Source organism: Cupriavidus necator A5-1 (assembly GCF_000744095.1).
GTDB lineage: Bacteria > Pseudomonadota > Gammaproteobacteria > Burkholderiales > Burkholderiaceae > Cupriavidus > Cupriavidus necator_A.
On the sequence record NZ_JQLI01000001.1, the window covers coordinates 684,941 to 742,611 of the forward strand.

48 protein-coding genes and 6 pseudogenes (2 of these 54 running past the window's edge) are annotated in these 57,671 nt (G+C 61.1%); 24 read left to right on the plus strand and 30 right to left on the minus strand.

The window, feature by feature from the left end; translation table 11 throughout:
• Nucleotides 1-271 (minus strand): annotated as a pseudogene (locus K307_RS03155) (transposase) (its annotated part extends 886 nt beyond the left edge of the window); the annotation flags it as partial.
• A gap of 118 nt (nucleotides 272-389) precedes the next feature.
• Here K307_RS03155 and K307_RS03160 point away from each other — a divergent pair.
• The 3 genes and pseudogenes from K307_RS03160 to K307_RS48970 all read left to right on the plus strand — a co-directional run.
• Nucleotides 390-1,187: pseudogene (locus K307_RS03160) on the plus strand (IS256 family transposase); the annotation flags it as partial.
• A 171-nt stretch (nucleotides 1,188-1,358) separates the two neighbouring features.
• The gene (locus K307_RS03165) at nucleotides 1,359-3,968 is read left to right on the plus strand and encodes a Tn3 family transposase (protein ID WP_230625428.1); all 2,610 of its coding nucleotides are present in this window, start codon (nucleotides 1,359-1,361) and stop codon (nucleotides 3,966-3,968) included.
• 293 nt (nucleotides 3,969-4,261) lie between these two features.
• Complete coding sequence (locus K307_RS48970) at nucleotides 4,262-4,453, plus strand: DUF6429 family protein (protein WP_051974610.1); 192 nt, start codon at nucleotides 4,262-4,264, stop codon at nucleotides 4,451-4,453.
• Nucleotides 4,454-5,088: 635 nt separating this feature from the next.
• Here K307_RS48970 and K307_RS03175 read toward each other — a convergent pair.
• The 3 genes and pseudogenes from K307_RS03175 to K307_RS03185 form a co-directional block, all read right to left on the minus strand.
• Nucleotides 5,089-6,641 (minus strand): IS3 family transposase gene (locus K307_RS03175; protein WP_230625430.1). Its coding sequence is split into 2 segments (ribosomal slippage): nucleotides 5,089-6,179 and nucleotides 6,179-6,641, totalling 1,554 coding nucleotides; the frame shifts between segments, so codons are not numbered across the junction.
• Between the two features lie 186 nt (nucleotides 6,642-6,827).
• Nucleotides 6,828-7,043 (minus strand): annotated as a pseudogene (locus tag K307_RS48975) (ISKra4 family transposase); the annotation flags it as partial.
• Between the two features lie 508 nt (nucleotides 7,044-7,551).
• Entirely contained in the window at nucleotides 7,552-7,950 is a 399-nt protein-coding gene (locus K307_RS03185) for a response regulator (protein ID WP_042876252.1), read from the minus strand.
• Nucleotides 7,951-8,076: 126 nt separating this feature from the next.
• Between K307_RS03185 and K307_RS03190 the strand changes: the two genes are divergently transcribed.
• From K307_RS03190 to K307_RS44105, 6 genes are all read left to right on the plus strand, one after another.
• Nucleotides 8,077-9,195 (plus strand): sensor histidine kinase, encoded by a 1,119-nt coding sequence (locus K307_RS03190; protein WP_042876254.1) that lies wholly within the window; start codon nucleotides 8,077-8,079, stop codon nucleotides 9,193-9,195.
• Between the two features lie 231 nt (nucleotides 9,196-9,426).
• Nucleotides 9,427-10,575, plus strand: a complete 1,149-nt coding sequence (locus tag K307_RS03195) for a DNA-binding protein (protein ID WP_051975006.1) — start codon at nucleotides 9,427-9,429, stop codon at nucleotides 10,573-10,575.
• A 34-nt stretch (nucleotides 10,576-10,609) separates the two neighbouring features.
• Complete coding sequence (locus tag K307_RS45375) at nucleotides 10,610-10,807, plus strand: H-NS family nucleoid-associated regulatory protein (RefSeq protein WP_419187100.1); 198 nt, start codon at nucleotides 10,610-10,612, stop codon at nucleotides 10,805-10,807.
• Between the two features lie 12 nt (nucleotides 10,808-10,819).
• A complete protein-coding gene (locus K307_RS03200; protein ID WP_042876256.1) occupies nucleotides 10,820-11,029 on the plus strand; it encodes a hypothetical protein in 210 nt (69 codons plus the stop codon).
• A gap of 247 nt (nucleotides 11,030-11,276) precedes the next feature.
• A complete protein-coding gene (locus K307_RS03205) occupies nucleotides 11,277-11,687 on the plus strand; it encodes an NUDIX hydrolase (RefSeq protein ID WP_051974611.1) in 411 nt (136 codons plus the stop codon).
• Nucleotides 11,688-11,881: 194 nt separating this feature from the next.
• The gene (locus tag K307_RS44105) at nucleotides 11,882-12,214 is read left to right on the plus strand and encodes a hypothetical protein (protein ID WP_419187101.1); all 333 of its coding nucleotides are present in this window, start codon (nucleotides 11,882-11,884) and stop codon (nucleotides 12,212-12,214) included.
• A gap of 219 nt (nucleotides 12,215-12,433) precedes the next feature.
• Here K307_RS44105 and K307_RS44110 read toward each other — a convergent pair whose 3' ends face one another.
• The 5 genes from K307_RS44110 to K307_RS03230 form a co-directional block, all read right to left on the minus strand.
• Nucleotides 12,434-12,922 carry a hypothetical protein gene (locus K307_RS44110; RefSeq protein WP_051974613.1) on the minus strand — a complete coding sequence of 163 codons (489 nt, stop codon included), beginning with the start codon at nucleotides 12,920-12,922 and terminating at the stop codon, nucleotides 12,434-12,436.
• 185 nt (nucleotides 12,923-13,107) lie between these two features.
• The gene (locus K307_RS03215; RefSeq protein WP_051974614.1) at nucleotides 13,108-14,079 is read right to left on the minus strand and encodes a Bug family tripartite tricarboxylate transporter substrate binding protein; all 972 of its coding nucleotides are present in this window, start codon (nucleotides 14,077-14,079) and stop codon (nucleotides 13,108-13,110) included.
• A 1,072-nt stretch (nucleotides 14,080-15,151) separates the two neighbouring features.
• Nucleotides 15,152-16,393, minus strand: coding sequence for a CaiB/BaiF CoA transferase family protein (locus tag K307_RS03220; protein WP_042876259.1), 1,242 nt, complete (start codon nucleotides 16,391-16,393; stop codon nucleotides 15,152-15,154).
• A 3-nt stretch (nucleotides 16,394-16,396) separates the two neighbouring features.
• Nucleotides 16,397-17,782 (minus strand): MmgE/PrpD family protein, encoded by a 1,386-nt coding sequence (locus K307_RS03225; RefSeq protein WP_042876260.1) that lies wholly within the window; start codon nucleotides 17,780-17,782, stop codon nucleotides 16,397-16,399.
• Nucleotides 17,779-18,963, minus strand: coding sequence for an acyl-CoA dehydrogenase family protein (locus K307_RS03230; RefSeq protein WP_042876262.1), 1,185 nt, complete (start codon nucleotides 18,961-18,963; stop codon nucleotides 17,779-17,781). The genes K307_RS03225 and K307_RS03230 overlap by 4 nt, the downstream gene beginning before the upstream one ends.
• Nucleotides 18,964-19,626: 663 nt before the next feature.
• On the opposite strand from K307_RS03230, the gene K307_RS03235 reads away from it, so the two are divergent.
• The 3 genes from K307_RS03235 to K307_RS03245 all read left to right on the plus strand — a co-directional run bounded on the left by K307_RS03235 (nucleotide 19,627) and on the right by K307_RS03245 (nucleotide 22,600).
• Entirely contained in the window at nucleotides 19,627-20,688 is a 1,062-nt protein-coding gene (locus tag K307_RS03235; protein WP_042876264.1) for a MaoC family dehydratase, read from the plus strand.
• A gap of 51 nt (nucleotides 20,689-20,739) precedes the next feature.
• A complete protein-coding gene (locus tag K307_RS03240; RefSeq protein ID WP_196251513.1) occupies nucleotides 20,740-21,744 on the plus strand; it encodes an HpcH/HpaI aldolase/citrate lyase family protein in 1,005 nt (334 codons plus the stop codon).
• Nucleotides 21,745-21,826: 82 nt separating this feature from the next.
• Nucleotides 21,827-22,600, plus strand: a complete 774-nt coding sequence (locus K307_RS03245; RefSeq protein WP_042876266.1) for a GntR family transcriptional regulator — start codon at nucleotides 21,827-21,829, stop codon at nucleotides 22,598-22,600.
• 142 nt (nucleotides 22,601-22,742) lie between these two features.
• On the opposite strand, the pseudogene K307_RS45380 reads toward K307_RS03245, so the two are convergent.
• The 15 genes and pseudogenes from K307_RS45380 to K307_RS03310 all read right to left on the minus strand — a co-directional run.
• Nucleotides 22,743-22,898 (minus strand): annotated as a pseudogene (locus K307_RS45380) (helix-turn-helix domain-containing protein); the annotation flags it as partial.
• 38 nt (nucleotides 22,899-22,936) lie between these two features.
• Complete coding sequence (locus K307_RS03250; protein WP_230625431.1) at nucleotides 22,937-24,370, minus strand: aldehyde dehydrogenase family protein; 1,434 nt, start codon at nucleotides 24,368-24,370, stop codon at nucleotides 22,937-22,939.
• 28 nt (nucleotides 24,371-24,398) lie between these two features.
• Nucleotides 24,399-26,036: a GMC family oxidoreductase gene (locus K307_RS03255; RefSeq protein ID WP_063771653.1), complete on the minus strand. Its 1,638-nt coding sequence runs from the start codon at nucleotides 26,034-26,036 to the stop codon at nucleotides 24,399-24,401.
• 280 nt (nucleotides 26,037-26,316) lie between these two features.
• On the minus strand, nucleotides 26,317-27,195 hold the full coding sequence (locus K307_RS03260) for a haloalkane dehalogenase (protein ID WP_042876268.1): 879 nt from the start codon (nucleotides 27,193-27,195) through the stop codon (nucleotides 26,317-26,319).
• 184 nt (nucleotides 27,196-27,379) lie between these two features.
• Nucleotides 27,380-28,369 (minus strand): zinc-dependent alcohol dehydrogenase family protein, encoded by a 990-nt coding sequence (locus tag K307_RS03265; RefSeq protein ID WP_042876269.1) that lies wholly within the window; start codon nucleotides 28,367-28,369, stop codon nucleotides 27,380-27,382.
• Nucleotides 28,370-28,916: 547 nt separating this feature from the next.
• Complete coding sequence (locus tag K307_RS03270) at nucleotides 28,917-32,105, minus strand: efflux RND transporter permease subunit (protein WP_042876271.1); 3,189 nt, start codon at nucleotides 32,103-32,105, stop codon at nucleotides 28,917-28,919.
• A gap of 224 nt (nucleotides 32,106-32,329) precedes the next feature.
• Nucleotides 32,330-32,725: a hypothetical protein gene (locus K307_RS03275; RefSeq protein WP_196251514.1), complete on the minus strand. Its 396-nt coding sequence runs from the start codon at nucleotides 32,723-32,725 to the stop codon at nucleotides 32,330-32,332.
• Nucleotides 32,726-32,759: 34 nt separating this feature from the next.
• Complete coding sequence (locus K307_RS03280; protein ID WP_419187137.1) at nucleotides 32,760-33,878, minus strand: alkene reductase; 1,119 nt, start codon at nucleotides 33,876-33,878, stop codon at nucleotides 32,760-32,762.
• A 38-nt stretch (nucleotides 33,879-33,916) separates the two neighbouring features.
• A complete protein-coding gene (gene egtD / locus K307_RS50855; RefSeq protein WP_419187138.1) occupies nucleotides 33,917-34,888 on the minus strand; it encodes an L-histidine N(alpha)-methyltransferase in 972 nt (323 codons plus the stop codon).
• Nucleotides 34,868-36,121 (minus strand): annotated as a pseudogene (gene egtB / locus K307_RS50860) (ergothioneine biosynthesis protein EgtB); the annotation flags it as partial. The pseudogene egtB and the gene egtD, both read right to left, overlap by 21 nt.
• 57 nt (nucleotides 36,122-36,178) lie before the next feature.
• Nucleotides 36,179-36,586 (minus strand): DUF427 domain-containing protein, encoded by a 408-nt coding sequence (locus tag K307_RS03290; RefSeq protein ID WP_042876275.1) that lies wholly within the window; start codon nucleotides 36,584-36,586, stop codon nucleotides 36,179-36,181.
• A 138-nt stretch (nucleotides 36,587-36,724) separates the two neighbouring features.
• Entirely contained in the window at nucleotides 36,725-37,372 is a 648-nt protein-coding gene (locus K307_RS03295) for a glutathione S-transferase family protein (RefSeq protein WP_042876277.1), read from the minus strand.
• An 82-nt stretch (nucleotides 37,373-37,454) separates the two neighbouring features.
• Nucleotides 37,455-38,705 (minus strand): MFS transporter, encoded by a 1,251-nt coding sequence (locus K307_RS03300; protein ID WP_042876278.1) that lies wholly within the window; start codon nucleotides 38,703-38,705, stop codon nucleotides 37,455-37,457.
• Nucleotides 38,702-39,451 carry an SDR family NAD(P)-dependent oxidoreductase gene (locus K307_RS03305; RefSeq protein WP_042876280.1) on the minus strand — a complete coding sequence of 250 codons (750 nt, stop codon included), beginning with the start codon at nucleotides 39,449-39,451 and terminating at the stop codon, nucleotides 38,702-38,704. Before K307_RS03305 ends, K307_RS03300 begins: the two co-directional genes overlap by 4 nt.
• A gap of 149 nt (nucleotides 39,452-39,600) precedes the next feature.
• Nucleotides 39,601-40,347 carry an SDR family NAD(P)-dependent oxidoreductase gene (locus K307_RS03310; RefSeq protein WP_042876282.1) on the minus strand — a complete coding sequence of 249 codons (747 nt, stop codon included), beginning with the start codon at nucleotides 40,345-40,347 and terminating at the stop codon, nucleotides 39,601-39,603.
• Nucleotides 40,348-40,535: 188 nt separating this feature from the next.
• Here K307_RS03310 and K307_RS03315 point away from each other — a divergent pair, with 188 nt between their 5' ends.
• From K307_RS03315 to K307_RS03330, 5 genes are all read left to right on the plus strand, one after another.
• Nucleotides 40,536-41,471 carry a LysR family transcriptional regulator gene (locus K307_RS03315; RefSeq protein WP_051974616.1) on the plus strand — a complete coding sequence of 312 codons (936 nt, stop codon included), beginning with the start codon at nucleotides 40,536-40,538 and terminating at the stop codon, nucleotides 41,469-41,471.
• 312 nt (nucleotides 41,472-41,783) lie between these two features.
• Nucleotides 41,784-42,194, plus strand: a complete 411-nt coding sequence (locus K307_RS03320) for an enoyl-CoA hydratase/isomerase family protein (protein WP_051974617.1) — start codon at nucleotides 41,784-41,786, stop codon at nucleotides 42,192-42,194.
• 256 nt (nucleotides 42,195-42,450) lie between these two features.
• Nucleotides 42,451-43,206, plus strand: coding sequence for an SDR family NAD(P)-dependent oxidoreductase (locus tag K307_RS03325; RefSeq protein ID WP_042876284.1), 756 nt, complete (start codon nucleotides 42,451-42,453; stop codon nucleotides 43,204-43,206).
• A gap of 119 nt (nucleotides 43,207-43,325) precedes the next feature.
• Nucleotides 43,326-43,922, plus strand: a complete 597-nt coding sequence (locus K307_RS45385) for a TetR/AcrR family transcriptional regulator (protein WP_080744862.1) — start codon at nucleotides 43,326-43,328, stop codon at nucleotides 43,920-43,922.
• Nucleotides 43,922-44,806, plus strand: coding sequence for a LysR substrate-binding domain-containing protein (locus K307_RS03330; protein WP_042876286.1), 885 nt, complete (start codon nucleotides 43,922-43,924; stop codon nucleotides 44,804-44,806). Before K307_RS45385 ends, K307_RS03330 begins: the two co-directional genes overlap by 1 nt.
• 142 nt (nucleotides 44,807-44,948) lie before the next feature.
• Here K307_RS03330 and K307_RS03335 read toward each other — a convergent pair whose 3' ends face one another.
• A complete protein-coding gene (locus K307_RS03335) occupies nucleotides 44,949-46,058 on the minus strand; it encodes an alkene reductase (RefSeq protein ID WP_042876287.1) in 1,110 nt (369 codons plus the stop codon).
• Between the two features lie 420 nt (nucleotides 46,059-46,478).
• On the opposite strand from K307_RS03335, the gene K307_RS03340 reads away from it, so the two are divergent.
• A complete protein-coding gene (locus tag K307_RS03340) occupies nucleotides 46,479-47,183 on the plus strand; it encodes a flavodoxin family protein (RefSeq protein WP_063771654.1) in 705 nt (234 codons plus the stop codon).
• On the opposite strand, the gene K307_RS48455 is transcribed toward K307_RS03340, so the two are convergent.
• Nucleotides 47,170-47,451, minus strand: coding sequence for a helix-turn-helix domain-containing protein (locus K307_RS48455; protein WP_196251515.1), 282 nt, complete (start codon nucleotides 47,449-47,451; stop codon nucleotides 47,170-47,172). The genes K307_RS03340 and K307_RS48455 overlap by 14 nt on opposite strands.
• Nucleotides 47,452-47,494: 43 nt before the next feature.
• Here K307_RS48455 and K307_RS03345 point away from each other — a divergent pair, with 43 nt between their 5' ends.
• Nucleotides 47,495-48,160, plus strand: a complete 666-nt coding sequence (locus K307_RS03345) for a substrate binding domain-containing protein (RefSeq protein WP_051974618.1) — start codon at nucleotides 47,495-47,497, stop codon at nucleotides 48,158-48,160.
• Nucleotides 48,161-48,188: 28 nt separating this feature from the next.
• Here the strand turns inward: K307_RS03345 and K307_RS03350 are convergent, their stop codons facing one another.
• Nucleotides 48,189-49,082: a LysR family transcriptional regulator gene (locus tag K307_RS03350; protein WP_042876289.1), complete on the minus strand. Its 894-nt coding sequence runs from the start codon at nucleotides 49,080-49,082 to the stop codon at nucleotides 48,189-48,191.
• Between the two features lie 368 nt (nucleotides 49,083-49,450).
• Between K307_RS03350 and K307_RS03355 the strand changes: the two genes are divergently transcribed.
• The 3 genes from K307_RS03355 (at nucleotide 49,451) to K307_RS03365 (ending at nucleotide 51,796) form a co-directional block, all read left to right on the plus strand.
• Nucleotides 49,451-49,669 carry a hypothetical protein gene (locus tag K307_RS03355; RefSeq protein ID WP_042876292.1) on the plus strand — a complete coding sequence of 73 codons (219 nt, stop codon included), beginning with the start codon at nucleotides 49,451-49,453 and terminating at the stop codon, nucleotides 49,667-49,669.
• Between the two features lie 13 nt (nucleotides 49,670-49,682).
• Nucleotides 49,683-51,302 (plus strand): IS66 family transposase, encoded by a 1,620-nt coding sequence (locus tag K307_RS03360; protein ID WP_042876294.1) that lies wholly within the window; start codon nucleotides 49,683-49,685, stop codon nucleotides 51,300-51,302.
• 188 nt (nucleotides 51,303-51,490) lie between these two features.
• Complete coding sequence (locus K307_RS03365) at nucleotides 51,491-51,796, plus strand: YciI family protein (RefSeq protein ID WP_080744864.1); 306 nt, start codon at nucleotides 51,491-51,493, stop codon at nucleotides 51,794-51,796.
• A gap of 628 nt (nucleotides 51,797-52,424) precedes the next feature.
• Here the strand turns inward: K307_RS03365 and K307_RS03370 are convergent.
• Nucleotides 52,425-52,976 (minus strand): annotated as a pseudogene (locus tag K307_RS03370) (IS91 family transposase); the annotation flags it as partial.
• A 475-nt stretch (nucleotides 52,977-53,451) separates the two neighbouring features.
• Between K307_RS03370 and K307_RS03375 the strand changes: the two are divergent.
• Entirely contained in the window at nucleotides 53,452-54,588 is a 1,137-nt protein-coding gene (locus K307_RS03375) for a zinc-binding dehydrogenase (protein ID WP_042876298.1), read from the plus strand.
• A gap of 1 nt (nucleotide 54,589) precedes the next feature.
• Here the strand turns inward: K307_RS03375 and K307_RS03380 are convergent, their stop codons facing one another.
• Entirely contained in the window at nucleotides 54,590-54,928 is a 339-nt protein-coding gene (locus K307_RS03380) for a DUF302 domain-containing protein (protein WP_051974619.1), read from the minus strand.
• Nucleotides 54,929-55,090: 162 nt separating this feature from the next.
• Entirely contained in the window at nucleotides 55,091-56,827 is a 1,737-nt protein-coding gene (locus K307_RS48985) for a hypothetical protein (RefSeq protein WP_230625433.1), read from the minus strand.
• 517 nt (nucleotides 56,828-57,344) lie between these two features.
• Between K307_RS48985 and K307_RS03390 the strand changes: the two genes are divergently transcribed.
• Nucleotides 57,345-57,671, plus strand: partial view of an ATP-binding protein gene (locus K307_RS03390; protein WP_042876303.1) — the beginning only. It continues 810 nt past the right edge of the window; only the first 327 of its 1,137 coding nucleotides appear in the window; it begins with the start codon at nucleotides 57,345-57,347; the stop codon falls past the right edge of the window.

Here is a 57,671-nt window from a genome sequence, read left to right on the forward strand (position 1 = left end):
ACAGCAGGTTCTGCTCATATAAGTTCCACTTCGTGCCATCCGCGGACGCGCGTTTGCCACTGCCCCAGTACTTCGGTAACGCGAACTGGTTGTACGCGTTGATAACCTTCACGATGGCCTTGTCGAGCCGTTCTTCCGTGACGTGGCGCAGGTTCAGCCACGCAATTTGCTTGCGGCTCAGCCCCTTGACGGAGCGGGCCGTCTGGCTCGGTCCCAAGTTGCAACCGTAGCAGAACAGCGTGCAGATAACGCGCTTGCGAGGATCGTCAAGAGCTAAAGTCGAAACTGGTGTACGGACGGGGAATTTGAGGCGCGGAGTAGAGGGCGGTGGAGCTTTCCGCTGAGAATCTGATTGTCGAGATCGGAAACCAGCACAAGAAAAGTCCACCATGAGCAAGGATAAAGGGAAAGAAGCAGTCGGTCTATCGGAAATCGGGCTTGGGCTCGAGGAGCTGATCAGGCGCGGGGCCCGGCGGGTCATCCAGGAGGCGATTGAAGTGGAGCTGGCAGAGCTGCTTGAGCAGTTCAGTAACGTCAAGACGTTGAGCGGGCAGCGCGCCGTGGTTCGCAATGGCTACCTCCCGGAGCGCGAGGTGCTGACGGGCGCTGGACCGATTGCCGTGAAGGTGCCCAAGGTGCGCGACCGGTCCGGTTCCGGCGTGAAGTTCAACTCGGCGATCGTGCCGCCGTATGTGAGGAAGTCGCCGCGGGTGAGTGCGGCGCTGCCCTGGCTGTACCTGAAGGGAGTCTCGACAGGCGACATGAGCGAGGCGCTGTCGGTGCTGCTGGGCGAGGATGCCAAAGGGCTATCGGCCAACGTGGTGAGCCGATTGAAGGCGCAGTGGGCAGACGAGCATGCGAGCTGGAATCAGCGTGATCTGTCGGCGGCGCGCTATGTGTATTGGTGGGTGGACGGCATCCACACGGGTCTGCGCAGCGAAGGCTCGGACGGGCAATGCCTGCTGGTGATCATCGGCGTTACGCCCGACGGCAGGAAGGAGCGCGTGGCGATCGGTGACGGCTATCGGGAATCGAAGGCATCGTGGGCAGAAGTACTGCTGGACCTGAAATCCCGCGGCCTGCAGGCTGGCCCGCTGGCGGCGGTCGGCGATGGCGCCATGGGATTCTGGGCTGCCCTGGAGGAGGTGTTTCCGGCCACGCGCGCCCAGCGTTGCTGGTTCCACAAGATGGGGTAATCGTACTTTTCGTGCAAAATCTGGCGGTTTCCCCGAAAGCCTTTGTCGACAAGGCTTTCCGTCAGGCCCACACCTGTTGGCCGCTGCGAATGAGTGGAGGGCGGAACATATCCGCCCGCGATTCGGATCGCGCCATCTCGATGGGGGCAAGAGATGCCGGGCTTGGGATTTCGCTATGTGGGAAGTGACCGGTTGCCAATGCGACTGTCGGAATTCGATGTGGAGCGATATTTCGCACTGACCGACAGCGACGTCGCGGCGATCAATAAGCGCTTTCGGCACGATCGGCGCGCCGGGGCGGCCATCCAACTGGTATTTCTGCGCGCAAGTGGGCATAGCCTCGGCCAGGTCAGTACGCTGCCGCGTCAGTTGCTCCACTACATCGGCCAGCGGCTCGGCCTACCGACGCCGACGATCGCATCGCTTCGGACCCTATATCGCCGGTACAAAACGCTCTATGACCACCTGATCTGGGCCTGCGGGTATTTGGGCTTGAAGTCAATCGGCCCGGACCAGTGGGCAGACCTCGAAGCATGGATGCGCCAGGATGCCAAGGAATCGCTCACGCTCGACGAACTGCTCCAGCACGCGAACTGCTGGCTGTACGAACGAAGGATTCTGATTCCCGCCGACCGGACGTTGCGGGATCTCGGACGATCGGTCTGGGCTGAGATCGAGCGTGACACTCTCGCCCTGATCGAGGCGACCGTCCCTGAGACGCAACTGAGGCGCGCCGATGCAGCGCTATCGAGCCAACACGACGCCGCAGACATGACCGTTCTCGACTGGCTCAAGACGCCGCCGGCCCGGCACAGTCCGACGACGCTCACGGAAACGCTGGAGAAGATTCGGTTTCTCAAGGAGATCGGGGTACACACATGGACGCTGGACACCGTGCCGATCGATAAGCAGCGTGCCTGGGCACAGCGGATTCAGGCGCGCCGTCCGGTGAAGACCCGCGAGCTCAAGGGGTCGACGCGCACTCTTGAGCTGGTATTTTTCCTGCGCATGACGCTGCTCGAGTTGACCGATTCGCTGCGCTATCAAATAGGGCGCCGCGTTTCCGATCTGGTTCGGCACGCCTACAACAAGACCACAACGAAACAGGCTCGCTCTGCAGTTGAATATCGACAACAACTGGTCGCGATCAAAGCGCTCGTTCGTGACAACACGCGCCCGGCAGAAGCCAGACTTGCAGAGATAGGAGCACTGCTTGGGGAGCTACCGGACAAGCCTCCCGCCAGCCATGCGGCCAGCGTGCGCGAAACGCTGACTGATGATTACCGGCGCATCCGTAGTCTCCTTGCACCCCTTTGTGAACTGGAATTCTCGGGTCGGGACACAGAACCAAGCCTGCAGCAACTCGAGCTTATCGCCAGGCTGCGCGATGACGGCGCGACGGAGTTGCCCATTGACCACGGAGTGCCGATTAGCGCCAACTGGCGCGCTTTGGTCGACTGCGACGATCGAAAGCGTGCACTGCGCGCTCTGGAAGCCGCCGCGATCACGAGCTTGCGCAAAGATCTGCGCCGCGGGTCGGTGTGGATCAACCACAGTCTGTCCTTACGTGAGCGCGACCAGATGCTGATTCCGCCGTCAGATTGGGAGTCCGAGCGAGGCCGGCACCTATCGTTATTGGGTCTACCAGCTACAGCGGATCCCTTTCTCGAGCGATTGACTGAGAACCTGAAGGCGGGCCTCTCGGCGCTGGAGGAGGCTCGCGAAGCCGGCCGCGTGATAATCGGCAGGGATGGCGCCCTGCACCTGTCAGCACTTGAAGCGCTACCGACGGACGGGATACCGAGGCGCACACGCGACCTGCTGTTCAAGGCGATCGGCACAGCTCAGTTTGCCGATCTGATGATGGAAGTGGATGTCCGCACGGGCTTTAGCGAAGTACTGCTGGCGCGGAAGGCACGCGATGCCAACGAACTTGTCTCGCTCTATGGTGCGCTGATGGCGCACGGCACCGAGATCGATGCGAAAGGCGTTGCCGCCATGATTCAGCAAGTCGATGCTGCGGCGATTTCGACCACAATGCGTGTGCTCGAGATGTCGGGCCGGCTGTCGCGCGCCAACGCGCGCGTGGTTGAGTTTCAACGTACGCACCCCATCACAGAGTTGTGGGGAACTGGGCAGCGAGCCTCGAGCGACTCAGTGAGCCTGGATTCTTCACCTCATCTGTTCTACGCTCGTGTCGATCCGCGTAGGCGCACCCATGCAGTCGGTATCTACACGCACGTCCTGGACCAGCATGGCATCGTGTACAACCAGCCCATCGTCCTTAACGAGCGCCAGGCGGGGGTCGCAATTGAAGGGGCAGTGCGCCACAGCGACACGCGCGAAGATGGCGGCCTGCTCGCGCTTGCCGTTGATACTCATGGGTATACGAACGTGGGGATGGCCATATCGAAGCTGCTCGGCTTCGATCTATGCCCGCGGCTACGCAATTTGTCGGAGCGCAAGCTCTATCTGCCACGGGGTATGGAGATGGCCAAAGATCTTGCTCCCATAGTGGATCATGGTATCTCATTGAAGCCTATTCGCGACGGCTGGGACGGGCTGCTGCGGCTCGTTGCATCAATCAAGTCAGGGCGTGTCAGCGCTGTCGTCGCGTTGCAGCGATTCGGCAGCGCACCCCAGGGGGATCCGATTTATCGGGCGGCGGAACAGCTTGGCAAGCTGCTGCGTACCCTGTTCCTGTGCGACTATTTCAGCAACGTCGAGTTTCGCCGAGAACTGCATGCGCTACTGCGATTTCTGGCTCCTTGACCCTGCTGACGAACCTGGTCATCGCATGGAACACGCAGCGCATGCAAGCGACGGTCGACGCCTGACGCGGCAAGGGGCAGCGAGTCGACGACGATTGGCTGCGCCGAATGGGGCCGGCGCATTCGGCGCATGTGAACTTTCGGGGCACGTTGCGATTTCCCCTCGAGCAGTACCAGGACATATTGCTCGAAGCGGCGCCCTGGCAGCGTGCGGAAGGATCGTGAGGGCCATCTTCGAGGAGGAGGCAAAAATGGACATCAAATGCCGACGCGGTCGACGAGGTTGTCCTCGCGCTGCTCTACCTGAATTTCTGCGGGGAGAATCGTGCCTGGAGGAGCTTTGATTGGGACGCGCTGAATCGCTTGCATGAGAAGGGGCTCATCGGGGATCCGGTGAACCGTGCGAAATCGGTGTGGCTAACCGACGAGGGACTAGGCGAGGCCGAGCGATTGTTCACGAAATACTTCGTCTGCGCTGGCGACTAGCAAGTGGATACCAGGCACATGTGATCTCTCGCACGCAAGCATGCAGCGCGCCTTTCTGCATTGTTCGATGGCTCTGAGGGGCTGCGTTTGCTGGCAAGGCTGGCGCCAGATTTTGCATCGAAAGGGATGCAAGTTGGTGAACTTGATGGTTTCTTTAACGCTTTGATTTGTAAGGGTAATTCTTAGCTCACCGCCAGATTTTGCACGAAAAGTACGATTACCCCATTTACGGCAGCCCGCGGCCATCACCGCCGGGCGATGCTCTTCTGGAAATCTTGTGCCGTAATTCTGCCTTCCAGCAGTAGCTGCTCGACGCAATCCAATCTGCGAGGGACTTTCGACTTTCCGATCGCGCGCTATGCGCATCGGCTCATGCCCACGGTGGCGCTCCAATCCGACTCCCTTGCGCGGTGGCGTACGGCATAAACATCCCGCTTCGAAATGACGGTGCCCAGAAATTCATACTCTGGGCTCGCAACATCCGCGGTGTACTCCTCCGGCCGGCAGGACTCAGGGCCGCATTCGGCTGTTCGGAAGGTCGCCTCCGTTCCCCGCCACCGCCGCCAGCGATCGTCGGGCGCCTGGGTAGTTACCGATGGAGCATCGGCGTTTGTCAACGTACTTGTCGCGTCACCTCACGCAACCTGCTTTAGTTCTGCTGGCTCAATCCGTTCCGGATTGAGCCAGACTTTGTCGGCCAAGCTCCAGTTCCGTGTCGACCCTGACCAACGCTCTGGCGTTCTGGCCTTCGCCTCTGCATAGACCGCTTCTCGTTGAGCCAGCACCGCTGCGGATATACCGCTATGGCGCTGCGCCGGTGTCACGAATTTCAGCCCACTATGCTTGTGCTCGTGGTTGTACCAACGCACGAATCGCTGCGTCCATGCGCGTGCCTCGTCCACGCTGCCGAATGCCTGGCGCGGGTAGTCCGGCCGATATTTGCAGGTCCGGAACAGCGACTCGGCGTAGGGGTTGTCATTGCTCACGCGCGGCCGGCTGAACGAAGCGACCACCCCCAGGTTTTCCAGGGTGGCCAGCATCGTCGCGCCCTTCATTGGACCGCCGTTATCCGAGTGCAGAACCAGAGGACGTCCAGCCAGACCTTCGGCCAAACTGGATCGCCGCATGAGCAACGCCGCCAACTCCGCCGATTCCGCCCGATGCACTTCGTGACCGACGATCTTGCGGCTGAACACGTCCAGCATCATGTACCAGTAGTAATACTGTCCCTTGATTTCCGCTGGCATCCAGGTGATGTCCCAGCTCCACACCTGATTGGGTCCGGTGGCGCAATGGCTGGTCACCACCCGGGCCGAGGGCTTGCGCGCACGACCACGGTGATGCTGCTGCGACGCACTACGCAAGACACGATAAAAACTCGACTCCGAGGCCACGTACTGGCCGCGGTCCGCCAGCGTCGGGACGATTTGGCTGGGCGGCAAACTGGCAAACTCCACGCTGTTGGCTACCTCAAGAATTAGCTGGCGTTCCGGCTCGCTGAGCTTGTTGGCTGGCGCTGGCCGCTCAGTGGTGGTGCGAGCATCTGCGACCACCTCATCGCCCTCCTGAACCCAGCGCTGGAAGGTGCGCAAGCTCAGACCCAACTCGTCGCAAGCGTGGGCCAGTCGGCAGCCTGAGCGTTCTGCCTCTCGAATCAACGATATACACAACCGGCGATCTGGGACGCTGATCAGTCGTCCTCTTTTTCTCCCCAAATCGCCTGGGCTTTTTTTCTCAGGATGAGCAACGCGGCCGCTTCCGCCAGCGCCTTCTCCTTTCGCTGTAATTCCTTCTCAAGCTGCTGGATGCGCTTCTTGTCACCTTTCGACTGAAGCCGTTGCTCTCGCGCCTGCTCACCTGCGTTGGCATTGGCCGATCGACAGGCCTCTCGCCAGGCAGCGATCTGCTCGGCGTAAAGACCCTTGCGGCGGCAATACTCGGCCAATTCCGCTTCATTGAGCGGCGCGGTTTCCAGCACCACCGCAAACTTGTCTGCCGAGGACCAGGCCTCGGGGTTCTTTCCATCTCCCGGCACCGGGACTCCTTGCGCTTTCATCTGTCGACGCCAAGCATACAGCGTTTGCTCAGTGATCCCCGTCTCCCTTGCCAGCGCCGACACCAACGCGTTCTCAGGAGGCATCATGCGGCGCAACAGCGCTTCCTTTCTCTCTGCTGAATAGGCTCTCATTCACTCTGACTCTACCGCCCCCAGACTGGGTCAATCGAAATCAGTAACACGACAACTATGCTGACACCGGGGGGCATGGAGAGGCCTTCTTACTCAGACACAGGACCATTCGAAGAGAAGATCCCCTCGAGATGGGTGGGCCCGATATGCCGCAGGTCCAGGATACCGCGCCAAAGCGGGGGCTGACTAAGCGGCAAGGCGGTGGCCTTCTTGTCCGGCGATGGAGGGATACCAGCGTTCAACGTAAGACCGAAGCTGGTTATTGAGCACAGCGGTACGGATTTGCAGCAGGTTGTGCGCGTGCCGAGGCCGCCAGGCCATTTGCTGTCGTTTGACGAATCGCTTGCTGACCACCTGGTTGACGGCGCTCGAATCGGGGAAGGGTAGTCCGGCCCGGCCGCGGCCTTCCACTCCTCTGGCGCTCGAAAGCCTAGCTGATTCGAGTTATTTCTGGGACGGTCGGGGACTTCACCCCCGAAGAGCCTACCGGCAGGTATTTGTCCGTTGCCACCGTCACAGCCCACTATGCCAAAAAGACAATCGAGGTCTCGGCGGAGGTGATTGCCGTTGAATGATCGGTTTCAAGGCTAGCCTCGCGATCTGAAGGGGGAGGGGCATCATGTATTCACGGACCTCGTCCACGATGGCATGAGCAAACAGCGAGCGGTTGGCGTGCTTTGCATGTTGTTGGCCGGCTCGGCTCGGCCGCGCATGGCGGCGGCTTGAATGCCGAGGGCTGTCACACCAAACCGCAAGACCGGTGAGTACCACTGCCACGTGGGCGGCAATGTCAGCCTCCAGTCGGCGCCCGCGAGCCTCACTGTCAACAGCCATTATGACGCCTCTTCACGGCCATGAACGGCCAGTCATTAGCGCGCCGGAAAGCGGTCGCCGACCGCTGAGTCAATTGTCATGAGTCGTCCGTCGCGCCATGGCGTACGTGGGACGCTATCGCAGCGAGGACGGCCGGGAGGTCGGCAGGCTTTACAAAATGGTAATCGAACCCGGATCTGATTGATTCGGCCTGTTCGGAGCGCGATGTCAGACCGGTAACTGCCACCAGCAACGGGAGCGGCGCGGATTGTAGGCGCCGGATCTCCCTTGCCACCGCGCGCCCGTCCATACCTGGCATCTGAATGTCGAGAACAACAGCGTCCGGACGCCACGCACAGTATTCGGTAAGCGCATCCGCTCCATCTCCAGTTGCCTTGGTTTCGCAACCATGAGCGTCGAAGAACAGCACGTACGCGGCCAATATGTTCGGGTCGTCGTCCGCGATGAGCAGGCGTATGGCGTTTCGGGTAGGCATTGGGTTCTCCGATTGCCCTACAATCAGCAAATGATGGACCCGAGGAGTACGTGTAGCAAGGTTGCTTACAGGCATGGGTTCCACGAGAATGCGTTATGAGAGATTCTTTCCGACGCGGGGGCAAACATGCGATTAGCCGACTTTATCCTCGACGACATGGATGCCATTCTGTTGCAATGGGAGGCATTTGCGCGCACGCTGCTGCCGGCATCGACAGGCATGAAATCGCTGGCCTTGCGGGACCATGCGCAGCAGATTCTGGAGGCCGTGGCAAAGGATCTGTCTACTTCCGAAAGCAGGGAGGACCAATTCGAAAAGTCGGTGGGGCACGCGCCCAAACTGGCCGGAGCCCCTGAGACAGCCGCGCAAACGCACGCCCTCCTTCGCGCGCGAAGCGGCTTTGACATCAACCAGATGGTTGCCGAATACCGTGCCCTGCGCGCCAGCGTACTTCGACTGTGGATGGACGGGTGCGAGCCCGACGCTCATCACGTGGATGACATGGTCCGCTTCAATGAGGCCATCGATCAGGCAGTCGCCGAATCGATCGGCTTTTTCAGCATGCAGGTAGACCTGGCCCGTAATCTGTTCCTCGGAATGTTGGGGCACGACATGCGCAGTCCGCTCCAGGCCATCCAGATCACAGCGTCGTATCTGGCGGCGCTGAACGCCGGTGAAAAAGTGTCGGGGGCCGCGTCCCGCTTGATCAGAAGCGGCGCTCGCATGCAGGCGCTGCTGGACGATATGGTTGATTTCAATCGAACCAGACTGGGTTTGGGTATCAATATCGCGCCGACCAATATCGACCTGGCCCGGTTGTTTGCCGATGAGTTGGACCTGTTGCGAGTAGTGTATCCGGACCGTCAGGTTGATCTGGACGTGGTCGGTGACTGCATGGGGGTCTGGGATGGCCAACGTCTACAGCAGTTGCTTGGCAATCTTGTCCTGAATGCAATCAAGTACGGAGCGCAAGACGCGCCCGTACGTGTGACAGTGACCGGCGAAGGCGAGGAAGTCCTGCTGGAAGTGAGGAACGCTGGCACCCCCATTGAGCGCTCGACCCTTGACCGCATCTTTGATCCCCTGCAGCGTGGCCCGGAACATCAAGACACAAATGCCGGCACCAGCCTGGGGCTCGGATTGTATATCGCTCGCGAGATTGCCAAGGCCCACGGGGGCGAGATCGACGCGCGATCCGACGCGACAGAAACGGTGTTCTCTGTAAACTTGCCACGTGATAAATAGGGCACATGGTGTGCTGCGCGCAGATCGCTGCCAGTGTGCGGCACGGCTGTGCCGCTTCCGCTGGCCGCCGTCGGCTGCTTCGGGGTGGTCGGTAGCCGCTCTCGGTGGCGGGCGACCGACCTGCAGCGGGACGAGTCCTTGAGCATCCTGAAGGCCGGTTGGTGGGCGCTGCACGACGGGAAGCCAACCGCCACGGTGTCGGTGGATGGGCGGTTCAGAGGGTCGGCCGGGATTCGCAAATATCTTAAGCTTCAGATATTTGCGAATCCCGGCCGACCCTCTGAAACCCGCGCGCTGTACCGCGAGGTCTGCGGCCTGCTGTTCTTCCGCTACGGCGTCGCCAACAAGCTCTACAGCCTGGTGCGCAAGGGCAGCATGGGCACGCCCGCCGAGGTGTTGCAGGCGTTCTGGCAGGAACTGCGCGGGCGCACGCGCGTCACCATCGAACATCCGGACCTGCCGGAGGCCCTGAAACAGGTGGCCGCCGGGGCGGTCCAGACCATCTGGCAGGCGGCCAACGAGGCCGCCACCGGCGAGCTCGCCACGCTGCGCGCCGAGGCCCGCCATGCGGCCAGTGCCGCCGAGGCCGAGCGCGACGCCGCGCGGACCGACACCGCGGCGGCCCGGGAGGAGGTGGCCGCCATCTCGGCGCAGCTGGCCGAGGCACGCCAGGCGCACGACGCCGTGCTGGCAGACCTCGCCGCCGAGCGCCAGGCCCACGCGGCGACCCAGGCCCGGCTGGAAGCGGGGCGGGCGGAACTGGACGCCGCCGGGCGGCAGCTGGCGGAACTGCGCACGCAATTCTCGACCGAGCTCGAGCGCGCCCGCGAGCAGGTAACTCTCGCGCAGAAACGGGCCGAAGCCAGCGAGCGGCGGAGCTTGCGCGAACTGGACGCGGAGCGTACCGCGCGCCAGCAGAGCGATCGCACGGCCGAAGCGTTGCGCGGTGAACTGGTGGCAGCGCGCAGCGAGGCCCGTGACGCGGCCGAGGGGCAGGCCGAGGGGCGTGCCCGGCTCGAAGCCCAGGCCGCCGCGCTCACCGATCGGCTCGCCACCGCCGAGCAGGCGCAGCGCAAATCCGTCAACGACCTGGACACCGTGCAGGCCGAGCTGGCCGCGGCACAGCGCCGGGCGGAACGGTCCGAAGCCGAAGCGGCGCTGGCGCGCCAACTGCTGGCACAATTGCGGGTGGCGCCACCCGGGCGCGACGGTGGCGGTGCACGGCGGCGCAAGGCCGGCGGCCCGGCGCCGACAGAGAAGCAAGCGCAGGGCGAAAAGCAGGACGAACAGCAAGACGAAAAGCAGGGCGCGCCAGCCGCCGCCCTGAACCCGGAAGACGGCAGCGACAGCAAAGACGACAGCGACGACAGCCAACCATGAGCGGGCGGCAGCGATCCGCTGGATCCAGGACCAGATGGCCGACTATGGGCTGACGATGGAAGAGCTAAAAGCGGCGGGATGCTTTGATCCGCCCCAGCCTCCGCCCCCTCCGCCGCCGGTTTGCTACCGCAACGCCCAGGGAATGAGCTGGGACGGGCAGGGCGAGAAGCCCGATTGGCTGCGGCGGGCGGTCAATGCGGGGCAGAGTGTGGAATTTTTTTGGATCGGATAGGATCTGCCAGTGATGGCAGGCAGCGCCGAGAAGCTCGATCGGCAGATCGAACAACTGGAGCTCAAACTTAAGGAATTGCAGACCGACGAAGGCGTGCCCTGTACTCCGAGCAGGCGCCAGACCACACACTTGGAAACCGCCTCCCAGGTGCTTGCAGTTTTTCTCAGGAATGGTGCCCCGCTCTTGATTTCCTTTGATTGCTTTTCAATCGCTCTCGGCTAGGACAAGCGCGGCCCGGCTTCACTAGCCTTCACTACCTTAGTGGTCGCGCCGGGGGGGGCAACCTGTTCTCAGGCTCAGGGGCAGCCAGCCCCTCGCACGTTCGGGGCTAACAGACTTCCAACCTCGCGCGCGCGTACTGGTCCGCGAATACTCGCTGACTGTGGATACGTGTGGCCGTGGGAAAGGTAGAATTTGAGGTGGAGCGCACTGTGTGTGAACGGGACGCCGCTAAGGGTAATGGGCAATCGTGAAGAAAAAAATCAGGGCTACCGTAGTCTGCACCCGTGACGAACACGTCCTCCTTGTCTCAAAGGACGGTACGCGATGGGCTCTGCCGGGAGGACGACCAGCACGAGGGGAGGCGCCGTTGGACACTGCCTTCCGTGAGCTGCGTGAAGAGACCTCCCTGAAGGCAAAGGACGTGGCGTTTCTGTTCCAGTTCATCGGCGCTACCACAGTTCATCACGTCTTCTGGGTGAAGATTGGGAAGGCAGCGCAACCCAAGCCGAGCAACGAGATAGCGCATTGCGACTGGTTCAAAAGCGAGGAATTGTTGAGCCTTGTGGCAAGCCAAACGACCAAGCTAATCGTGCAGAATATGTTTATGACCGCACAGAAAAGCTGGCTGAAGAAGCCCACCCCCAAGGCCCTCGCGTAATAGCTAATCGGAGCGCCCGCGCGGTGGCACGTCCGCCATCCAATTATGGTGCTGCGGCGTTGGACCTAGATCCTATGCAGCAGGGAGATCGACGAACTGATACTTAAAATCAGCGAGTCGAGGCTTGCTCAAAGGAGAGCATCATGCGCAAAGATCAGGCATATAGATCACACCCTTAGGAGGTTTTGCTGGCGGTGTCACTGGAACTGGCTACTGCGAAGTGGAAGGTTGCACTGCAGGATGGTCAGCACGATAGTGCGGCGGTCCACACGGTGACGCAGCCGGATGCTGCGCAGCGCCTGCAAGCGGTACTGGATCTGGTCGAACCGCATAGGCAGAAGTGGTCGTTGCCGATGGACGCGCGGATTGTCGTGAGCTATGAGGCCGGGCAGGACGCGTTCTGGATCTACCGCGCCCTGCGGACTCGCGGCATCGAATGCTACGTGGTCGATCCCGCGAGCATTCCCGTGGAACGCCAGAAGCGACGCGCAAAGACGCCTCAATGTGCGTGCTTGGCTAACCGCTGACAGAGAGTTGGCACGCCGAGAAGACCAGGGAAACGCCTGCCATCGAACGCAGTGGCGGATACGCAAGCACCTCTATGATTGGACGGTACCCCTGCGTAGATGGAAAGTTGCCTGGAGCACCATAGTCGAGAGCCGCTCGGAGCCTCCCACTTGCGAAGGCAATGAGAACGGTTGTGAGCGCCATGCTCGCAATCCCGGCTTGCCATGACAGCGCGTCGGCTAACAAGGGCAAGACTGCGCCGCAGAGTAGGCCCCCAACGGCACGCCGGTCTGCTTGAGTGAAAAGACGACGCACATGCGCTCCGGTGGCGTGGTCCGCGCGAGAATCTGCGAACTCGCGGGCGCAATAGGCCCGTACCCTAGGCCGCATTTCAAAGCCGCAGCGATTCGGGTCGACGGTGTTTCGACAATCAGAAGCGCAAGCCCAACGGCTTGCAGTAGGAGTGCCGCCTGCGAAGCCCGCAGCGGGCCGAAAGCATTGACCACGGCGCTACTCAGCACGCTGCCAACCATGGCGCCTACATATGCCACAGCCAGAAAGATACCCACGGCAGTCGGTTGCATGCCCGGAATCACCGGCGCCAGTTCTGCGAATGCCAGCGTGCTGGCCGTGGCAATGATCTGGATTACTAGCGTGCAGGCCAACAGGGTGGTCTGCGTCCGGAGAGCCTCACGCTGTGCGGACGGCGCCGCACATGGGTCGGGCATGGATGTCTCCAAAAGGCGCTTCCATCGGCGCTAGCAGCGATGGCCAGGCTTCCGGCTTGGGACGCCTGTGCAAGAAGCTCAGGCGTTCCGTTTGTCCACCCGTGGCACGGATGCCGTCGGATACCGTTGGGTGTTCGACAGGAAACTCCACGCGCGTCAAGGGCCTAAAGATTAAACAACGGGGATTAATCCATATTCACATTCGCCGCTTTTACCGCTTCACCCCATAGAGCGACCTCGGAACGGAGAAAATGATTGAACTCGGCAGGGACCATAGTCTTGGGGATGACGCCAATTTCCGCCATTCCGTTGATCCATTCGGATGTCTTAGAAATACGAACTATTTCAGTGGAAAGCTTGTCCGCTATTGGCCTTGGTACGCTCTTCGGAGCGACAATACCGACCCACGCGTCACCGCGAAACCCCGGAAATCCGGACTCTGCAATCGTTGGGACATTTGGAAGTGTCGAGACCCGGCCTTCGCTGGCAACTGCTAGGGGCCGCAGTTTTCCGCTGCGAATCAGCGGTCCCGCGATAGACACTGTTTCGAACATCACCTCGACCTGCCCTCCCACCACATCTGCCATGGCGGGGACACCCCCCTTGTAGGGAACGTGGCTCAGGTTAATGCCAGCCCGCCGTTTGAACATTTCCATTACAAGATGATTGGTAACCCCATTCCCACCGGATGCGTAGTTCACTGCTCCGGGGTGCCGTTTAGCATAGTTGACTAGATCAGTGACATTCTTGAATTGAGAATTAGAATTAACAACCATCACTAATGGAAAGATGCCGATCAGAGCCAAAGGATAGAAGTCCCTGACGCTGTCGTAACGCTGATTCCTGTAAATCCAACCATTGACGGCCATCGGGCCGCTCGATGTGGCGAGCAAGGTGTATCCGTCCGGTCGTGCACGAGCAGCCTCGTCAGCAGCCAAACCGGCTCCGGCCCCTGGCTTATTTTCGACATAAAAGGACTGTCCTAAGGCAGTGGAGAGATGTTGTGCGAGCCTGCGTGCAATGATGTCAGTGGCCTGTCCCGCTGGAAACCCGACAAGGACTTTGACGGGCTTCTCTGGGTAGTCGGCGGCAGAAGCAGAAGTCATAGCCGTAAATGCGGATAGCAAAGCGACTAGCGCTGATTTTGCAAAGTTCATGTTGTCTCCAATTTATCAGGGCGTCTGACAGAATCACCACTATTGCGGTGGATAGTTTAACAAGTGCTCTAGTTCGGTCGAGGACTTAGCGTGGACGATAGGGGCTGCTGTCGTCGTGTCGTCCGTGACAGAGAACCTCAATCCGAGACGGCCTAATTTCGGTTGTTTATAGTAGGTCGGGGGTAGCCGTAGGCGTTTAGTCTTCTCCGACGACGCCGGCGCATCGTTAATTTCATTTCGACTGTAATATTGCCGGTGCAGGATTGGTGGCGGTCCGGACTCTGGCGACATCCCAATTAACGAAGGGCGACTCCTTGCTACGGTGTTGCTTCCAACAGGTCCGACATATCCCGCACTGGTAAGTGCCTGTGTGGTATAGCGAGCCAGTTATCGCATGTCGCCAAACTACGTGGCCACGTGGTAACAGCAAGTCGTGCCCAGTCGAGCAACGCGAATCGCTTAGCAGGACCGCGCAATACTCGCAAAGTTTTGGTTGGGGCAGCGGCGGTTGCAGTTCATGTTGCACTGACCTGAGCCCCGCAGGCGCTGGTCCACCTGTAATGACTTCGGCCTTCGGTGTCTGCGAATATGCCCGGCTGTGGAGCGTTGGCAACGCAGTCCATGCTCGGGACTGGGCACGCAAACGATGCGCGGCCGCCCAGTAGAGAGCACGCACGGCGTTGCTGCCTTGGTGCGCAACCCAGGCCCCGCAGCGCTCGGCGTGCTTGTGCACCGGAATACCGCACTCCACAGCGGAGGCCAGGCAAATAACTAGCGCATGGCCGTTGCTCTCAGCAAGCCATCGCTCGAACAAAGCTCGGAGCGCTCTGCGGTGGTCAACTTTTCCTGCTGGGCTCCCCGCTAGCACGATGCGGTGGGCGCGCCTGCTCATGACACGTACTTCGAAGCGGAGCTCACTCATGTCGGCCAGCGTACGAGCCTGCTTGCCCCGAGGCAAGCAGTTCATGGATGCAGATTCACATATTGGCATCGTCAGTTTCCTACGTGAGGCGCGCCATCGTATCGATGGCTGGCGACTCATGGTCGGAGTTCCGCTGGCATCTACGGTTGCTTAGCGGATAGTCCCAGTCCCACGAAAGCGCGTGATCTCTTGGTCGCTATAGCCCGCTGCGTGCAGGATCTCCTCAGTGTGTTCGCCCAGCAGCGGCGCGCGCCGACGTACTGCGCCCGGGGTTCTACTCAGCTTGATCGGAACTCCAGCAATCTTTACGGGGGTTGCTGAGCCTGGCTGCTCCACCTCGACCAGCATTTCTCGAATGGCATAGTGCCTGTCGGCAAAGATCTCAGCCGAGGTGTAGACAGAGCCGAAGGGCACCTTTCCGCCCAGTGTCAGGGCTATCTCTTCCTTGGTGCGCAGAGTGGTGAATGCTTCAATGGCGGCGATCACCCGCTCTTGGTGCTGCACGCGCGCGGCGTTGGTGGCGAATGCTGAATCCTGCGCCATCTCGGGGCGGCCAATGGCAACAGCTAGCTTTTCCCAGAACGCATCGGTTGCGCAGGCAATGGAAACATGGCCGTCTCTAGTGCGGAACAGACCGAATGGGCACAGCAGCGGGTGCCGGTTGCCCTCGGGTACGGGGACCGTGCCGGTGTAGGAGGTCTGGTAGACAATGCGCTCGCAAATGGCCAGCACGGCGTCGGTCATCGCGACATCGACGAACTGGCCTTGGCCGGTGTCGCGGGCTCGGGTTACCGCCGCCAGGATGCCGATGCACAGCATCAGCGCCGGTACCGTATCGCCCACGCCAGGTCCAATCTTAGTTGGCGTATCGCGGTCTAGGCCGGTAATACCCATCATCCCACCCATGGCCTGCGAGACGACATCATAGGCCGGCCATTGCGCATACGGGCTCTCCCCGCTGCGAGGATCGCCAAAGCCGCGGACGGTGCCGTAGACTAGGCGCGGGTTCGTCTCGCGGAGTGTCTCGTAGGACAGGCCGAGCCGCTCCATTACGCCAGCGCGGAAGTTTTCGACAACCACGTCTGCTTTGTCGATTAGCTTGCGGGCGATATCGCGACCGTCCTCGGTCTTCAGATCAACCGCAATTGAGCGCTTGTTGCGGTTGACGCTTTGAAAATAGCCGCCGAAGTCGCGCAGCGTGTCGTCGGCGCAAAAGGGGCCGGTGACGCGAGTGCCGTCACCGGTGATGGTTTCGACTTTGATCACGTCGGCACCGTGGTCGGCCAGGATTTGGGTGCAGAAGGGCCCAGCCAACATCTGCGTGAGGTCGACCACTCGCAGCCCTGCGAGAGCACCAGCCGGACTGGCCACGTTGGATGCGTGAGATGGCATGATTTACTCCGCTCCAGGTTTGCGCGCGATACCGTCGCCTGCCATCCATCCGTGCAGGCTCGGGTACAGAGATTGCGCCGGCAAGGCATCCAGCGAATCAACAAACGTCCAAAGCGCCTGCGCTTGTGCTGCGCCGAGCAGCGCCTCGGCCTTTGCACGGAGCTTGGTAGCCTTGACGCTGTATGGAACCCGGTTGCAAAGGTCGATGGTGTACTCCAGCGATGTGCCGGAGTGGGTGATGACGGTGGCCCGGCAAGCTGTGTCGGCAACCGCCGGGTTAGGGCTGATCTCAACCCGGCTAGCGATTTCCACAAGCACGGAATCCTGGCAAGTGGCTTCGGAGAATGACGACAGCGAAGCTGTGTCGATGCCTGCGAAAATCATTGCGGTGGTTAGCGGCAGGCTGAACTTGGCTTCCAGACCGGTCGAGGGCTTGGGAATACAGCAGACGGGCAGCCACTGCGGCGCGATTTCGAGCGTGATACGCGCGATGTCGTCCGGTTGGAGTCGGTGTTTTTCGCGCAGCGCAGTCAGCGCTTCCAATGCCGGATGGGTTCCGTGGCAGCAAGCATGGAATTTGTACTGAACTTCGACAAAGCGGAAGGCGTGCGGCTGGCCGGCGAATGGATTGTCCAAGCATCCTTGCGCGGCGCCGTGCGTGATAGCGAACCCGCCTGGACATTCAATCGCGTCGGGGCGGGCGACAAATCCTAGTCCCGCGAGTGTTGCCGCTTCGACGCCAGTGGACGCTGCCATGCCAGCGTGGAACGGCTTGCTCATGGTGCCGAATTGGCATTTCAGCCCAGAGGCGCGTGTGGCTGCCAGCCCCAGCGCATGGCCGGCCTGATCGGCTCCAAGCCCTAACAGGCGTGCAGCCGCTGCGGTTGCGCCAAAAGCGCCTGATGTGGCGGTCTGGTGGAAGCCGGCGTTGTAGTGTGGGCGGCCGAGCCACGCGCCCACACGACAAGTGGTTTCCACGCCGACAAGGAACGCTTCCAGCAGAGCTTTGCCGCTGGCTTGCCGCTTCTCGGCGATAGCCAGGACGGCTGGCAGCACAGCCGCACTAGGGTGACCAACGAAATCGAAATGCGTATCGTCGTAATCGAGGGCGTGTGCGGAGGCGCCGTTGAGCAGCGCGGCAGCACGGGCGGGGACGCGCTGCGCGAGGCCGAAGGCGCTGGCTTGCGGCGCGCCGCCTTCACTGCGCACCAGTTCGCGCACAGCCTGGCTGACCGGCTCGTGCATGCCGGCAATCGCCACTGCCAAGCAGTCAAAGACGGACAGCCGGGCGATGTCGAGTGCCGCGGCGGGAAAATGCAACGTTCGGTCTGCCGCGAATGCGGCAGCGCGTGCAGTGATTCCTAGAGTGGGAGAGGTGCTATTGGTCATTGTGTCTCCGGTGCTAATGCCGGCACTTTGCCCAAGATTGCATCGGAGATGATGCGCATCTGGATTTCGGAAGTGCCTTCGAAAATCTTGGTCAGGCGCGCATCACGCCAGTAGCGCTCAGCGGCAAAGTGCGTGGTGTAGCCCGCGCCGCCGTGGATCTGCAGGGCCTCGCTTGTCACGCATTCGGACATCTCGCTGGCAAATAGCTTGACCATCGATGCCTCGGTATCAGTGCGGATGCCCTCGTCGATCTTCTCGCACACGGCGTAGAGCAGGGCGCGAGACGCCTCGATCTGCGTGGCCATATCGGCCAGCTTGAAGCGGATGGTCTGGAAGTTGACGATGGGGTTGCCAAATTGCGCGCGGTCCTTGGCATACTGGATCGAATCCTCCAGGCTGCCCTGCGCCAGGCCGATGGAGCGCGCGGCGGTGTGGGCCCGCGCGGTTTCCAGCCCGGCCGTGGCGAGGTAGAAGGCCTTGCCTTCCGCGCCAACCATCTTCGAGTGTGATACCCGGCATCCGTCGAAGGCCAGTTCCCACGTGGTCCAGCCGTGGTAGCCGATCTTGGGGATGATGCTGCCCTTGACGCCCGCGGGCAGCGCGCCCCGCGGCTTTTCTACCATGAATGCGGACAAGCCCTTGTGGCGCGCCTTCGGGTCGACCACCGGGTCGGTGCGGCAGATCACCAGGATGAAGTCGGCTTCGTCGGCAAAGGTGCACCAATACTTGCTGCCGGTGATGATCCAATCGTCGCCATCGCGCATGGCGCGGCAGGAGATGTTGGCTACGTCAGAGCCGGCATTGGGTTCCGACAGCGAGAACGCGCCTAGGAACTCGCCGCGCGCCATGCGCGGCAGGTACTCGGCCTTAGTCTCCGGAGTCAATGCTTTGAGGGCGCCGATCAACTCATTGCCTCGAGCAATCAGGCTACCCACGCTCATCCAGCCGCGCGAAAGCTGCTCGGCCACCAGACAGTACTCGTAGGCGCCCAAGCCAAGGCCGCCGTATTCCTCGGGAATCAGGATGCCGAAGTAGCCGAGCTCGGCCATCTCGTCGATCAACTCGCGAGGGATCTTGCCCTTTTCCGGATCCAGCTTGTTGGCGATGGGCAGCACTCGCTCCATCGTGAATTGCCGCGCAGCCTCTTGGATCATGCGCCGCTCTTCGGTCAGTTTCTGCATCCTGCTTCCTTGCTATACCCTGGGGGTGGCGATATATGTACGTACATAATATGCAGATAGTCGAGCGGAAGCAAGGCGCGATCACAAGAAAATCGGAGAAGGACCCATAATTTCCCATCCTCCGTTGTTTGTGACTTCGTCTGTGCCAACATTTGTTCGTACAAATCGGCGTGAAATGCTTCATACCGCGGGGCGTCGCACGTCAGTTAGGGATGGCGATTGCTGGCGATGGTAGTCCGGGGTGCATGGCTCTGAATTGCCGTACGGTGGGAGAACACGATAGAGCCGTAGTGGCCACGGGAAGGAGGGGCGCGAAACGACGCCAAAATCTGAGCAGGCTTCTCGGGAAGAGTGTAGGGCTTATTGCCGCTGGGGCGAGCGAGGCCGCGCGTGGCTCGGCCGCACGGCCGCTCAAATGCAGTTCATCTCATAGGTGCGTACATTAATTCTGCCGAAAAGTGATTGGATACCTACGTCGTCTGCAAAAATGTACTCATAGCGGCACTAATAGGCAGGCATTTGATACCGCGAGGTCGGTGTGATGGCGGTTGGACTTGATCTTGCATTATTCACACATCATAATGTACGGACATAACACGTGGCGCGCATAAGGCACGCCTCCGAGTCGGGGTAATCCAGTGCATGAGGGACTAGGGGACGTAGATGAAGATGAACCGCAGCGGCAACTATTTCGAAGATTTTTGGGTTGGCATGACAGTCAGTCATGCCACACCGCGAACGCTCACCGAGGGCGACCGTAGTCTGTATATCGGGCTCACGGGCAGCCGTACGGCGCTCTGCACCGCAGAGACCAATGCCCAGCGATTGGGCTTCGAGCAGCGGCCGCTGGAAGACCTGCTAGTGTTCAACACCGCCTTTGGCAAGACGGTGCCGGATGTTTCGCTCAATGCCGTGGCGAACCTGGGCTATGCGGAGGTGTGCTTCGTCTCGCATGTGTACCCAGGCGACACGCTGGCTGTCGAGACCGAGGTCATTGGCCTGAAGGAGAACTCCAACCGCAAGAGCGGGGTGGTGTACGTGCGCTCCACCGTTCACAACCAGCATGGCCGCGGGGTGCTGAGCTGGGTGCGTTGGGTGATGGTGCACAAGCGCGACCACAGTGCGACGTGCGGCGAGGTGGTGGTGCCCGCCACGCAGGCCGTGGTGCCCACGGAATGGCTGCGCCGTAGCGACTACACGGCGCGCGTGCGTGAGATCACGGCGATGACCGGCTTTGCAGACCTCTGGGAAGACTACGCCGTGGGCGAGCGCATTGACCATCCCGGGGCAATGACCATCAACGACAGCGACCACAGCATTGCCACGCGTCTGTACCAGAATACCGCCCGTGCGCACTTCGACGGCCACGCCATGGCGTCGAACGGAGGGCAACGGCTGGTCTACGGCGGCCACATCATCTCGGTATGCCGCGCACTGGCCTATGATGGGCTGGAAAACGGCCTGTCGATGCTGGCCATCAACGGTGGCAGCCATGTGAACCCGACGTATGCCGGCGACACCATCGCCTGCGCGACCATCGTGCTGGACAAGATCGACCTCGGTCAGGACCACGTTGGCGGGCTGCGCCTGCGCACGATCGGCGTGAAGAACGCCAACGCCGCGTCCATTGATTTCCCTGAGCCGGGAGAAGGCAGGATGATCTATCCATCCAACGTGGTGCTCGACCTCGACTACACCATCGCCATGCCAAAGCGCGAACAGTAGACCCTGCCAGCTACACGATTCAACGTATCCAACCTTTCATCGAGAGCAGACATGATTACCGCAACGCACCCGAACGACGCGCTCTTTGCCGGCGAAAAGGCCTTCCCCGTGCTGGCCGCCTGTGAACACTTCGCCGGCAGCGAGAAACTGATCGGCAAGGCCATGGACCTGCAGGTCGAGTACGGACCGGTCTTCGACGTGACCTGCGACTGCGAGGACGGGGCGGCCGCCGGCCAGGAACGCGAACATGCAGAGATGGTGGCGCGCATGATCGCCTCGGAACGGAACCGGTTCGGCCGCGCCGGCGCGCGCATCCATGACCCGTCGCACCCGGCCTGGCGGCAGGACGTGGACATCATCGTGAGCGGGGCTGGCAGCCGTCTAGCCTACATTACCGTGCCCAAGGCCACCAACAGCGGGCAGGTGGCTGAAGTGATCCGCTATATCGGCGAGGCCGGCGAGAAGGCTGGGCCCGACAAGCCCGTGCCGGTACACGTGCTGATCGAAACCCACGGTGCGCTGCGCGACGTGTTCCAGATCGCCGCGCTGCCGAACATCGAGGTGCTGGACTTCGGCCTGATGGATTTCGTCAGCGGCCACTACGGCGCCATTCGGGCTGCCGCCATGCGCAGCCCGGGCCAGTTCGAGCATGCGCTGCTGGCGCGCGCCAAGGCCAACATGGTGGCGGCGGCGCTGGCTAATGGCATCGTGCCGGCGCACAATGTCTGCCTGAACCTGAAGGATGCCGAGGTTATCGCCAGCGACGCGCGCCGCGCCTGCAACGAATTCGGCTTCCTGCGCATGTGGAGCATCCATCCGGCGCAGATCCAGCCGATCGTGAACGCAATGCGCCCGGACTTCACCGAGGTGGAAGACGCGGCCGGCATCCTGGTGGCAGCACAGGACGCAGACTGGGGCCCTATTCAGTACAAGGGCGAACTGCACGACCGCGCCACCTACCGCTATTTCTGGGAGGTGCTCCAGAAGGCCAAGGTCACTGGCATGACGCTCTCGGTGGAGGCGGATCAGCGATTCTTCGGGTGCCAGAGCCGGTGAGCGCGGGATGCGGCGCTGCGGGAGCGTAGAATATGCTTTACCGCATCCTGCGGTCGCCATCAGGCCCGCTGCGCCCACGACCATGACCACGACACCAAAGGAAAGCAAGAGCGATACGCCCAACTCATCCACTCGCTATGCGGAATTAGCTAGTACGCTAGTCAAGGAGATTGTAGAGGGGCGCCGTGTGGTTGGCAGCCTGCTTCCGACCGAGCATGAGCTGGCCGAGCAGCATGGCGTCAGCCGGCATACTGTGCGCGCCTCACTCCGGTTGCTGCAGGACCTAGGCTATATTTCACGCAAAAAGGCGGTTGGTACCATTGTCGAGAGCGCGAACCCGAACGCGGCATACACCCAGTCTTTCGGCACCGCGGAAGACCTAGTGCGCGTCGCTGCCACCGAGGTGCGCTCGATCGAGGGGGTGAGTAACGTCACCCTCGACCGTGCGCTGGCACGTCGGCTGGAAGCGCCGGTGGGCAGCGACTGGGTATTGCTTAGCGGCATGCGCGTGGACCCACGCAAGGGCAGTATGCCTGTAGCCAGGGCTGACATCTATATCGACGCCTCGCTCGCTGGCTTGGTCGACTCCATTTGCAATCACCCACAAACGCTGGTTAGCGCGCTAATAGAGCGCGAACGAGCGACGGCCATTGCGGAAATCCGTCAGGTGATTACGGGGACGCTAATCAAGGCGCCGCTGGCCGTGCGCCTTGGCGTAGAGGCAGGGTCGGCCGGTCTACGGCTGATACGCCAATACAAGGATGCTTCCGGGAAAATCCTCGAAATCACCGATACCGTCTATCCGGCAGACCGGGTGTCCGTGGCCTTCCAGCTAAAGAGAAGCCGAAATCTGTAGCTACTAGATTAGGCGACGACCATTTGAGCTCAACCGGAGCTCGCGGGCACCGGAGACCGCGGATTTTTTGGCCGCGGCAAACTGGCTGCGTGCGCCTCATTGAACCCGCGAGTTCAGGCCGGGTCACGGTTCCTGCGGTACTGCGATAAACAGCTGGAGTACTACCGCTCCAGTGGCGGAATGCACGGTGAAAAGCCGTCGAATTATCGAAGCCGACATCATAGGCAATAGCGGTAATAGCGTCGTCAGACCGGGTAAGTCGCTGTATCGCGATGTCACGCCGCACCTCCTTCTTGACCACCAAGTGCAAACGCAGCTTTCCACCAGAATACCCGGTTACAACCGCACGGTTACACACTTGACTTGCGTATAGTTGTACAGGGCCTCAATACCTTTCTCGCGCCCGTATCCACTGAGTTTGTACCCGCCCAGCGGTGTCTCGACACCACCCCCCATATACTCATTGACATAAATTTGTCCTGCTTCAAGCCGCGCAGCTACCCGATGGGCGCGCGCCAGGTCCCTTGTCCAAATGCCAGCGGCAAGGCCGAAGTCCGAATCATTGGCAATAGCGACAGCCTCCTCTTCGTCGTCGAACGGGATGACACATGCAACCGGACCAAAGACCTCTTCCCGAGCGATGCGCATCTTGTTGGTTACGCCGGTGTAAAGAGTCGGTGTCACATACCAACCGCCTTGTAACTCAGGTGCCTGGGGAAGCGTTCCACCAGCAGCCGCGACAGCACCCTCGTTCTGTGCCACCTCAAAATATTCTCGCACCTTGTCGTACTGGTGACGGGTCGTCATTGGCCCGATCGACGCATCGGGGCCACTGCCAACTTTGAGATTTCGCATCGCATCGATCATGGCTTCAACGAATGCGTCGTGAATGGACCGCTCTACAAGCACCCTTGTCCCGGCCACGCACGCCTGCCCTGCGTTAAAGATGAAGCCGCGCAGGGCTCCAGGCACGGCCTGGGCCAGGTCTGCGTCAGCGAATACCACGTCGGGAGACTTGCCGCCCAGTTCAAGTGTCAGCGGTATAAGCCGCTCCGCAGCGACGCGCGCCACCTCACGCCCTCCACGTACTGAGCCGGTGAAGGCCACTTTGCGCACATCGTGATGTTCGACCAGCGCTGCACCGACCTCCGGTCCAGTACCAGTCACCACATTGAGCACTCCAGGCGGCAAGCCGCATTGCTCGGTGGCCATCCGTGCCAGACGTAACAGGGTTGTGGACGTCACCTCGGAAGGCTTGGCCACTACAGTATTGCCGGATGCCAGCGCGGGCGCGATCGCGCGAGCAGCCTGGTTCAGCGGCAAGTTCCATGGAAGGATCGTGGCGACCACGCCGTACGGTTCACGCCGCGTGTACGAATGGTATCCAGCCCCCAGATCAATTGTCTCGCCTTGAAGTGCGTTGACCAAGCCGCCATAGAACTCGAAATACTGGGCGGTATTCTCCATTTCTATTGCTACCTGCGTCGGTGGCTTGCCCGTCTCCTCGCTTTCCAGATCGCCCCATTCGCCAGCGAACGTGCGGATGAGCGCTGCCATGCGGGTGAGCACGCGGCCGCGCTCCGCAGGACGTACATCCCGCCAGCCGGGCAGCGCGCGCTTACACGCTTCGACAGCCATATCAACGTCTTGAGCATTACCCCGTGCCACAGTTGCTGTCTTTTCGCCAGTGGCGGGGTTAAAAACGTCCAGATATTGCGAGGTGCCCGCAGGGACGGACATACCGTTAATGAAGTGTTGCTCATGTCTCACGATCTAAATCTCCGCATTCAGAATTTAATTAGGCGAGCATCTCGTCCTCGCGGATCATATCTGCCGCTTTCTCCGCGATCATTATGGTCGGCCCGTTGGTGTTGCCGCCGACCAGAGTCGGCATGACAGAAGCGTCGACGACTCGCAGCCGTCGTATGCCGCGCACTCGCAGGCGACTGTCGACGACTGCATTCGCGTCACATCCCATCTTGCACGTGCCTACTGGGTGGTATAACGACTGCGCGGTGCGCCTCAGAAACTCGAGGGTTCGCTCTTCGGTACGGTCTTCGGCATCGAGCAAGTGTTCGCGCTCGATGGAATCGCGCAGCGGGGCGGTGCGTGAAATATCGCGGGCGAACTGTAAGGCCCGCAGAGTGCATTGAACATCTTCGGGGTCGCTAAGATAGTTCGGTCGAATCGCGGGCGCATCTCGCGCAGACGTCCCTTTTAATGTCACCGAGCCTCGCGAGCGAGGGCGCAACTGCAGGGAGGCGATTTGTATGCCGGGATACGGGTGCACACGTAGCTTCGAGCTTTCGAAGGTGAAGCTCCATGGCCGGAAACTGATCTGTACGTCTGGCCTGTCGAGGTCGGCGCGAGTACGCACGAACGCTAGCGCGTGGGAAGTGCCCATTGCTAACGGGCCACCACGCGTCACCAGGTACTGTACGCCGCGCATGTATTTGCGCCAGCCCGAGAGCGCCGCATTCATGGACATACCCGCTTTTACTTCGTAACCGACGTTGACGGCCAAATGGTCCTGCAGATTCTTGCCGACCCCAGGCAAGTCTGCTTGAATCGACAGCCCGCGCGCGCGCAGTTCATCAGCAGGTCCAATACCGGACAGCATCAGCAGCTGCGGGCTCCCAACGGCGCCGCAGCTAATCAAAGTCTCGCGCGCCGCAAAGGCGCGAAACAACGCGCCATCGCGTTCATACAACACACCAACCACTTCGCCGCCAACCAACAGCAGGCGATGGGCCAGACAACGATCGCGCACGACCATGTTTGGCCTCGCACGCGCCGGAGCCAAGTAGGCGCGAGCGGCGGAGGATCGTACGCCGCGCGCGATAGTGAACTGGCTGTAACCCACGCCTTCTTGCTGGCGCCCGTTGAAATCCGGGTTGAGGGGAACTCCCAACGCGGCTACCGCGTCGACGAATTGTTGCGTGACTGGATGCCGGTAAGAGCCACGAGAAACTTGAAGGGGGCCGCCAACGCCGCGCCACCCGTCACCGCCATCCAGATTATTCTCCATACGCTTGAAGTACGGCAGCACGTCCGCGTAAGCCCATCCGTGGTTGCCCGCGGCGGCCCAATCGTCGTAGTCAAGAGCGTTTCCACGCACGTGCTGCATACCATTGATGGCGCTTGAGCCGCCTACGATTTTGCCTCGCGGCCAATAGATATCACGGCCACAAAGGTTCGGCACGGGTTCGCTGGAAGATTTCCAGTTCAGATTCGAGTTCTGAAATAGAAATGGCAACCCGGCCGGTGCTCGAACCCAGAAGGTTTCGACGTCCGGTCCGGCCTCGAGCAACAACACCGAGCGCGCTGGATCAGCTGAAAGCCGGTTGGCAAGTACACATCCGGCGGATCCTGCACCAACGATGATGTAGTCAAACTGCTCAGGCGTGTTATTAGCAACGGAATCGGCTTTGTTCATCGCGTTCTGCCTTCTTGCTCGTTTGTCTCCATGGGTTCCTGGTTGACTATTTCGCATTAACTCGGCAAAGCTAATAGATGCATTGGACGAAAACACCTCCGCCCGCACGAAACGCAAAGATGAATCCGCGAAAGAGCCCCGCTCCGTGAACCGCCAAAATTTTATGAGCTAGCTACGATTTGGACCCCTGTATATATAGGGATCCGTCACGTTCACTAATCGGGATCGCGCTAATCTGATCGATTCGTCGAGCATCCCTTCGTCCCCTCCGGTGCGAGTTCTAGGGCAATTTCCGGAGCCACTCTGCTATCGCGATCCCGATCTCGTGAGGGGAATCCTCCTGCAGGAAGTGGCTGCCTCGTACGGTTACTTCCTCCTGGTTATTCCAGGTGCGGCATAGGTCCCGCATTTCGCCTACGAGGACGCCACCCGGTTCGCCGTTGATGAACAGCTTCGGAACGTCTGCCTCGGCCATCCACAGCGAATAGTCACTGACAACTTGGGCCACCAGTTCCGGCTTCCCGTCAATCGGTATCTCACGAGGAAACGTCAAGGTAGGCAGTCGATCGTCTCCGGCGCGAAGATAGGGCCGCCTGTACACGTTCATTTCGGCTTCCGTAAGTTCGCGCAACATGCGGGCGGGAAGTAGCTTTTCGATAAAGACGTTGTCGCGCAAAACCATTTCCTCGCCTTCCGAAGACCGCAATCGTTCGAACGTGCCGCGGACGATCGGATCCATTTCATCCCACGTCCTGGTGCGCACCATGGTCTCCATGTACGCGATGCCGCGTATGTCGCGGGCATGCCGCCGTGCCCAGTCCATGGCAAGCACGCCTCCCCAATCTTGCGCGACCATAACCACTTCATGAGCGGCATCGACGGTTTCCAGGAACGAATCAAGGAAACGCCGGTGCTCCACAAAGCTGTATCGATCGGCACCGCCTTCTTCGAGCTTTTCGGAGTCGCCCATGCCAATCAGGTCCGGCGCAATGCAGCGTGCGTAGGGCGCCACGTGAGGTATCACGTTCCTCCAGATGTAAGAAGACGTTGGGTTTCCGTGGAGGAAAACTACCGGCTTCCCGTCGCCCACATCGACATACGCCATCTTTTTTCCATGAACTTCACAGAAACGCTTGGGTTGCTCGTTGGTCGAGAACATTAGGAGCTCCAATGATGAGAGGTTTCACGCAGCGGCCGAGAATGCCGGTTGTCGACACTTCCAAGTACCCAGTCGTGGGGTTAGATGGGGTGCAATTGCGCCTTATCCGCCGTCACACCGTCACACCGTCACACCGTCACACCGTCACACCGTCACACCGTCACACCGTCACACCGTCACACCGTCACACCGTCACCACGATCTTGCCGAACTGTCCGTTGGTCTCCAGGTAGCGATGAACTTCCACCACCTCATCGAACTTGAAGATGCGATCGATGATTGGCTTGAGTGCTCCGCTTTCCAGACCCTTGAGGACGAACTCCACGGCGGCCCTGCGGCGTGTTTCGTCGCCGGTCGTCAGCCAGATGTTGTGTCCCTTGATCACCGGCATCTTGGCGATCATCGCCAGCACCGGCATTGGGGTGACGCCTTCGGCGAGCGCACCATAGATGTACACGGTTCCCTGGAAGGCCAGCGCCGAGATCAGCTTCGGGAAATTCGTGCCGCCAACCGGGTCGAAGGCTACGCGTGCGCCCTTGCCGTCGGTGATACGCATCACTTCCTGCACCAGATCGACCTCATCCGTGGCAATCACGTGGGCGGCGCCTGCTTCGAGCAACTGTTCCTTCTTGGCAGAGGTGCGCGTCAGTGCGATGGACATCGCACCGGCATAGTTGGCGATCTGGATCGCCGCGAGCCCCACGCTGCTGGAAGCCGCGGGAACGAGGACGAAATCGCCTTTGCCCACCTTGGCGTCTTCGATGAGTGCGCCGTAGGCCGTCACGAACATCATCCAGGCCGACGCCGCTTGGGCGAACGAAAGCGATTTTGGGTGTTTCACAACAGCGAAGTCCGGCACGGTGATGACCTCGCCATACGTGAAGTATTGATTCATCGAGAACGACGGTATCACGTTGACCTCGTCGCCCACCGCGAAGACGGTCACGTCACGGCCGACGGCATCGACGATGCCGGCAGCCTCGTATCCCAGACCCGCCGGGAATTTGACGGGCTCGATATACTCGTCGGCCCGCCACATCGACTCGGCGCGGTTGATACCGATTGCCTTGACCTTGATGCGAACTTCAGCCGGACCGGGAGCCGGTACCTGCGTCTCGATGAATTCGAGAACTTCCGGGCCACCGGGTTTTGCGAACTTGATAATGCGTGACATGAGAGCCTCTTAACTGGATGCGTTAGTGGAGAATTTATCTATTCAGTCCCGCTTCGAGAAGACTCCGAATCGGATATGTGTCATTCCATACCGGGATCAGTAGCGGACGCTGCGTGCGGGATGGCGTGGCAAGAACCTTGGAAGTCAAGCGACCTGATGCGAGTAAAGGTGAGATCAATGTATCCGCGGCGCCGTGGCACGCGAGTCCAGACCCTACATGGGTGTCCGCCCGATACATCCGGTTCGTGTCGCTGCATTGCCGCCGAATGTAGCAGCAGGCCGGCTGGCCGAGAAAGACCTTGTTGGCATGGCGCCATGCTTCTGAAGCAGGAAGCTGGTGGCACAAGGGATGGCGTTCCGCCCGGCGGCATGCGTTGGCTAGAGGCGACGACTTCCAGGTGGCGCCCGATAAAAAGGGGCCTGGCTGTGTGATTCGGCATGGAGTCGTTAGCCCGCTCTGGCATCGCCTTCGCGTCATGGATCATGGGCGTAGGCCCACAGGAGGCGGCGCCAAGGAGGGCTTTCGACGACGAGGTTGGCAGAGGGATCATGGCGTGCCCGCTGGTCCGGTTTGCCCGGAGGCAAGATGCTGGGCTTGCGTACCTCGAGAGCTGAGCGTCGCCAGCTTCCGGAAGATCACGTAGAAGACAGGTGTCAGTATCAATCCGAAGACGGTCACTCCAATCATTCCAGCGAACACCGCTACGCCCATGGCCCGGCGCATCTCTGCGCCCGCGCCGTGCGAGGTGACCAGTGGCAGAACGCCCATCACGAATGCGAAGGACGTCATTAGTATCGGGCGCAGCCGCAGTCGGCTGGCTTCGATTGCAGCCTCCACGATCGTGCGACCCTCATGCTCCAGTTCCCAGGCAAACTCGACGATCAGGATTGCGTTCTTCGCCGACAGCCCAACCAACACGATGCAGCCAATCTGGGTGAAGATGTTGTTGTCGCCTTTCGTGAGCCACACGCCCGTCATCGCGGCCAGGAGGCTCATCGGCACGATCAGGATGACCGCCAATGGCAACGTCAGGCTTTCATATTGTGCCGCGAGGACCAGGAAGACCAGAAGTACACATAGCGGAAATATCCAAAGCCCGGTGTTGCCGGCCAGAATGTCCTGATAGGTCAGTTCGGTCCATTCAAACTTCATGCCCTTGGGCAATGTTTCCAATGCGACCTGTTCGGCGGCGTCGCGCGCCTGCCCGGACGAATAGCCCGGCGCCGCACCACCATTCATATCTGCAGCGGTGAAGCCGTTATACCGGACTACACTATCCGGACCGAATCCTTGTTGCACACGAACCACGGAAGATAGCGGCACCATCTCGCCGGAGAGACTGCGTGTCTTGAGTTGCTGAATATCCTCGGCGCGAGTGCGGTAGCTGGCATCAGCTTGGACCCTTACCTTATAGGTTCGACCAAATTGGTTGAAGTCATTCACGTAGGCTGAGCCGAGATAAGTCTGCAGAGTATCGAATACGTCGGTAGCCGCTACACCGACCTGCTTCGCCTTGACACGATCAAGGCTAACGTCGAGTTGAGGGACATTGACCTGGTAGTTGCTAAAGAGGCCTGCGAGCTCGGGCCGGGTCCGCGCCGCAGCAGTGAACGCGGCCGTGGCGTTGAACAGAGCCTCGTAACCGAGCGCAGCTCGGTCCTCGATCATCATCTTGAAGCCCCCGATCGTACCGAGTCTCACCGGGGGAGGGGGCACTACGCCGATGAGCGCATCGCGGACCTCGCCATAGCGCCGGGTTAGTTCTCGTCCGATCGCGAAGCTGGTCTGGTCATCGCGGCTGCGCACGCTGAAAGGTTTTAGCGTGACAAATAGCACCCCCGAGTTCGGGCTGTTGGTCAGCCCATTGATGGAGAGGCCGGGGAATGCCACCGCCGCCTCGACATCGGGATGCTTTAGCGCAAGCGCTGACATGCGCCGGATGACGTCCTCGGTCCGGTCCAACGTGGCGCCTGCCGGCAGGCGAGTGAAGGCCACAAGATGCTGTTTGTCCTGAGCGGGTACGAAGCCCTTGGGGACGAGCTGAAACATTGCCCAGGTCAATCCGAGCATGAGCACGTAAACACCGAAGGCGGTGGTCTTGCGGGCGACCACCCCCTTGACGCCACGTGCGTAACGGTCGGAGCTGCGTGCGAAGGATCGGTTAAAGCGGCGGAAGAAGCCGCCCAGAACGCGGTCCATCCCGAGCGACAACCAGTCCTTCGGGACATCATGGCCGCGCAACAGGAGTGCGGAAAGCGCCGGCGAGAACGTTAGCGAGTTGACCGCTGAGATGACTGTTGAGATCGAGATGGTCAGTGCGAACTGCTTGTAGAACTGGCCCGTCAGCCCAGTCATGAACGCTAGCGGGACGAAGACAGCGATCAGGGTGAGCGCGATCGCGATGATGGGACTGCTGACCTCTTTCATCGCCTTGTACGTAGCCTGTTTTGGCGCAAGGCCATCCGCGATGTTGCGTTCGACGTTCTCGACCACCACGATTGCATCGTCCACCACGATACCGATCGCGAGCACGAGACCGAATAAGGAAAGCGCGTTAATCGAGAAGCCGAACAGATGCATCAACCCGAACGTTCCGACGATCGACACCGGCACGGCCAGCAACGGGATGATCGACGCGCGCCAGGTCTGAAGGAACAGAATCACGACCAGGACAACGAGCGCGATCGCCTCGAATAGCGTGTGCACAACGGCATCGATGCTGTGACGGACGAACTCGGTGGGATCGTAGACGATTTTGTAATCGATATCATCCTGGAAACCGGCTTTGGCATCCTTCATGATTTCGCGTGCAGCGTCCGAAATGTTGATCGAGTTCGATCCAGGCGCCTGCGAGATGAGCAATGCGACTGCGGGCTTGTTGTCGAGCAACGACCGAACGTTGTATTCGGACGCACCCAATTCAATCCTGGAGATATCTCGTAAGGATGTCACTGCCCCCGTAGCCGAAGTCCGAACCACGATCGCACCAAACTCCTCGACTGTGTTCAGTCTTCCCTGCGCGTTTACCGACAGCTGGAGATCGTTGCCAGGGGTCGATGGCGATGCGCCGATCACGCCGGCGGCTACCTGTACGTTCTGTTCTCGAATGGCCTTGACGACGTCGCTTGCCGTGAGTCCCCGCTCAGCGGTCTTGGCCGGATCGAGCCAGACGCGCATGGAATAGTCGCCTGAGCCAAGTAGCAGCACTTGGCCAACGCCGGGTATCCGTGCAAGCCTGTCCTTGACATTGATTAGCGCGTAATTGCGTAGATATGTCGTGTCGTATCGGTTGTTTGGTGACACCAGATGGATGACCATGGTCAGATCCGGGGCGCTCTTGACGGTCGTGACACCGAGTCGGCGGACATCTTCGGGCAGGCGTGGCTCGGCCTGTGCTACTCGATTCTGGACAAGCTGTTGTGCTTTGTCTGGGTCCGTGCCCAGTTTGAATGTGACAGTCAATATCAGTTGGCCGTCGCTATTCGACTGCGAGGACATGTAGAGCATGTCCTCGACGCCGTTGATCTGCTCTTCTAGCGGCGTGGCCACCGTCTCGGCGATGACCTTCGGATTGGCCCCTGGGAACTGCGCCTTGACAACCACCGCCGGCGGCACCACCTCTGGATATTCCGACACAGGAAGCCGGAACATGGCGATCGCACCGATTAGAAAGATCAGCGCGGAAAGCACGCCGGCGAAGATGGGACGGTCGATGAAGAACCGGGAGAAGTTCATAGGTGGCTCTGAAGGCAGACTGGGTAGCGTGGTTCACGGGAGCCACTACGGCAGAGTGGCGGTCGCCGCGATTCCGCCGGTCCGCTGATCGGATATAGAGCTGCTACTTTTCTGAATACAGAGTTTGTGGAAATGCACAGGTCGACCAGTTGACGGGAGCCCGGAGATACGCTTCCGATCTCGCTTCTGTGTTTCCGACCAGCGGGCCCCGGTTTGCGCGATTGTCATCGGGTTCGGTAGCTTCGGTTCCAGCGGCGCGATGGAATGCGGTTGACCTCGGCGTTGACCCACGACTCGAGCTTCCCTTCCACGTCCGGGCGGTGGTCGGTGACCTTGCCATGCTTCGCCAGCGCCTCGGCGCGCATTGCCTCGTGCTCGGCTTCCACGCCCGACTCCGTGTACCAGCGCGCGGCGAACTCGTGGAGGGCCGCCTTCTGCTCCGCGCCGGCGTATTCAATCTGAAGCGGGCTGCCGTCGGCTGCGTCATAGACCGAGGCCACCTTCCGCCTGGCGAGATCGACGTTGGCTTCGAGGCCGCATCCGTCGGAGCCGACGAACGTCTTGATGTCCTTGAGCGTATACGCGGGGGCCGCAGCGGGGGCCGTGTTCTTCGCCGTCATCTTCTTCATCCCGGAAAACCGACCGTTCGACGCTCTATTTCCCGGCAGTTACGAGTTCGCGATATCGAGGAAAGTCGGTGTAGCCTTGCTCCGTTCCACCCCAAAAGGCGGAGCGATCATAAGGCGTAAGCGGCAGCTTCAGTCGAAGTCGTTCTGGAAGGTCCGGATTTGACGTGAAGGGCCGCCCGATTGCGACGAGGTCGGCATTGCCCTGCTGCAGGATCGCCTCCGCGCTGTCGCCGTTAAAACCGCCGGCTGCCATGATCGGCCCCTTGAAGACCTTCCGCAGGTGTGCGGCAGCGACCGGCTCCATGTCTTCGTGACCGACCTTGGCGTCATCGCCCTTGATGCGGGGTTCGATGATGTGGAGATAGGCGAGCCTGAACTGATCGAGCAGTTCGCCCACTCGACCAAACGTGGCCATTGAGTCGCTGTCAACCATGTCGTTCCACTCACCGCTCGGCGAGAGCCGCACGCCAATGCGGTCGGCACCGCGTAGTGCCGACACCGCCTCTATGACTTCAAGCAGGAACCGCGCCCGATTTTCTATGGGCCCACCATATGCATCGGTTCGCTTGTTACTACCGTCGTACAGGAAGCTGTCCAGCAAATAGCCGTTGGCGCTGTGAATCTCGACACCGTCGACACCGGCGTCGAGGGCTCGCTGTGCAGCGTCACGGAAATCCTTCACAGTCTGGCGTATATCCTCCAGGTCCATGGCGCGGTGCGGCGAAACCGGCTTCCATCCGTCCGGCGTGAACGCCATCGTGTCAAAGGGGATCACAGATGGTCCTACCGGCGGCTGGCCGCCCGCGATGTCGGTATGCGAGGTGCGTCCGCAATGCACGATCTGCGCGACGACCCGTCCGCCTTTTGCATGGACCGCGTCCGCGATCCTGCGATAGCCATCGATATGGCTGTCGAGATAGAGCCCGGGAGCACCGAAATACCCCCGCGCCTGGATTGAGATGTTCGCGGACTCGATGATGATGAGCCCTCCGTCTGAGGCGCGTTGCGCGTAGTGCTCGACCATCATGTCGCTAACGCTGTCGTCAGGGTTGGAGCGCAGCCTGGTCAACGGCGGCATGACAAGGCGGTGTTTGAGGGGGATCGAACCGATCGTGATCGGTGAGAAAAGCTTGGACACATTCATCTCCATAGTTTGAGACTCAGCGGTTGCGGCGCCTTCTATCAAGCGGGCGCCGTCAGACTAAAAATGGCAAACTCCGGGTTGGAGCTTAGCCAGTACCGATCGATCACCCAGCCCGCCGACACGGCCAATGCCTTGAACGACTCGACGCTGAATTTGTGTGAGCTTTCGGTGTGCAGTCGCTCACCAGCCTTGAAGGCGAAGCCGTGACCGGCAACGTGCACCAACTGATCGAACCGGCTGACCAGATGCATCTCCATGCGCTCCAGCGTGGGGTTCCAGATCGCCTGGTGATCGAACGCGTCCAGATCGAAGTCGCCGCGTAACTCACGGTTGATCCGAGCCAGCAAATTCTTGTTGAAGCGGGCGGTTACGCTCATCGAATCGTCGTACGCCGCTACCAGCCTCGCGGGGTCCTTGATCATGTCCACGCCGATGATCAACTGAGCTCTTACGCCAAGCAGACTCCGCACCGAGCGCAGGAACCAAATCGCCTCTTGCGGCGCGAAGTTGCCAATCGTCGAGCCGGGGAAGAACCCTACGCGTGGTGCATGGCCAACGTGTGCCGGCAGGGCCACGGCACGAGTGAAGTCGTCGGCCAGCGGCGCGACCCGAAGCGCCGGGTAGTCGCGGGAGATGCGCTCGGCAGCCCGTTGCAGGGCGTCGGGACTAATGTCGATAGGCACATAGGTGCCGATATGCGGCGCTGCATCGAGGATCAGGCGCGTCTTGTCACTGGCACCGCTACCGAATTCGACCAGCACCGCGTCGGCCGCAATACTCGACACAAGTTCGTGCACCACGCTTTGGAGCAACGCTGTCTCGGCCCGCGTCACGTAGTACTCGGGCGTGCCACAGATTTCCTCGAACAAGGCCGAACCGGCCTCGTCGTAAAAGTACTTTGGCGGGGTCGTCTTCGGATGCGCCGAGAGGCCTGCGATGATGTCTGCCTCGAACCCATCGGCGTCCTCGTCTGCCTTTGGCCGGTGTTCCAGATCGCGCGCAAGGCGCAGCCCGGAAACCATCCAGCGTTGCTCGGGACGGAAGAAATTCCGGTAACTGTGTCGCGCGTGGCCTGGCGATGTCACGCTCGCGCCGCCGCGCAGCACCATCTGCCCGACCATGAACTTGCCGTTGTACTCGCCGACTGCATCGGCCGATGGGCGAAACCCCGGGTACGCTCCATACGCGCTTCGCGTCCATTGCCACGCGACATCGTCGGCCTGCTCAAGCAGCCCCGCGCCTGCTGCGGCTTCCCACTCGGCTTCGGTCGGCAGCCGTGCGCCGGCCCAAATGGCGAAAGCGGCCGCTTCGTAATAGCTTATGTGTGTGACAGCGACGTTGGGGTCGATGGCACGAAGGCCGCCGAGCGTCATCGCTTGCCAATCCGTGCCGTTTGCTGCGCGCTCCCAGTAAAGGGGAGCTTCGCACTGCTCAGCTTGAACTAGCACCCAGCCATCGGACAGCCATAGAGCAGGGCGGGTGTACCCGCCGTCGTTCATGAACTGCAGCCACTGGCGATTTGTGACCAGGCGATCGCCGATTTCGAATGGCTCGATCCACGTTTTATGGCGTGGCCGTTCGTTGTCGAACGCGAACTTTGAAGCGTCGTCGCCAAGATCGAGCAAGCCGCCGGCATGGAATCTAAATTGCCCCGCGCCGCCTGATTTGTCCGCGGGCCAATCGGACCGGTATGCGGGCTTGAGTGGAGACTGCGCGAACAGATGAAGGGCATCCATTAGCAGCAGTTCCTGATGCTGCTCTTCATGCGCGATTCCGAGCAGGACGAGTGGCTCCAGATCAGATGCCGGCTCCGCAGCCAATAGCCTGGCCATATGCGTATCGACGTGCCGCCGATACGCATCAATCTGCCGGCTGGTCGGGCGCGTCAGCAGACCTCTGTGCCGCCGGGGCTGGCGCGGACCCAATGCCTCGTAGTAGGAGTTGAAGAGATACCCATAGCCTGGATCGAACACCTCGTAACCGGGCAGGTGCTCGATGAGCACAAAGGTTTCGAAGAACCAGGTAGTATGCGCAAGGTGCCACTTCACCGGACTCGCGTCTGGCATTGACTGGGCCACCCTGTCCTCGTCCCCAAGCGGGGCGACGAGACGGTCGGTGTAGGCACGAACGTGCCTGAAGCGGGCCAGCAAACCTGCAGTGGCGCTGGCGCCCAATCGCTCGAACGACTCACCAGGCTCGGCCGGATAGATGCGTGCTTCTCTGGAAGCGTTGTTCAGGCTCATGCTTTCGTCTGGCTTCACTCAAATAGGGGTCATCGAATCTGTCATGCGCGCAGAGGATTACGCCTTGCCGTTCGCTCGTTCCTCGATTGCATCGATCCGGTCTGTGTAGAAAGCGAGGTGATCCCTGATCCGCGCGACAGCCGCGTATGGGGCTTCGTAAGTCCAGACCGCATTGACGGAGCGCCCGCCGCCGGACGGAATCGAGAAGTACGCGCAATCGCCCTTGTAGGGACAATAGGTGGTGTGCTCGGACCGCTTGAGCAGCGTCATATCCACATCCTTCCTCGGGATATACAGGACGGCTGGGTAACGCGCCTCGCGAAGCGTCAACGCGTCTCGTGTATCGGCGATGACGTGGCCGGCTAGCGTGACCACCACGCGAGACGGGTTGTGCTCGATGGTGATGGGATGATCGGTATCCGGAATCTTGACGGACCGGGTTGCAGCGGTGGCGTTGCTTGACATAAATACTCTCCTTCGAATTGACGCGTCGGGAACTTGCGCTTCGGTGGGGCAGGTGATGTGAGCTGCAGTTATGCGGCGAATGTCGGGAAGTCTACGTATCCGCGTTCGGGCTCTTGCGACAAAGGGCCTTGCCGTGATCTATGCTGACGCGCTGGGGCGCTTCGATACCACGTCGTACCAGCGCCGAAGTGAGGCGTGCTCGTCCGAGGTGACGAAGTCGATCGCCTTCGCGGCGAAATCCACGGCGACCATCGCAGTGATGTCGGCAGCGGAGAAGTGGTCACCGGCCACGAATGGAACTTGCTCCAGGCGGGCATCGAGATCGGCGAAGAAAATCTCCACCCGCAGCTTGCTGCGCTCCGCCAACTCAGGGATCTGCTCGTAGTCGCGGGGGCCAGCGATCGCGCGGCCTTTGAGGCCTGGCGCGGCATTGCGGATCGCCTCCATGACCGCGGCGAAGCCTTCCAGTTCGGCGCGACGCTCCCACATTGCCACCAGCGCCTTATCCTTGGCCGTGTCACCGAGCAAAGGGGCTTCCGGATGGATTTCTTCGATGTACCTGCAGATCGCCGGCACTTCGCCGATAGCCGTGCCGTCCTCCAGCACCAACGTGGGCACGACCCGGCGAGGGTTGATCGCCCGGTAGGGCTCGGAATGCTGCTCGCCCTTGCTTAGATCGACGGGAATGAGCGGTATCGACAACCCCTTCTCGGCGAGGAAAATGCGCACACGCCGCGAGTTGGGTGAGGAAGCTGAGTGGTGGAGCCTGATCGGGACAGAGGTCATGGTTGGTTCCTTTGTTAAGAATCGAGAATCTCCCGGAGCGAAGGTCGGGGCCGGCTTTATCGAGGGCGCCAGGATTGCAGGTTCATTTGGACGTAGACTCACGCAGAACGCCCGCTTTTCGTTGCAAGATGAGCAGCGCGATCGTTGCGAGACTGAGCAAGGCAATCACGCCGGCGCCAAGGTCGACCGCCAGGCCCAGCCCCTCGTGCGTGGCCACGACGCCAAGGCCGAGGGCGACGACGCCGAGCGAGAGATAGGCGAACAGGTAGAGGGTCGAAAGCACTCCGCCGCGGTGCTGCGCATGTGGCAAACCATTGATCAAGGTGAGACCACCCAGAAAAAGCAGGGCGTAGCCGATGCCCGTCATCGTCGTGGCCGCCAGGAATATCCACAGTCCGTGCCACGCTGTGGACAGAGCCAGCAATGCCATGCCGGCGGCTGACGCGATGGCGCCCAAGGTCATGGAAAGGCCTGGGCGTAGCCCACGCGCCACGATCCCGAACACACCGGACGTGACGGCGAACAACGCCAGCGCGGCGCCGTTGACCAGCGCATTCGGCGACCCCACCAGGTCGCGGGCAACCTGGGCGCCGAGCGAGAGGATCAGCACGCCATGCGTATAAGCGGTAGTCACCGCGAGCGCCGCGACTGCGAACGCGGGCCGCAAGGGGCCGGGGATAAACGGCGCCTTGGGGCGCCACTTGCCGGCCACTGGCTCACCCGCGTGACGAGGCAAGTGCCAGGCCGCGGCGAATAGCAGTGCAATGAGGACAAACAGCACCCAGAAGCTGAGATGCAGCGGCCATGGCGCGTATTGCGTCAGCGCACCGCCTACGAGCAGCGCCGCCGCGAAACCGGATGCTTGCGCAGCCGCCATGACGGATGCGGCGCGCTTACCCTGCCTCTCCGAGCCGAACTCCACCATCGCGGCCGTCGAGGCGCCGGCGCTGAGGCCAACGCCAATGCCCATCAGGGCGCGACCGGCGAACAGCCACGACACGCTCGGTGCAATGGCAAACAGCAGCACACCGAGCAACGACGCGCCCAGCCCGAGCAGCATCGTCGCTCGACGACCGAGGTGGTCAGAGAGATCACCAAATGCAATCAAGACGGTCACTACGAAGATCGGGTAGACGGCGAAGATGCCGGTGGTCACCGTGTGGGTCAGTTGCCACTGCTCGGCGTACAGCCGATAGGTCATGGCGGGCGCCGCGCTGGTCCACAGCGTATGTGCGACCACCCCTGCCGCCACCCAGAAACTGGTCCGCGGCCCTAGCTCGAATGGCCGGGAACCCTCCGCAGCATGTTTCGACATCTGGCGCTCGATCGTCACGAAGCGGTCTTGCCGCCGTTGACCCGGATGATCTGGCCCGTGATGAAGGCCGCCTTGCCGGATGCGACGAACATGATGGCATCGGCGATTTCTTCGGGGGCTCCCGCGCGCTTAAGGGGAACACTCGCGAGGAAGGCGGCTTTCCTGTCAGCCGAGCCGGTGAGCCGGTCGAGCATGGCAGTCTGAACCGGCCCCGGGGCAATGGCATTGACCCGCACGCCGGATGCCGCGCCCTCAAGCGCAGCCGATTTGGTCAGGCCTTCCACCGCGTGCTTGCTGGCGGTGTAGAGGGATGCGTTCGCCGCGCCGCGCTCACCCATCGTCGATGAGATATTGACGATGCTGCCGCCGCCTTGCGCGAGCATTACGCGCATCTCATGCTTTACGCTGAGCAGTGTGCCTAGCACGTTGGTGTCGAAAACGGCTGCGTAGCTCTCGGGAGTCAGTTCCGTGACTGGCGTGAACTGGCCTTCCGTGCCGGCGGCGTTGACAGCCACGTCGAGTCGACCAAAGCGCGCGACGGTGTCATCGACCAAGCGACTGACTTCGTCTTCATGACGCACATCGGACTTCAGAAATCGCGCTTCTACACCAAGCTTTCGAAGTTCGGCAGCTAGCTTCTGGCCTTCTTCATCGTGCCGTCCGGAGATGACGACGTGCGCGCCTTCACGAGCGAAAGCCAGCGCGGTGGCACGGCCTATGCCGGTCAGTGCGCCGGTAATGAGGACGACGGGATGTGGGGACATTGCTTTCTCCTGGTCAGGCGCGCTCCCGCCATCTTGAGACGGGAGACATCGTCAACGAAACGCTCAGGGTATTGAGTGTGTATGTGGTCATGTCGGATGTCGTTCGAGGCAGGCGGAGCTATGGGCGCCTCGCCAGGACTCCAGGACGATCAGCCCGCGGTCTTGCCACCATCGACGGCGTAGATCTGGCCGGTCACGAAGGACGAGGCGTCCGACGCGAGGAAGAGCACGGCGTTGGCAATGTCTCCCGGTTTGCCGACGCGGCCCAGCGGTACGGTAGCGGTCAGCGCCGCCTTGTTCTCGGGGGTGCCGGTGAAGCGGTCGAGCATGCCGGTGTCGACCGGGCCTGGGGCAACAGCGTTGACACGCACGCCCGTGGCGGCGACTTCCAGCGCGGCCGACTTGGTAAAGCCCTCGACCGCATGCTTGCTGCCGGCGTAGATGGAGGCGTGGGCCGCCCCTTCGCGCCCATAGGTCGAGGAGATATTGATGATGCTGCCGCTCTTCTGGGCCGTCATCACGCGGAGTTCGTGCTTTAGGCTCAGCAGCGTACCGAGCACGTTGGTATCGAAGGTGGCGGCGTAGCTCTCGGCGGTCTGGTTGACGATCGCCCCCGGCTGCCCTTCCGTGCCGGCGTTATTGACGGCCACATCGAGGCGGCCGAAGCGGGCCACGGTCTGGTCGACGAGGTCGCGAACCTGGTCGTCGTGGCGGACGTCTGCCTGGATGAAGGTGGCTTCGGCGCCGAGCTGCTGAAGCTCGGTTTCGAGGGCCTTGCCTTCGGCCTGCCGGCGGCCGGAGACGACGAGATGGGCACCATTCCGGGCAAAGGCCAGGGCGGTGGCGCAACCGATGCCGGTCAGGGCGCCGGTGATGAGGACAACGGGCTTGGTCATGCTTCAACTCCGGTGCGATATGATTTGCGGGGTATGAGGGGGTTCGCGGGCGCCACCGATTCCGACGAAGGGGGGGACGCTCCAATACGCCGCCACTGAGGAGAATCTAGGGGTTCGTGACAGAATTGAGAAAGACTTAGTAAGCTGGCAGGCATACCTCGTAGGCATGGGGTTCGCAATGGGGAACAATGGAACTGCGACATCTTCGGTATCTCATTGCGGTCGCCGAGACGGGTAGCCTGACGGTGGCGGCCGAGCGACGGCTGCACACCTCGCAGCCGTCACTGAGCCGGCAGATTCGGGACCTGGAAGATCAGGTCGGGGTCGAGCTATTGAGCCGCAGCGCGCGCGGCGTGGAGCTGACCGCAGCAGGCAAGGCATTTATCGATCACGCGCGGCTGGCGCTCACCCAGGTGGATGCTGCGGTCGAAGCGGCCCGCAGGGCGGCGCAACCAGCCAAGCAGCGGTTTGCGCTCGGCTTCCTCACCGGGCAGGAAATGACCTGGCTGCCCGATGCCATGCACATCCTTCGCGACGAATTGCCCAACGTCGATGTCACCGTGTCGAGCGACTACTCGCCGGAGCTCGCCGAAGGACTTGTGAGGGGCAAGCTGGATCTGGCGTTAATGCGTGCCGAACCGGACTTCGATCTCACTTACCAGGTTGTGAGCCAGGAGCCGCTCGTGGTGCTGATGCCCAGCGATCATCCGCTGACGTCACGCGACGCCATCCGCCCACAAGAACTCGTTGGCGAGCCCTTCATCGCCATGGCGAGCAAGGCCAAGGTGCTGCGCCGAGTGATTGACGACTACCTGGCGCGCTCAGGGGTTCAGATCACGCCGACCCAATGCGTGGACAACCCGGCGATGGTCATGTCGTTGGTGGCATCGACGCGAGGCGTGACGCTGATCCCGGCCTATGTTGAGAATCTGATGCCCCTGTCGGTCGTCGGGCGTCCCCTTGCCGGTGAGGTGCCGACGATCGACCTCGCAATTGGCTACAGCAAGGCGAACCGCTCCCCCGTCCTGAAGCTGTTCCTGTCCCGGGTGGATGAACTGATTGCTCGCGTAGCCGAACGGCGGGTTCGGCCGAGAAGCGACGACCGCCAAACTCGGGCTGAATAAACCGCCCGCTTTTTCTCAGGTGCGTTGGGGTGCTGGCGGCAGAGCGTGTTCATCGGGGGTAAATGTCCCTTTTGTGCAAATTCTTACGGTTCCCAGCAAAGCCTTTCACCATAAGGGAGACCGCGCCAAAGCGGGGGCTGACGACCGGACTGCTGCTGAGAGTCCAATAAGGCACCTACAATGCGCGCGTGGCTTCCGATCCTGGGCCGGCGACCTCCGTCCTTCAACTTCGAATTGCTCTGCGCCGCCTGGGGTGATCGTCCTTTTCCTGCAGATTGATACGGTTATGAGTCAGCCCCGAGGGTGTAGGTTGTGGCAGCGGACAACGCCAGCTTCGGCTATCCGGAAATCGATGTTGGCATGCTGCCGGCCATTCACTTCACGCACCTGCCGCGCATCGTCGGCCGGCATATCGCTTTCGAACTGCTGTTCACGGGACGCGCCTTTGGAGCGCGCGAAGCGCAGTCGCTGCATCTGGTCTATCGCATCGTGGCCGAAGCGGCGGTCTTGCAGCAGGCCAGAACCCTGGCCGCTACACTCGCCGCGAAATCTGTCAGTGCCATGAAGATCGGGCGCGCCGCTTTCCACCGTGCCGGGGATAGCGAATACCGGCGTGGCGTGTCGTACGCCGTGGACACGTTTTGCCAAGTGGCCGCCACCGACGACGCGCGAGAGGGCATCGCGGCGTTTGTGGAGAAGCGTCGGCCTGAGTGGAAAGCATAAGCTGAGTGTCTCAAATGTGGCGGCGCCCGCTGTCCGCGCGGCAGGCTACGGATCAGCACGTGGATTCCCGGAACCATGTCGCCCCCCTCTTCGTGGCCGATTTCGAGCCCGATGCCTGAAAGGTATCCCCCCAAGCCTACAAGGTATTTTTCATGTGCGCGACGGACGCCTACATTGGTCACATGGCGACGTAACAGCGTAGGTCGCCTACGTAAAAGATGGACGTACACCTCCTAGTCAGATCCAAGGATCCAAAATGAAAGATCAAGTCGTTCTCATTACAGGCGCCCTTACGGGCATCGGCCGGGCGGCGGCATTCGCGTTCGCTAAAAAAGGGGCGCGAGTGGTTGTGTCCGGCCGCCGTGATGAGGCAGGCCAGGCGCTTGCACACGAACTGCAAAAACTCGGCGCCCAGGCTGAATACATTCACGCCGATGTTCGGAATGAAGAGGAAGTGAAGAACCTCGTGGCAAAGACGATTGCACGATTTGGCAAGCTGGACATTGCTGTGAACAATGCCGCAACCGAAGGGCAAGTTGGGCCGATCACAGACCAGACCGCGGAAAGCGTCGCGGCAACGTTCGACACGAATGTCGTTGGTGTGCTCCTCAGCATGAAGCACGAGATCCTTGCGATGCAAGCCAATGGCGGCAAGAGCAAGGGCAACGTTATCAACATCTCGTCGACATATGGTCACAAGGGAGCCGCATTCGCGTCCGTCTATGTTGCCGCCAAGCATGCGGTAGAAGGGATCACGAAATCCGCAGCGCTTGAGCTCGCGAGTGCAGGGATTCGCGTGAACTGTGTTTCTCCTGGTCCCACGGACACCGGGATGTTAACCCGCTTCACCGGCACCGACGATAACAAGGCACTCCTCGTGGAAGGCGTCCCGCTTGCTCGACTTGGTCGTTCGGAGGAGGTTGCCGATGGGATTGTGTTTATCGCCTCGGACGAAGCCAGGTTTATTACTGGTCATAGCCTTAACGTTGATGGCGGTCATAGCGCTGCCTAAGCGGATGCCAAGGCTGCACTGAACAGTTCGGTCACTCGCGGATCGCGCAGATCCGCGGTCTGCAGTAGGGTTTTCGATTACTGAGTTGAAACTCTCACGGATGCGGCTATATCGGACTCATGAATAAGCTCAACAACAGGGAAAGGCTCCTCATGGAGGGTGCGCGGGTGGTGCATCGGCATGGGTTGTCTGCGACCAGTGTTCGCGATATTGCAACTGCTGCTGGTGTGCCGTTAGGATCATTTTCCAATCACTTTCCTTCCAAGGACGCTTTCGGTTTGGAGGTGCTGGAGCGCTACAGAAGTCGCTCAGAAGCAGAGGCACGGGAAACTTTGCTCAATAATCAGTTGCGCCCTCTCGACAGGCTATATTCCTACATCAACAGCACTCACGAGTTTCTCAGCCAGAATCAAATGCGTGATGGTTGCCTCTGCGGAAACATTAGCGCGGAAGCAAACGAACACAGCGATGAAATCGTCGATCGAGTGGTACGGGCATTCGCAGACGATGAGAGATCCATTGCCTACTGCCTCAGGGCGGCTGTGGAGGCAGGTGAGCTTCCTCCCGAAACGGATGTGGAAGATCTTGCTGGATTCGTTCTTTCGTCGCTTCAAGGGGCATTCCTTGTTGCGAAAGTGCGGAGAAGTCCGGAGCCGGTTAACCGATTCAAGCGTGTTTTGTATGCGTGGCTTGGGGCCGCGGGTTCAGAAAGCTAATGGATAGTCTCAGTGGGATTTCGACGTTTGTGCAGGTGGCGGAAACCCGCAGCTTTACGGAGGCGGGACGGCTGCTCGGCGTATCGTCTTCAGCTGTTGGCAAAAGTGTCGCGCGCACCGAGGAGCGCCTGGGTGTGCGGCTGTTTCACCGCACCACCCGGAGCATCACGCTTACGGCCGAAGGTTCCCTGTTCCTGGAGCGATGCCGCCGCATTCTGGGCGAGGCCGAAGCGGCAGTGGCCGAACTGTCTGATGCCGCCCACAGTCCGCGCGGCAGGCTACGGATCAGCACGCCGCAATTGTCAGGTTTGATCATGCCGGCGCTGGACGGGTTCATGGCGCAATACCCGGAAATCGAGCTCGATGTCGATCTCTCCGATCGCATGGTGGATATCGTGGAGGAAGGCTTCGATGCGGTCATTCGCACGGGCGAGCAGCACGACTCAAGGCTGGTGTCACGCCGCCTGGGTTCCTGCGGTCAGGTTCTGGTCGCGTCGCCCGGCTATCTCCAGCGGCAGGGCGTCCCCACACATCCGTCCGAACTAGTTCGGCACGCCTGTTTACTGCATAGATTTCCAGCCACCGGCAAGCTGGAACGTTGGCCATTCCAACTTGCGGCCGCGGCATCGGAACTGGAACTGCCGCAAACCTTTGTCAGCAACACGGTTGAAGTCCTGGGTTTTCTGGCACTTCAAGGTAAGGGCTTGGCCTTCCTGCCGACTTTCCTCGTGCGGGATGCGCTGGCGAGCGGTGCGTTGCAGGTCGTGCTCGATGATTTCGTAGACCAGATAGTTACCTTCTGGATCATGCGGCCGGCAAGCCGTTACCCCTCACCCAAGCTGCGTGCCTTTTCCGATTATCTCAGCCGGAATCTGCAGATCTAGATCGGTACTACAAGGCTTATCTGGGTGACGGGCACGATATCCGTAAAGTTCTTGATGTCGGTGTTGATTTCTTCGGAATGAGGTCCGAGCCCAGCCTCGAAGGTGGGGGACATCCTTTGCAGATACTGAAGGGATGCTTCGCTTACGCGACTACCACGTCGTCGCGATAGAACGGATAGTCTGTGTAGCCGACTTCCGTGCCGCCAAAGAAGGTTGGGCGGTCATACGGATTCAGTGGCAGCTTGTGGCGCAGGCGCACTGGCAAATCGGGGTTCGCGATGAAGTCGCGGCCGAATGCGACGAGATCGGCGTCGCCGGCCTGCAGGATGGCTTCCGCGGTGTGGCCCTTGAATCCGCCGGCAGCGACAATGGTGCCCTTGTAATGCTTGCGCATCAGTTGTGCCGCAACCGGGTTCGGGTCTTTGCTCTCATCGTCGACATTGCCAAACACACGGGGCTCGATCAGGTGCAGGTATGCCAGGTTCAGCTTGGCCAATTCCTCCCCCACGTAGGTGAACAGTCCTTCCGGGTTGCTGTCGGACATATCGCCCCAGGTGCCGCTGGGGCCAAGGCGCACAGCCACGCGGTCGCTGCCCCATACCGAGATGACGGTCTGGGTGGCCTCGATCAGAAAGCGGGCACGGTTCTCGAATGAGCCGCCGTAGATATCAGTGCGCTTGTTGCTCCCGTCCTGCAGGAACTGATCAAACAGGTAGCCATTGGCGGCGTGCAGCTCAACGCCATCGAAGCCAGCCTGCTTGCCGCGGATGGCTGCTGTACGGAAGCTCTCGATCAAATCGGCGATCTCCGGGAGGGTCAGCGCGCGGCTCGGTGTGTTCGGAACCCAGCCCGATTCGGTGTAGGCGACCCCGCCATGCGGCACGGCCGATGGCGCCACCGGCTCAGCGCCGTTCGGCTGCAATTGGCTGTTGGACTGGCGCCCGGCATGGTAGAGCTGCAGGAAGATGCGGCCGCCTTTGGCGTGCACGGCGTCGGTCACCAGCCTCCAACCCGGAATTTGGATATCGTCGTAGAGGCCCGGCGCGCCGAGGTAGCCATTGCCATTGCGTGCGGCGATGGCGCATTCGCTGATCAGTAGGCCGCCTTCGGAAGCACGTTGGGCGTAGTACTCAGCCATCAGCGGGCCAGGCCGCGCACCTTCCTCGGCGCGCATGCGGGTGAGCGGCGCCAGCACTACGCGATGGGAGAGTTCGTAGGGACCTACTTTGACGGGGGAATGAAGTCTTGACATGATTTCCTCGAAAATGAGTTGCCGATGGGGTGTACGCTTTCCTCGAGGAGAGTGTATTGACAGACCCGGATTCGAAAAATAGGCTGCGATTCCGAACATACAGGACAAAGATGTCCGCGATCGAGCCGGCGGCGAGCGTGCTTGAACTGTTGGGGTCCTGGGCTTTGCCGTCAGTCACAACGACATTCAGGCATAGCTGCTGTGCCAGGTGCCCCGTAACTGACGAATCTCATAGCGCATAGGGTGATAACACGCCCCATTCAAACAGCGGCTATTTCCAAGACATCCAAGGATTTCCCTAATGAGAACCAACGAAGCTGTACCCCGCAACCTGCTCATTACCGGCGCCTACGGTGTACTCGGCACGGGCAATGGGTTCACGGCGCATCCGCGACCGTCAAAGTCAATCGGGAGGTTCAGATGTCATACCCCACCAAAGTTGCCGTGGTCTACCACAGCGGATACGGGCATACCGTGAAGGTCGCCCAGGCGGTGGCCCAGGGCGCAGCTAGCGTAAGCAGTGTCGCCGTTGATCTCGTCAAGGCCGAAGAGGCGCACCTTGATTGGAGTCTGCTCGACAACGCAGATGCCATCATCATGGGGACACCAACCTGCATGGGCAGCCTATCCGCACCCTTCAAAGCTTTTATGGATGCGACGTCGCATCTGCAGTATGTCGAAAAGTGCTGGGCCAACAAGATTGCGGCGGGCTTCACCAATGGTGCATCGCGTGGCGGCGACAAGCAAAACTCTCTTGTCCAACTGGTGACTTTTGCCGCCCAGCACCAGATGCACTGGGTCAATCTTGGCCTGAACTATGGCAACAACCGCTCCTACACCAACGAGGATATCCTCAACCGCGACAGCTACACATTGGGCATGGCGGCGCAGGCCAACATGGACCAAGGTGGCGACGTCGCGCCTCCGTCGTCAGACATTCGCACGGCGTTCCTACTCGGTGAACGGGTGGCCGAGGTTGCGCAGGAACTCGTAGCGGGCCGGCTGGCGCTCGGAAGAACGGCAAAGCCTGGTGTAAGCGGCGGCTCCGATGAGCAAGACCCCGAGCATCGCGGCGACGGTCCAGGAGAAGCGTCCCGTGTCCTGAGCGGTCTCACAGTCGCTTAGACTTGGATAACGGCCGAGCCTGGGGATGGCAGGGTGGGCATTCGTGCTCGCCCCTATCAAGACTAGCTTGGCCCTCCGCGGTCAGACTGAGCGTATGTGTCGAGCGCTGGAAAAGGTGCACGCCCAGCCGACTCTCCGGCCGCGCCACGCTCTTTGACACCGCAGACTGGCTAGCTCCGAGCGCGCGGCTGGCTGCACTAAAGGACCCTTCTTCTGCCGTTCGAACAAAGGCAACGAGGCCACTGGTCTCTTCCAGGATTGTCGTCAAATTACCCTCTGAAACATCAGCTTATTACGAACGAGTCGCGCCTTTGCTGCGAGCGATTGACGAGGTAGACGATATCGCGGTGGGCGCCGGCGGCGTTCAGGGCCTGCTGCGCATATCGGCTCCTCAGGAGTTTGGGCGCATGCTCATCGCCTGCCGGGCTGCGGAGTTTCTCGCGCATTACCCTGACGTGAAGATCGAGCTCCAGGTGACCGATCGTTGCGTGGATATTATCCGCGAAGGCTACGACGTCGCCGTTCGGATGGGCGCGCTCAATGACAGCGAACTGATCAGACGGATGATCACCGACTTGAACTGGGTGATGGTGGCTTCTCCGAGCTACATTCGAAAACGTGGCTTACCGCGAACCGTCGAGGAACTGGCGTCACACACGGGCCTTCGTTACGCCGTGGAGGGCAAACCGTGTGTTGCATTCGCCGATGGAACGACGCTATTGCTGGAGAGCCGCTTCGATACCGACGACTGCGGTTTCATACGCCGTGCCGCGCTAGCCGGTGCTGGCATTGCCTATCTGCTGCGGGTGACCGTGGCGGAGGACCTCGCCGCAGGGGATCTGGTCCAGATCTCGCCCCAGTACGCGCTGACCCGCATTCCCGCTTATGCGCTGCATGCCTTCGGCAAGCAGCTTCCCGCGCGCGCCCGACTATTTATTGAATTCCTGCTCAGGAAGGCCGCCGAGGCCGGCATTTGAGCGAGTGCATTCCTGGACCTTGTGTCAGTCACCGCTTTGGAACGCGAGCAATCAGTTCATCCAACCGGGACAGAAACAGTTTCAGGATGGGGGAACGGTTCGCCTTGCTGTAGCCAACGACGAGGTCGATTGTTGGCACCTCTCCAGCAAGGGGGCGGCTGACCACCGAAAGGGGCATCAGCTTTTCGACATAGGCCGGGATCAGCGTCAAGCCTCGCGTGGAGGCCACCAACGACATGACCATTGCCGGGTTGTCAACACTTTGCATCGGCGTGATCTGAACCCCTGAGCGCGCCAGGTAGTCGTCGATTACCGCGCGTAGCACCTTGGCCTTGCTCGCCATGGCAATGAAGGGTTCGCCTACAAGATCTTGTGGGCGGATGGCGTCGCGTGACGTCAGTGGATGATCGCTGGGCATCAGCACCACAAGCGGCTCCTGGCTCACGACCCTGTAAGCGAGATCGAAGGCCGGTTCGGCGCGCATTAACGCCAGATCCAGCTTGCCCCTCACAAGTCCTTCGGCGAGCTCCGGCGAGTAGTCGCTGGAAATGGTGACATCGACATTGCACAGTTCATCGCAAAGGATGTGCATGGCCTCGGGCAGCCAAGTCATTTCCTGCCCGGTGAGGAACCCGAGCGCGAACCGCTGTTTGGCTGGCTGCGCCGCCCTGCGCGCTGCCTCGACCGCAGCGTCCACCTGGGTGAGCGCCAGCCTCGCGTGATCGATAAATGCCTTGCCCGCTGCGGTCAGCTCCACGCCGCGTGCGCTGCGGCTCAATAGTTCGACCCCGACCTGATCCTCCAGATCCCGGATCTGCCGGCTCAGCGACGGCTGTGAGGTGTGCAGCCGTCGCTCGGCCGCCACCGTCAGGCTGCCGGTCTCGGCTACCGCAATGAGATACCGAAGGTGTCGCAGTTCCATTGTTCGTCCATCGCGCCCCCATGCCTGGTAGGTATGTGAGCCTGCTTTTAAAGTCTTTTCAAATTTTTTCACGAGACCGTAGATTCTCACTCGCGGAAACGTATTGGGAGGTAGTCCTGTCGGCGTCCAGGTGCTGTTGACTGATGCACCTCCCATGCCCAACAGATCATATCGGGGTGGCTTTGATTTTGGTGCAATTTACGACGGCTTGCGAACCCAGGTTTTGTACGGGATCATCGTAAGTTCTCAATAAGCCGGGGCAAGGCCAGGTGGTGAGGCGTGGCCGGTGACTGGAATGTCGGGGTGGAAATATCGGCGCGACCTTGCCGTAAGCCGCAACGAGTTCCACTTGTAAACGCTGGGTGGAGATGTTAACTTTCGCCGTCGCCATCCACGCTGCCCAGGTCATGACCACTTGCCAAAAAATCACGCTGCCGGACATCGCGCGAGAAGGATTGACGCCAAAAGAACTTGAGGTGTTGGCATGGGTTGAGGGATTGGTCGACATGGCCAATGGCTTGCAGCAGGAGAAGGAGCAACTGGAACAGGAACTCGCTGAGCTGAGAAGAGCTGCAAAGCGCGCGTAGCCTGACTGCGGCCGTGAAGAAGAAGCTTGTTGCGCCGTACATTGCCGAGGCCGAACGTACGCCGGCGGTGCTGAAGGTGCTGGCCTGGGGTGAAGATCTCGTGGCACTCATCCATCGTCTGGTGGAGAACGCGGGGCACATGAAAGACGAGGTCGCGGTGCTCAAGGGAGAGAAGAAGCGCCCGACGTTCAAGCCAAGCCGCATGCATGAGGAGGCCGGCAAAACCAGCGAGTCCAATCGGCGGCAGCAGGGCAAACCAGCCGGTCGACGCGGTTCGCCCGCCAGGAGCAAGACGGGGCAGCTGAAGATCGATTGCGAGCAAGTCATCCAGCCGCCCGAGTCTATCCCGTCTGGCTCGCGGTTCAAGGGCTACCGGGATTTCGTGGTGCAGGACCTCGTGATCGGGACCCACAATACGCGCTACCGGCTCGCACGCTGGCAGACTCCGGACGGTCAAACGCTGACCGGGCAGCTGCCCAAGGCCGTTGCCGGCAGCCACTTTGGCGCGACACTGGTCAGTTACGTGCTGTACCAATATCACCACTGCCACGTGACGCAGCCGCTGCTGTGCGAGCAGTTGCGGGAATGGGGTATCGAGATCTCGTCCGGGCAGATGAATGCGCTGCTGCAGGAGGACAAGCAGTGCTTCCATGAGGAAAAGGAGGGTCTGCTGTCGACGGGGCTGGCGCTCTCGGCGTATGTGACGGTCGACGACACCGGCACGCGGCATCAGGGCCGCAACGGCTATGTCACCCACATCGGTAACGAGCACTTCGCCTGGTTCAAAAGCACAAGCACGAAGAGCCGCATCAATTTCCTCGAACTGCTCGCAGCGGGACATGGCTACCGGGTCAACGACGAGGCCTTCTCCTACATGAAAAAGCATGAGCTCCCACAGGCGTTCGTGGAAGGGCTGCGTCAGCATGAGTGCGCGAGCTTCGCCAACCAGAGTGCGTGGCTGTCTCATCTGGACAGCCTGGGCATGGACGTTACCCGCCACCGGAACATCGCCACCGAAGGGGCATTAGTGGGCAGCCTGAGGCGACGTGGCGTAGCCCAGGATCTGGCCATCATCAGCGATGATGCGGGACAGTTCAATGTGTTGATTCACGGCTTATGCTGGGTCCACGCCGAGCGTCTCGTGCACAAGCTGCTGCCGCTCAATGACCTACATCGAGAGGATATTGCCCGTGTGCGCAGCGAAATCTGGTCGCTCTATGCGGATCTGAAGGAATACAAGCAGAATCCGACGATCCGGCGCAAAGCCGAACTGCAAAAACGCTTTGACGCAGTCTTCATCCAAAAGACCCGTTACGCAACGCTGGACCGTTTGCTCAGACGCCTTCACAAGAACAAGTCCGAGCTGCTCTTGGTGCTCGAACGCCCCGAGATCCCACTGCATACCAACGGCAGTGAACGCGACATTCGCGACCACGTGAAAAAGCAGAAGATCAGTGGCGGCACGCGCAGCGAACGCGGTCGTCAATGCCGTGACACCTTCTCGAGCTTGAAGAAGACCTGTCGAAAGCTGGGAATCTCGTTCTGGGACTACCTGGCGGACCGCATCACACACACCAATCACATTCCCCGACTTCCCCACCTCCTCGAACAGCGCATCGCTCGCTCGACCTGAGCGACGTGCCGCCGCTTGCCCCGTTTTATTGAGAACTTACCTCGGAATCTGCACGTGTTAGAGCGCATCATCCGTATTAGGGCGCGTTACACATCGCCCCATAACACGTTAGGCCTCACAAACAGCACCGACCTCAACCGAAGGACCGAACGATGACGAAATACCTTATCTCCTTTCCTGGAAGGGCGATGGAAGTCCCCGCCGAGGACTTTGCCGCAGTGGGCGAAGCTGCGCACGAGGTCATGCGCGAGGCGAAGGCTGCAGGCGTGTACGTGTTCGGTGGTGGTATCAACGAGGATGTCGCACCACTCATGGTCGCCTCAGACGGCACGGTCACAAACGAAACCTATCCCCAGACGAAGGAGTTCGACGGCGGCTTCTGTGTCCTGCAGCTCCCGTCGCGCGAAGCCGCCATCCTGTGGGCTGCAAAGATCGCCAAAGCTTGCCGCTGCTCGCAGGAACTCCGCGAGTTTGGGTATGACCCCGAGAGCTGACGGGCAGGTCCCGTACCCACTGCGATCGATGACACTCTCCCGCATCTACTTTCTTCATCGCCATGAACTTCAGTCAGGAAACAGTCATCTCCGGCCTCCTAACCGGTGGCCTACTTGCTCAAAGCCTGCCTCGTCCTTGGGGGCGTCGTGAGGCCTAACAAACCGCTGCAGCCGACGCCGCTACGCGGCGCGGCTGAGCTTGCTCGTTGAACGGCAGCTTTGTGACAAAGCGAATTTCCGCTATGGGTCGCTATGCAAATCTCCGCATAGAGCAGAGATTTTTTTGGTTGGCGATCGCGGCTACTGACCGTGAACAGGCCGGTCGGGGCCAGCCCGCGATCGGTAATCAAAAAAATGTTTGTGCTAAACCGCTTCGCAGGCGCTGGCGTTTATGGGCATTGAATGATCGTCGCGGTGATTTGCGTTACCCGGCGCGTGGCCATCGCAGGCCGGAAGCGGGCGGTCTGACGGAGCCGGTCGCGCGAAGACAGTGAGAATGCGAGGGTCAATGGGCAGATAGTGCGCAGTTTCGCGGCATTGTGATGGTGCGATGACGCCAAAGCACGAGTGGGTTCGCGTTGGCCGCGTGGGAAAAGACCAACGTGCTCGGGGGTGGTGGTGATGCCGGTCAGTGCCCATGGCTGGGGTCAGGTGGAGCCCGCGGAAGGATGCCAGGCACACCGCCTTCGATGCGGACCATGTGGCCCTTGCCGCAGACGGGGCAATCGCGCAGGGACTTGCCGGTGAGCCGCTGGTAACGGTCACGGTAGTCTTCTGCGATGGGGGGCGACGCAGCGGCGGGCGGCTCGACACCGAGCAGCCGCCGGCAGGTGACCAGGCGCGCCGCCAGGTGGCAACTGGCGAGCCACCCATAGCTGCGGATGCGCTTGAAGCCGTCGGGCAGCACGTGCAGCAGGAAGCGGCGGAACTCGTCGGCCGTGAGCGTCATGGTCTTGTGGCGGGCTTCGTGACGGTAGTCCTTCCACTGGAACAGGACCGAATCGCCATCAAAACGCAGCAACCGGTTATTCGAGATGGCGACGCGATGCGTGTAGCGGCCCAGGTAATCGAGTACCTGTGCAGCGCCGCCAAACGGTGGTTTCGCGTAGACGACCCACTCCGCGTGAGCGGCGGGCGCGAGCCAGGCGGCGAACGCTCGCGGGTCACGCAACGGCTCGAGCTGGGGGGAAGTCGCTTTTCGATGCAGAGTGGGGGGCCCTCGGGTTCCCGCTGGGGCCTGCGCGGGACGGAAAGCCTGGGCGGTGATCTTCAGGCGCTGTTCGTGCTCGAAAGCAGCATAGGAAGCGACAATGGCACTCTGCAGCAGGTTAAAGCCTCTGCCTAGGACGCTTCCGCTACACTGGCCGGCCCATTGGAGATTTCAGCCTTCTCACGAAAGGCCGGATCTGGGCTGTGTAGCCATTGCTGGACCCGGTGCGGACGCACGTCGCCGGCCTGCAGAATACGCTGCACCTGTTTCCAGGTCGACCTCCGCGTAGATATGGGTGGTATCCAGGGAGACATGCCGACGCAGGACCTGAATTTCCGGCCCAGTACGGGATTCGCAGGAACTTGCTACATTGCTGACTGCTGGCGAAAACAGCCCCGCGCTGCTGCCTTGCTCACCGCAAACCGACAGACCAAGGAGACATCGAATGCACACCGCACTTCAACTTCGTTCGCAAATCAAGAGCAGTGGTGAACTCGAGCTGTCGCTAGACAGCATCGACACGCCGCACCCTGGCCCGGATGAAGTGGTCATCCGCATTGAAGCCTCTCCCCTCAACCCGTCTGATCTCGGCCTGCTGTTCGGTGCGGCCGACATGAGCACGGCCAAGGCCAGCGGCACGGCCGAGCGCCCCATAGTCACCGCGCGCGTTCCGGAAGGCGCGATGCGCAGCATGGCGGGCCGCCTGGACGCGTCCATGCCGATTGGCAATGAGGGCGCGGGCGTGGTCGTCGATGCAGGCTCGTCCCCTGCGGCGCAAGCCTTGATGGGCAAGACCGTGGCTGCCATCGGCGGCGCGATGTACTCGCAGTACCGCTGCATTTCCGCGGACCAGTGCCTGGTCCTGCCCGAAGGCGCCACGCCTGCTGACGGCGCGTCGTCATTCGTCAACCCGCTCACCGCACTGGGCATGGTCGAGACCATGCGGCTCGAAGGACATAGCGCCCTGGTGCACACCGCCGCGGCCTCCAACTTGGGCCAGATGCTCAATCAGATCTGTCTCAAGGATGGCATCAAGCTGGTGAACATCGTGCGCAAGCAAGAGCAGGCGGACCTGCTCAAGGCACAAGGTGCGGTCCACGTCTGCAACGCCGCGTCGCCCACGTTTATGCAGGACCTCACCGAGGCACTCGTCGCCACTGGCGCAACGATCGCGTTCGACGCCACGGGCGGCGGCAAGCTCGGCGGCCAGATCCTCACCTGCATGGAAGCGGCCTTGAACAAGACGGCCCGCGAATACAGCCGCTATGGCTCGACCACCCACAAGCAGGTCTACCTCTACGGCGGCCTGGACACAAGCCCGACCGAGTTCAACCGCAACTTCGGCATGGCGTGGGGCATGGGCGGCTGGCTGCTGTTCCCGTTCCTGCAGAAGATCGGGCGCGAGCGGGCCAACGCGCTGAAGCAACGCGTGGTGGCGGAGCTGAAGACCACCTTTGCCAGCCACTACTCGAAAGAGATCTCGCTGGCCGAGGTGCTGGACCTGGACGTGATCGCCGTCTACAACAAGCGCGCGACGGGGGAGAAGTACCTGATCAACCCGAACAAGGGCCTGGCCGGATAAATCACCCCGGGGCGCCTTGCGCGCCCACCGTGTCAAGAATCAGCCGCTGCGCCACAGCCAGCGGCGCGGCGCTGCCGGCCGGCAATGGGTGAGCGCTTTCCAGTTCCGCGGCGGTGTGGAAGCTCACCCAGGCGCTGCCCTGGCAGTCATCGCGCACCAGCACGCGCAGGGGCAAGTTCAGCGCAACGATGGGTGCCGCGAGCATCAACGGCGTTCCCCGCTTGGCGTTGCCATAGATCAGCACCTGCGTCGGCGGCATTGCCAGCCCGGCGTTGCGTGCAGCCTCAGCATGGTCGATCCGCGCGAAGATCGTCATGCCCTTGTCCAATTGGCCGGTCACGGCCGGCTGCTGCCGGTGATGCCGCGGCCGTCTCTGACCGACCCGTTGCAGTCCCTCAAGCTTACGCTTGCGAACGTCTGGAAAGGCAATGAGTCCAGTCGGTCAGCGCTCAACTCACGGTATCAGTTCCTTTCCGGTCATTGAGGCAGCCACGCGGCCCTCTCAGGCCTGCCTGAGCAGGTTCACGGACGCCGCCACGGTGGCGGAGCCCGCGGCGAGTTGCGCACAGAGGTCAAGCAGCGACCCCAGCCGCGTCATGCCGTCCGGACCCGGACGTGGCCGGGGCACGATGTCGAGGTCAATCACTGGGCGGCCAAGGCTGTCGAGGTCTTCGTCCTGGTGGCCACCCCCGCCGCCGGAAAAGTCGAATCCGGGGATCGGCGCGCCCAGGCTGTCCAGCTCCTCTCCCGTACTTCCGACCGTGCCGCCTGCCGCCACGACGGCCCTGAGTGCACCGAGCCAGCGTCCGTAGCGGGCATTCGTATCGCCCAGGCTGTCGATCCCTTCCTCGCCGCGCCACGCACGTCCGACTAGGGCGAGCAGCGTGTCCCGGTCCATCCCCGCCAAGCGGCCGTCCGGATTGCCCTCCTGGTCACCGTCGTCCCCGTCGCCCGCTGGCAGGCCGGTCTGGGCATCCGCATCCGGGTCGGGATGGTCGTCGTCGTCGGGGGGGGCGGAGTCGTTGGCGTTGTCCGCCACATTGCTATTAGCGTTGTCGTTGTCATCGCCGGAGTCATCCGAGTTCTCCGAGCCATCGGCATTGCCGGCGGTGGGGCCGGCCACGATCTTGCCGCCCTTGACGGTCTTCGGCTCGTCGTTCGTGATCTTGCCGTCCTTGTCCACCGAGTCCATCTGCTCCGTGCCGTCGCCGTTCTTGTCGACGGTACGCGTCTTGATGGTGTAGCTCCCGTCCGCGTGCCTGGCCACTTCAGTCGTGGAGGTGTTTCCATTGACGTCGGTCGAACTAGCGGCGGACCCGGTGTCGCCGTTGGACGACCAGTCCGTCCTGTCCATGGACGACGAACCGTCGGGCTTCTCGTGCCTGCTGATGGTGTATTCCGTGCTTGTGCCGTCGGGATTGGACTCGGTGCCGAACTCCACCGAGCTGTGCCCGTCGTCGTGCTGCCCCATCGGATTGTCCTTGTCGTCGTTGACGTCGATCTTGATCCACGACTTCGCGGGAGTGATCCCTTCGTCCGACACGCCCCTGGTGCTGCTTCCCGTTTCGTGGCCGCGTCCCGGAGTCGGCTCGTACGTGCGGACGATGTGGACGTGCGCGCCGTCGCGCTGGGTGTAGTCCTTGACCTCCACCACCGTATCGTCCGCGCCCTTGTAGGTCCGGGACGAGGTGCCTTGCGAGTCGGGCCCGGTCCATTGCATCGTCTGCTGGCCACCGCCTTTCACGCTGGCATCGCCCAGGGCCTTGCCGTCGCTGCGGAAGAAGGCGCCGTGCAGCCGGCCCCGCTTGCGTTGCCAATCGGCCGTCCAGAGTTCCGTGCCATCTGGCGCGGTCGCCACGGCGCGGAAGCTTCCGTTGCTGTGTCGGATATAGCGCGTGGTGCGGCCCGGCCGGACGTCCTCGCGCGTCCATCTGCCCGGTCCCACAGCAGGCGCCGACCAGACATCGGTGCGAGTGATGCGGGGGCTGTCGAGTCGCCACTCCCACTCGACATTGCCGCGTGAATCGCCACGCAGCCGGGACCTGCGCATGACCACGCTGCCGGCCTCCACGTGGCGCCGGATAACCGTTTCCTCGAAGCCGTCCGGGCCGATATCGATCGTGTGCAGGGCGCCTCGTCCGTCATGCTCGACGAGGCTGGCTGTGCCGTCCGCGCCGGCAGAGGCCAGCGCGTAGGCGCCGGACGTCCACATCCTGAATCGAACCATTTTTTGCTCCATGTTCCGCTCCCTCGCCTGCCACTGACATTTGAATATACCGGCCCGCCAGCCTTATCCCAAGGCTGCGTTCGCCAATCGACGGTTTGGAACCGACGGTCCCCGCCAGAGAGTGATCGGCCGTACATCGGCCGTTTCCGTCATTGACGGTTCAAGATCGGCTGACTCAAACTGGCCGGCTACTGCCGTTGCGTTCCCGCCCAGATTCGACGGCGACGGCGAACTGGCAATGCGGGGCCGGGCGAACGCTGGCGTTGAGTGACGCGATGATAAGGTGCGATAACGTTGTGCTTACCGCACTTGTCTGAAAGCAGCGGTCGCGCGATGGACCACCCCTTAGCCCTTCTGGATTTGAGGCGTAGCCTGTCACGTCGGTGGTTGTTGGTTCCACCACCGGTGCTGGTGCTGCCCATCGGATGCTCCCAACGTTCAAAAGACAGAGCCCGCACGCTAGCCCTTTACGCGTCGCTGAGCGACTTGTATCATGACTTCTCACGAATTTTGAGAATTCTCAGATCTCATGAGAACTGAAGAGAAGAGCTTGCCCGATCCCTGGCACTTTGGCCGCCCCGAGTTGGCGAACGCGTATCTGCATGCGTTTGACTTAAAACTATCCGCAGCCCGCGGACTGTTTGCTCGCCGGCGAATGGGAAAGACCGAGTTCTTGCGCCGAGACCTGATGCCGGCGGCCGTTGAGCATGGTTACCTCACAGCGTACACAAACCTCTGGGATAGCCGTACCTCGCCTGAAAACGCCCTTGTGGCAGCGCTTGGCGACGCCCTCGAACCCAAAGGAGCTGCCGCAATGTTGTCCAAGCTTCGCGCCCCGGTCAGGAAGTTGAAGGCC

Coding starts and splice junctions, on each gene's coding strand:
- K307_RS03185 (WP_042876252.1), bottom strand. CDS start 7,950: ATGCCTACCCGAAACGCCATACGCCTGCTCATCGCGGACGACGACCCG.
- K307_RS03190 (WP_042876254.1), top strand. CDS start 8,077: ATGCGATTAGCCGACTTTATCCTCGACGACATGGATGCCATTCTGTTG.
- K307_RS45375 (WP_419187100.1), top strand. CDS start 10,610: ATGGCCGACTATGGGCTGACGATGGAAGAGCTAAAAGCGGCGGGATGC.
- K307_RS03200 (WP_042876256.1), top strand. CDS start 10,820: ATGGCAGGCAGCGCCGAGAAGCTCGATCGGCAGATCGAACAACTGGAG.
- K307_RS44110 (WP_051974613.1), bottom strand. CDS start 12,922: ATGCCCGACCCATGTGCGGCGCCGTCCGCACAGCGTGAGGCTCTCCGG.
- K307_RS03215 (WP_051974614.1), bottom strand. CDS start 14,079: ATGAACTTTGCAAAATCAGCGCTAGTCGCTTTGCTATCCGCATTTACG.
- K307_RS03220 (WP_042876259.1), bottom strand. CDS start 16,393: ATGCCATCTCACGCATCCAACGTGGCCAGTCCGGCTGGTGCTCTCGCA.
- K307_RS03225 (WP_042876260.1), bottom strand. CDS start 17,782: ATGACCAATAGCACCTCTCCCACTCTAGGAATCACTGCACGCGCTGCC.
- K307_RS03230 (WP_042876262.1), bottom strand. CDS start 18,963: ATGCAGAAACTGACCGAAGAGCGGCGCATGATCCAAGAGGCTGCGCGG.
- K307_RS03235 (WP_042876264.1), top strand. CDS start 19,627: ATGAAGATGAACCGCAGCGGCAACTATTTCGAAGATTTTTGGGTTGGC.
- K307_RS03240 (WP_196251513.1), top strand. CDS start 20,740: ATGATTACCGCAACGCACCCGAACGACGCGCTCTTTGCCGGCGAAAAG.
- K307_RS03245 (WP_042876266.1), top strand. CDS start 21,827: ATGACCACGACACCAAAGGAAAGCAAGAGCGATACGCCCAACTCATCC.
- K307_RS03255 (WP_063771653.1), bottom strand. CDS start 26,036: ATGAACAAAGCCGATTCCGTTGCTAATAACACGCCTGAGCAGTTTGAC.
- K307_RS03260 (WP_042876268.1), bottom strand. CDS start 27,195: ATGTTCTCGACCAACGAGCAACCCAAGCGTTTCTGTGAAGTTCATGGA.
- K307_RS03265 (WP_042876269.1), bottom strand. CDS start 28,369: ATGTCACGCATTATCAAGTTCGCAAAACCCGGTGGCCCGGAAGTTCTC.
- K307_RS03270 (WP_042876271.1), bottom strand. CDS start 32,105: ATGAACTTCTCCCGGTTCTTCATCGACCGTCCCATCTTCGCCGGCGTG.
- K307_RS03275 (WP_196251514.1), bottom strand. CDS start 32,725: ATGACGGCGAAGAACACGGCCCCCGCTGCGGCCCCCGCGTATACGCTC.
- K307_RS03280 (WP_419187137.1), bottom strand. CDS start 33,878: ATGAATGTGTCCAAGCTTTTCTCACCGATCACGATCGGTTCGATCCCC.
- K307_RS03290 (WP_042876275.1), bottom strand. CDS start 36,586: ATGTCAAGCAACGCCACCGCTGCAACCCGGTCCGTCAAGATTCCGGAT.
- K307_RS03295 (WP_042876277.1), bottom strand. CDS start 37,372: ATGACCTCTGTCCCGATCAGGCTCCACCACTCAGCTTCCTCACCCAAC.
- K307_RS03305 (WP_042876280.1), bottom strand. CDS start 39,451: ATGTCCCCACATCCCGTCGTCCTCATTACCGGCGCACTGACCGGCATA.
- K307_RS03310 (WP_042876282.1), bottom strand. CDS start 40,347: ATGACCAAGCCCGTTGTCCTCATCACCGGCGCCCTGACCGGCATCGGT.
- K307_RS03315 (WP_051974616.1), top strand. CDS start 40,536: ATGGAACTGCGACATCTTCGGTATCTCATTGCGGTCGCCGAGACGGGT.
- K307_RS03325 (WP_042876284.1), top strand. CDS start 42,451: ATGAAAGATCAAGTCGTTCTCATTACAGGCGCCCTTACGGGCATCGGC.
- K307_RS45385 (WP_080744862.1), top strand. CDS start 43,326: ATGAATAAGCTCAACAACAGGGAAAGGCTCCTCATGGAGGGTGCGCGG.
- K307_RS03330 (WP_042876286.1), top strand. CDS start 43,922: ATGGATAGTCTCAGTGGGATTTCGACGTTTGTGCAGGTGGCGGAAACC.
- K307_RS03335 (WP_042876287.1), bottom strand. CDS start 46,058: ATGTCAAGACTTCATTCCCCCGTCAAAGTAGGTCCCTACGAACTCTCC.
- K307_RS03340 (WP_063771654.1), top strand. CDS start 46,479: ATGTCATACCCCACCAAAGTTGCCGTGGTCTACCACAGCGGATACGGG.
- K307_RS03350 (WP_042876289.1), bottom strand. CDS start 49,082: ATGGAACTGCGACACCTTCGGTATCTCATTGCGGTAGCCGAGACCGGC.
- K307_RS03355 (WP_042876292.1), top strand. CDS start 49,451: ATGTTAACTTTCGCCGTCGCCATCCACGCTGCCCAGGTCATGACCACT.
- K307_RS03365 (WP_080744864.1), top strand. CDS start 51,491: ATGGAAGTCCCCGCCGAGGACTTTGCCGCAGTGGGCGAAGCTGCGCAC.
- K307_RS03375 (WP_042876298.1), top strand. CDS start 53,452: ATGCACACCGCACTTCAACTTCGTTCGCAAATCAAGAGCAGTGGTGAA.
- K307_RS48985 (WP_230625433.1), bottom strand. CDS start 56,827: ATGGAGCAAAAAATGGTTCGATTCAGGATGTGGACGTCCGGCGCCTAC.